This is a genomic window from Citrobacter sp. W9, from assembly GCF_026719375.1.
Classification (GTDB): Bacteria; Pseudomonadota; Gammaproteobacteria; order Enterobacterales; family Enterobacteriaceae; genus Citrobacter; species Citrobacter werkmanii.
The window spans coordinates 1-57,671 of the sequence record NZ_JAPPTE010000009.1; the positions used below are offsets into that span (position 1 = coordinate 1).

A 57,671-nucleotide genomic window follows, 5' to 3' on the forward strand; every position below is an offset into this window, starting at 1 on the left:
TTCAGTCATTACAATGAATATCACCCACACAGTGCGCTGGGATATCGCTCACCGCGGGAATTTATACGCAGGAAATTATCGCAACCGTAAGAGAGAAAATGCGTCTGGATATATAGGGGCAAATCCACCGACGCCGAATCCAACCCCTGAGCCGACGCCAAATCCGACGCCAAACCCAACCCCGGAGCCGACGCCAAATCCGACTCCGGCCCCGGCCCCAACATCGGAACCATCATATAACCCATCAGTACCTGGTTACGTTATCGCCCCATACTTAAACCGTATGTATGGCTATCAGACCGTTGGTACTTTGCATGAAAGGGTCGGTGAACAGGAAAATATTAAGAAAGAAAGTAATATGCCTCAGGGGGCCTGGGGACGTATTGGCGGCGGTGAAACAAAATCTAATGCAGATCGTTTTAACTATGACGCCGACACCTGGTTTGCTCAGCTTGGCGGCGATCTTTATAACAACTTTGAAGAAGATGGCACCAGAGTACATAGTGGCGTATTTGCTACTTTCGGACAAGTTAGCACGTCTGCTAAAGATTCTGTTCGTGGAATGTATCAAGGCAGATCGACAACGACAGGTAAGATCAATTCCAAAGGTTACGGTGTAGGGGCATATTACACCTCATATTTTTCAAATGACGTATATGTAGATACTGTGGCTCAGTATACTCACTATCGTAATGAATATAATAGTATTTACGGTAATGATGCCACTCAGGATGGTGATGGCATAACTCTATCCGTAGAGGCAGGTAAGCCATTCAAATATGCTAATGGGTTATATCTGGAACCTCAAGTTCAACTTATGTATCAATACCTTCACTTAGATGCGACAAACGATGGCGTTGCCTACGTTAAATCAACGTCTGATAACTCGGGCCTTGCTCGTATCGGAGGACGTCTGGGTTATGATAGTGTTAAAACATCTAAAGCTCATCCATATTTAACTGCAAATGTCCTGACTAATATTGGTCGTTCGCCAGATGTAACGGTGAGCTCGGTGAAATTTAATCAAGATTATTCAGACCAATGGTATGAAGTGGGCGGTGGTTTTACCGGTGATATTACTAAAAATGCTTCACTATATGCAGATATGAAATATCAGCATGATTTTGAAGGTAATATGCATGGTTTTGCTGGCAACCTGGGAATTCGGGTTAACTGGTAATAGTTAAAGGGCGGTAAGTTTATGCTTACCGCTTTTTTATTAACGTAAGTAATATGCCTGTAAATCAATACGTTTTGTAATATGCAAGTATTAAGTCCCTGATTATACAATAATTGCATGATTTTATTCAGATTTTAAAACCAATCCCTTAAATAGGTATTACCTATACATCTTTTGGCGTTTGACCTGCCTGAACGATTGGATTTTCATAATCCATTATTAATCAATGCATTGAACAAAATAATCCATCTCTGATAACCCGCGCTGCAGGGTCTATGCTTATTAAAAGTAGCCAAAAATGGCGATTAACCCGAATGCCCCTGCTGTTGAGGGGTTGAAGTGATAATCATTATCACTAACATGGTGTTATAGCTTGAAAGCTAATGACTCGAGGTAACCCTATGGAATTGCATTCAGGAACATTTAACCCGGACGATTTCGCATGGCGTGGTTTGACGTTAACGCCGGCAGCTGCGGCGCACATCCGCGAACTGGTGGCAAAACAACCCGGTATGTTGGGCGTGCGTTTAGGTGTGAAACAAACCGGATGCGCGGGATTCGGCTACGTGCTGGACACCGTCCGTGAGCCGGAAAAAGACGATCTGCTGTATGAATCTGATGGCGCCAGACTTTATGTGCCGTTACAGGCGATGCCGTTTATCGACGGGACGGAAGTCGATTTCGTTCGCGAAGGATTAAATCAGTTATTTAAATTTCATAACCCGAAAGCCCAGAACGAATGCGGCTGTGGCGAAAGTTTTGGGGTATAGGCGGTACTATGTCTCGTAATACTGAAGCAACTGATGATGTCAACACCTGGGCTGGCGGGCACCTCAATTATAAAGAGGGCTTCTTCACCCAACTGCAAACCGATGAGCTGGCAAAAGGGATCAATGAAGACGTTGTGCGCGCGATTTCGGCAAAACGTAATGAACCCGACTGGATGCTGGAGTTTCGCCTGAATGCCTTTAACGCATGGCTCACCATGGAAGAGCCGCACTGGCTCAAAGCGCACTACGACAAGCTGAATTATCAGGATTACAGCTATTACTCTGCGCCGTCCTGCGGCAATTGTGATGAAACCTGTGCTTCTGAACCGGGGGCTGTTCAGCAAACAGGGGCGAATGCCTTTTTAAGCAAAGAGGTAGAAGACGCCTTTGCACAGCTAGGGGTACCGGTTCGTGAAGGAAAAGAGGTGGCGGTTGATGCTATTTTCGACTCGGTGTCGGTGGCGACAACCTATCGCGACAAGCTGGCAGAGCAGGGCATTATTTTCTGTTCGTTCGGTGAGGCGATTCATGACCATCCCGAGCTGGTGAAACAGTATCTGGGAACCGTCGTTCCGGGTAATGATAATTTCTTCGCCGCGCTGAATGCCGCAGTGGCATCTGATGGCACCTTTATTTATGTGCCGAAAGGCGTGCGTTGTCCCATGGAACTCTCTACCTACTTCCGGATTAATGCCGAAAAGACCGGGCAGTTTGAACGCACTATTCTGATTGCGGATGAGGGCAGCTACGTCAGTTATATCGAAGGTTGTTCAGCTCCGGTACGCGACAGCTACCAGCTACATGCGGCGGTGGTGGAAGTTATCATCCATAAAGATGCTGAAGTGAAATACTCGACGGTGCAAAACTGGTTCCCCGGTGATGGTAATACCGGCGGCATTTTGAACTTCGTCACCAAGCGCGCGCTGTGCGAAGGCGAAAACAGCAAAATGTCGTGGACGCAGTCGGAAACCGGCTCGGCTATTACCTGGAAATATCCAAGCTGCATTCTGCGTGGCGATAACTCTATCGGTGAATTCTACTCCGTCGCTCTGACCAGCGGTCACCAGCAGGCCGATACCGGCACCAAGATGATCCACATTGGCAAGAACACCAAATCGACCATCATCTCGAAAGGGATCTCCGCCGGTCAGAGTCAGAACAGCTATCGCGGCCTGGTAAAAATCATGCCGACCGCCACCAACGCGCGTAACTATACCCAATGCGACTCCATGTTGATCGGGGCGGACTGCGGGGCGCATACCTTCCCGTATGTCGAGTGTCGAAACAACAGCGCCCAGCTTGAGCACGAAGCCACGACGTCACGCATCGGTGAAGACCAGCTGTTTTACTGTCTGCAACGCGGCATCAGCGAAGAGGATGCCATTTCGATGATCGTCAACGGTTTCTGTAAAGACGTGTTCTCTGAACTGCCGCTGGAATTTGCGGTGGAAGCGCAAAAACTTCTCGCCATAAGTCTTGAACACAGCGTCGGTTAAAATTTAAGGAAAGCACATGTTAAGCATTAAAGATTTACAGGTCAGTGTCGAAGATAAGGCGATTCTGCGTGGGCTCAGCCTTGAGATTCGTCCCGGAGAAGTCCATGCCATTATGGGGCCGAACGGTTCCGGGAAAAGTACGCTGTCCGCCACGCTCGCCGGACGTGAAGACTACGAAGTCACTGGCGGGACGGTTGAATTTAACGGTAAGGATTTACTGGAACTGTCGCCGGAAGACCGGGCCGGTGAAGGGATCTTTATGGCATTTCAGTATCCGGTAGAAATTCCCGGCGTCAGTAATCAGTTTTTCCTGCAAACGGCGCTGAATGCGGTGCGCAGTTATCGTGGGGAGGAGTCGCTGGACAGGTTCGACTTCCAGGATCTGATGGAAGAAAAAATCGCGCTGCTGAAGATGCCGGAAGACTTACTGACGCGTTCGGTAAACGTCGGTTTCTCTGGCGGTGAGAAAAAGCGGAATGACATTTTGCAAATGGCGGTGCTGGAGCCTCAGTTGTGCATTCTCGATGAGTCAGACTCCGGGCTGGATATTGATGCGCTGAAAATCGTCGCCGATGGCGTGAACTCGCTGCGCGACGGGAAACGCTCATTTATTATCGTCACTCACTATCAGCGCATCCTGGACTATATCAAACCCGATTATGTTCACGTTCTCTACCAGGGGCGAATTGTGAAGTCCGGCGATTTCACGCTGGTCAAACAACTGGAGGAGCAAGGATATGGCTGGCTTAGCGAACAGCAGTAACGTGCTGCAACAGTGGCACCATCTGTTTGAGACCCAAGGGGAGACCCGTTCGCACTATGCGCAACAGCATCTGCAACAGCTACTGCGTCTGGGGCTGCCAACGCGTAAGCATGAGGACTGGAAATACACGCCGCTGGAGGGATTAACCAACAGCCGGTTCGTCAGCAATATCTCCGCGCTAACGCCAGCCCAGTTTGAGGCGCTGGCACCAGCGATTGATGCGGTACGATTGGTGTTTGTCGACGGGAAATTTTGTCCAACGCTCAGCGACAGCGTGGAAGGTAGCGGATTTGATATTACCGTTAATGATGAGCGTCAGATGCTGCCTGCGGCTATCCAGCCGGAAGTATTTCTGCATCTGACCGAAAGCCTGTCCCGCAGCGTAACGCACATTTTGGTCAAGCGTAACCACCGGCCAGCGAAACCGTTGCTGCTGCTGCACATTACCCAGGGAGCGACGGGCGATGCGGTGAATACGGCGCACTATCGTCACCATCTGGATCTGGCGGAAGGCGCAGAAGCCACCGTTATTGAGCATTATGTCAGTCTCAGCGAGCTTCGCCATTTTACCGGGGCGCGCTTAACGATGAACGTCGCGGCCAATGCACATTTGCACCACATTAAACTGGCGTTTGAGAATTCGCTCAGCCACCACTTTGCCCATAATGATATTCAGTTGAGTGCAGATGCCTCGGCAGTCAGCCAAAGTTTCTTGCTGGGTGATGCCGTGTTACGCCATAACACCAGTACCCAGCTCAACGGCGAAAATACCACGCTGCGCCTTAACAGCCTGGCGATGCCGGTGAAAAACGAAGTTTGTGACACCCGGACCTGGCTTGCGCACAACAAGGGCTATTGCAACAGCCGCCAGTTGCATAAAACGATTGTCAGCGATAAGGGGCGGGCGGTGTTCAATGGCCTGATCAACGTCGCTCAACACGCCATTAAAACCGACGGTCAGATGACCAATAACAATTTACTGCTCGGAAAACTGGCGGAAGTGGACACCAAGCCTCAGCTCGAAATTTATGCCGACGACGTGAAATGCAGTCACGGGGCGACGGTAGGGCGGATTGACGACGAGCAGATGTTCTATCTGCGTTCGCGCGGGATCGGTCAGCAGGATGCTCAACAGATGATTCTCTATGCGTTTGCCGCTGAGCTAACGGAAGCCCTGCGCGATGAAACGCTTAAACAACTGGTACTGGCGCGGATCGCTCACCGCCTGCCGGGAGGCGTAGCATGACATTCCCCATTGAAAAAGTGCGGGCTGATTTTCCGGTCCTGACGCGTGAAGTGAACGGTTTACCGCTGGCGTATCTGGACAGCGCCGCCAGCGCGCAAAAGCCTAATCAGGTGATCGATGCCGAAGCCGAGTTTTACCGTCACGGCTATGCGGCGGTTCACCGTGGTATCCATACGCTGAGCGCGCAGGCCACGGAAAAAATGGAGAATGTGCGCAAGCTCGCCTCGTTGTTTATTAACGCTCGTTCCGCTGAAGAGCTGGTGTTCGTTCGCGGTACCACGGAAGGCATTAACCTGGTGGCGAACAGTTGGGGCAACAGCAATGTCAGGACTGGCGATAACATCATCATCAGCGAAATGGAGCACCATGCCAACATTGTTCCCTGGCAAATGCTATGCGCCCGCGTGGGCGCAGAACTGCGGGTCATTCCGCTCAATGCCGACGGCACATTGCAACTGGAAGCGTTGCCAGCGCTGTTCGATGAGCGTACGCAACTGCTGGCAATTACCCATGTTTCAAACGTACTGGGCACCGAAAACCCGCTAAGTGAGATGATTGCGCTGGCGCATCAATACGGCGCAAAAGTACTGGTGGATGGCGCACAGGCGGTTATGCATCATCAAGTGGATGTGCAGGCGTTAGATTGCGATTTTTATGTTTTCTCCGGACACAAGCTCTACGGGCCAACCGGTATTGGCGTGCTGTATGCCAGAGAGTCGCTGCTGCAGGAAATGCCGCCATGGGAAGGCGGCGGTTCGATGATTGCGACCGTGAGCCTGAGCCAGGGGACGACGTGGGCCAAAGCGCCGTGGCGTTTTGAAGCCGGTACGCCTAACACAGGAGGAATTATCGGGCTTGGCGCGGCTATTGAGTATGTTTCAGCGCTGGGGCTGACTGAAATTAGCGAATATGAACAGTTCATGATGCGCTATGCGTTGGAACAGCTGGCGGACGTGCCGGATTTGACGCTTTACGGACCGGATAACCGCCTGGGGGTGATTGCCTTTAACCTCGGCAAACATCACGCCTATGACGTCGGGAGTTTTCTCGATAACTATGGGATCGCCGTGCGGACGGGGCATCACTGCGCAATGCCGCTGATGGCCTACTATCACGTTCCCGCCATGTGTCGGGCGTCGATTGCCATGTACAACACCCATGAAGAAGTGGATCGCCTGGTGACAGGTCTCAAGCGTATTCATCACTTACTGGGATAACAGGGAGGCGTTATGGCTGCGCTACCGGATAAAGAAAAATTGTTGCGTAATTTTCTGCGTTGCGCTAATTGGGAAGAGAAATACCTGTACATCATTGAACTGGGTCAGCGTTTGCCGGAATTAAACGCCGACGATCGCTGCCCCGAAAATAGCATTCAGGGATGTCAAAGTCAGGTATGGATTGTTATGCGTCAGAATGCTGAAGGGATTATTGAATTTCAGGGCGACAGCGATGCGGCAATTGTGAAAGGGCTTATCGCCGTGGTCTTCATTCTGTACGACCGCATGACGGCCCAGGATATTGTGAATTTTGATGTGCGTCCGTGGTTTGAAAAAATGGCGCTCGCACAGCATCTCACACCGTCTCGTTCACAGGGGCTGGAGGCAATGATTCGGGCTATCCGCGCCAAAGCCGCAACTCTTAGCTAAACTGATAAAACACGTCAACTTTCAGACCGACTTGAAATCGATCGTGTAAGGCAACGCAGTGACTCGTAAGCCGGATCTGGCGCTCGCCGTCGTCCGGCAGGAACGCCAGGGGGGTGAGTGAGTATGAAACGCGCGTCTGTTATTACCTTAATGCTAATCGGCGCTTACAGCGCTATTCAGGCCGCATGGGCGGTCGATTATCCGTTGCCCCAGGCAAACAGTCGTCTTGTTGGGCAAAATCAAACTTATACCGTGCAGGAAGGGGATAAAAACCTACAGGCGATTGCCCGTAAGTTTGATACCGCCGCAATGTTGATCCTCGAAGCCAATAATACTATTGCCCCTGTTCCCAAACCCGGAACCCTGATTACTATTCCCTCGCAATTACTGCTGCCTGATGCGCCACGCGAAGGCATTATTGTGAATCTGGCGGAGCTACGTCTGTATTACTACCCGCCGGGAGAGAATATCGTTCAGGTCTTCCCGATTGGTATCGGTTTGCAGGGGCTGGAAACTCCGGTGATGGAAACCCGGGTAGGGCAGAAAATACCGAATCCTACCTGGACCCCTACAGCAGGCATCCGTAAACGCTCTCTGGAACGTGGCATAACATTGCCTCCGGTAGTGCCCGCCGGGCCAAATAACCCGTTAGGACGCTTTGCACTGCGTCTGGCGCATGGAAACGGTGAATACCTGATCCATGGCACCAGCGCGCCGGACAGCGTCGGTCTGCGCGTGAGCTCCGGGTGTATTCGCATGAACGCGCCGGACATCAAGGCATTGTTTGCTCAAGTCCGAACAGGAACGCCGGTCAGGGTGATTAATGAGCCGATCAAATATTCGATTGAGCCGAACGGCATGCGGTATGTCGAGGTGCATCGCCCACTGTCGCCGGAAGAGGAACAAAACGTTCAGACCATGCCGTATGTGCTCCCAGCCGGTTTTACTCAGTTCAAAGACAATAAAGCCGTTGATAGCAGCCTGGTGGAACGCGCGTTGTATCGCCGTGCGGGTTATCCGGTCACAGTGACGGCCAGCCAGGCCTCGGTCGTTAGCAATGGTGCGGAAGTGAAGTCTGCGCGAAATGGTGTGCCGGGAGAGAATGCAGAGGTGCGCGCTACGCAATAACAGGGAATGAGAAATGGAGGGCAAAAAAAAATGGCGCACAACGTGCGCCATTTTTATTACACAGATACTATTACTTGCGGTATTTAGTAGCTGCGTTGTCCAGACGCTGGTTAGCGCGAGCTGCGTCGTCTTTAGCAGCCTGAACGTCGGAACGCATTGCGTTCACGTCGTTGCTCAGCTGGTCAACTTTAGCGTTCAGAGTCTGAACGTCAGAAGACAGCTGATCGATTTTAGCGTTGCTGGAGCAACCTGCCAGCAGAGTAGAACCCAGGATTACCGCGCCCAGTACCAGTTTAGTACGATTCATTATTAATACCCTCTAGATTGAGTTAATCTCCATGTAGCGTTACAAGTATTACACAAAGTTTTTTATGTTGAGAATATTTTTTTGATGGGAATGCACTTATTTTTGATCGTTCGCTCAAAGAAGCATCGAATTGTGCAAAAACGGCTAAAAAACCGAGTGAAAACAGAAAGCTTCCATCGGATTCATCTTAGATAATCACGGATTAGATAGTGAAATCCGATTTGATTTTTTATTAATTGTGGCTATCGATAAAATAAAAAAAGCGCCACGAGGGCGCTTTTATAAGCAAATTAATTCGCGGCGGAATTATTACAGTACGTGAACGGATGCGGTGTTGGTCGTGCCGCTTGGAACCAGCGCGCCAGAAACCATAACCACAACGTCACCTTTCTGCGCCAGACCGCTCTCCAGAGCAACTTCTTTGCCCAGACGGTAGAAATCATCGGTGGAGCTGATTTCTTTAACAACCTGTGCCACAACGCCTTTGCTCAGTACCAGCTGACGCGCGGTAGTTTCGTTAGTCGTCAGTGCCAGGATGGTGGCATCCGGGAAGTATTTACGCACTGCACGAGCAGATTTACCGCCCTGGGTTGCAACGACGATCAGCGGAGCGTCCAGTTTTTCCGCAGTTTCAACCGCGCCACGGCAAACGGCTTCGGTGATGCGCAGTTTGCGGCTGTCGTTGTTGAAGTCCAGACGGCTGGTCATCACGCGGTCGGTACGTTCGCAAATGGTCGCCATGATGGTCACGGCTTCCAGCGGGTATTTACCTTTCGCGGATTCGCCAGACAGCATGACTGCGTCGGTGCCGTCGAGGATGGCGTTCGCGACGTCGCCGGCTTCAGCGCGGGTCGGACGCGGGTTTTTGATCATGGAGTCCAGCATCTGGGTCGCAGTGATAACGACTTTGCGCGCGCGGATACATTTCTCGATGATCATCTTCTGCGCGAAGATAACTTCTTCAACCGGGATCTCAACGCCCATGTCGCCACGAGCAACCATGATACCGTCAGACGCTTCGAGGATTTCGTCGAAGTTGTTCAGGCCTTCCTGGTTTTCGATTTTGGAGATGATCTGGATGTTTTCGCCGCCGTGCGCCTTCAGGTGCTCGCGGATTTCAACCACGTCAGAACGTTTACGGATAAAGGATGCCGCAACGAAGTCAACGCCCTGTTCGCAACCGAAGATCAGGTCCTGTTTGTCTTTCTCAGCCAGTGCTGGCAGCGCGATAGAAACGCCTGGCAGGTTAACGCCTTTGTTTTCGCCCAGGTCGCCGTTGTTCAGCACTTTACAGATAACTTTGTTACCTTCGATCGCGGTAACTTCCATGCCGATCAGGCCATCGTCAACCAGTACGGTGTTGCCGACAGACAGATCTTTAGTGAAGCCTTCGTAAGTCACAGCAACGATTCCGCTGTTGCCGACAACAGATTTGTCGGTGGTGAAGGTGAAGGTCTGGCCTGCTTTCAGAGAAACGTCGTTACCGCCTTCCAGCTTAATGGTACGGATTTCCGGACCTTTGGTATCCAGCAGGATAGCGGCTTTCTTACCGGTTTTGCTCATCACGTTGCGCAAATTTTTGATGCGCTGACCGTGTTCTGCGTAATCGCCATGAGAGAAGTTCAGACGCATGACGTTCATGCCCGCGTCCAGCATTTTGGTTAACATCTCTTCGGATTCGGTTTTCGGACCGATGGTGCAAACAATTTTCGTCTTTTTCATGACAGTCTTAGTCTTTAAGTTGAGAAGGATTGGGAAATCTGGCTCCCATCGCGCACGGATGGGAAGCTAAACCTGAGTTACGAAAGTGGTGATGTCTCGCTCTAAGGATAGGTGACATCGAAAGAGCGTGCAGAGGAATGTGTGCTTGCGTTTCAGCCCAACGGGAAGGTGAGTTTTGTAGTCGTTGAGTTTTACAGGTCAATGTGCTGAAACCATTCAAGAGACAATTGGCGCGCATTATACGCTGAATTTTATCTAAAAGGAAAATGGAAACGCTGTTTCAAAACAGTTCTGTGCGGTTTTACAAAAAATATTCATTAATTTGTTCATCGGTATGGATAAAGGCGTTGGGCTCAGCGACAGTTTGTTGCGCAACAACCTGCCCTGGCTATCCAAATAAACAGATTTAGGCGGGCGTTTTCAATGTACAGATCATATTCCTAAAAATTATATCAAATTCGTTTTAATTCATTCTAAAAGCCAATTTCACTCATTACACTCGTTTGGACATCCATACTGCTAAACAGCTAAAAGCGCTAGCAGCATTACAAAAAGCAGCAGCGGATACCCAAACGACATGATTGTCCTGAAAAATATTTCAAAAGTGTTTACGCCAGGCAGGCTATCCATTACCGCTGTCGATAACGTCAACCTGACGGTTGAGCAGGGACAGATTTACGGAATTATTGGTTACAGCGGGGCGGGTAAGAGCACCTTAATTCGCTTGCTTAATGGTCTGGAAAAACCGACCTCCGGCAGCGTGACGATTAACGGCCACGATATCTCTGCCGCCCGCGGAGAATCTCTGCGTCAGGCGCGACTGAAAATCAGCATGGTGTTCCAGCACTTCAACTTACTGTGGTCGCGCACGGTTAGCGAAAATATTGCTTTCTCTATGCAAATCGCGGGTGCGCCAAAGGCGTCCATCAAAGCGCGGGTTGCCGAACTGATTACGCTGGTTGGGTTGAGTGGTCGCGAGAATGCTTATCCGTCTCAGCTCAGCGGCGGGCAAAAACAGCGGGTGGGAATTGCCCGCGCGCTGGCGAACAATCCTGACGTACTGCTGTGCGACGAAGCCACCTCGGCGTTAGATCCGCAAACTACCGATCAGATCCTTGATTTACTGCTCGATATTAACCGTCGCTTCAAATTAACCATTGTGTTGATCACCCATGAAATGCACGTGGTGCGCAAAATCTGCGACCGCGTGGCGGTGATGGAAAACGGTAAAGTCGTTGAAGAAGGCGATGTGCTCAGCGTCTTTACCCATCCGCAGCAGCCGATCACCCGACAATTCGTGCGTCAGGTGAGCCAGTACGCCGAAGAAGATGAGTTTAACCCACAGCTGGCACGCGAACTGGGCGGCGTGGTGATCAAGCTAACATTTACCGGGCAACGCACCCACCGTCCCGTCGTTGGAGAATTGACCCTGCGCTACGGCCTGCCGTTTAACATTTTGCACGGCAAGATGACGCAAACCGCGCACGGGGTGTTTGGTCAGCTATGGGTGCACGTTGTGGCTACCGAGGAGCAACTGAGCAATATTCTGGCCGACCTGCGCGATAGCGACATTGAAGGTGAGGTGATTCAACATGGCTGAAGGACTGTTCCCCCATCTGAAATGGGATCAATTATTAGCAGCAACCCAGGAAACGCTCTATATGACCGCGCTTTCTGGCGTGGCGACCTTTGTCCTTGGGATCGCCCTTGGCCTGGCGCTGTTTCTGACGGCGCGTGGCGGACTGTTCCACAATCGCGCCGTGTATAGCGCGATTTCGCTGGTGGTGAATATCTTCCGTTCGATCCCCTTCATCATTTTGATCGTGCTGCTGATCCCATTTACCAAAGCGATGGTTGGCACCATTCTCGGCGCTAATGCCGCGCTGCCTGCGTTAATTGTGGGAGCCGCACCGTTTTATGCGCGTCTGGTCGAAATTGCCCTGCGTGAAGTGGATAAAGGCGTTATTGAAGCGACACGTTCGATGGGCGCGCGTCTGAGTACGCTTATTTTTCGGGTTTTACTGCCGGAATCTTCTCCCGCTCTGGTGTCCGGGATCACAGTGACGCTGATTGCGCTGGTCAGCTACAGCGCGATGGCGGGAGTCATTGGTGCCGGGGGTTTAGGGAATCTGGCCTATCTGGAAGGATTCCAGCGCAACCACAGCGACGTCACGCTGGTGGCGACGGTGACGATTCTGCTCATCGTCTTCATCATCCAGCTTTGCGGCGATGTGATCACCTCTCTGTTAGATAAACGCTAATAAAATACGGAAACCATTATCATGAAAAAATCACTGACATTACTCGCCGCAGCAACCTTAAGCGCCCTGAGCTTCGCCTCCTGGGCTGATACGCTGACCGTTGGCGCATCAAACGTACCGCACGCGGAGATCCTTGAGCAGGCCAAACCGATTCTGGCAAAGCAGGGGATCGACCTGGAAATTAAGCCGTTCCAGGATTACATCCTGCCGAATACCGCGCTGGCTGGCCGTGAAATTGACGCTAACTACTTCCAACATATTCCGTATCTGAACAGCGTGATTAAAGATCATGCTGGCGATAAAACCTATGACTTCGTCAGCGCCGGAGCAATTCACATTGAGCCGATCGGCATCTATTCGAAGAAGGTGAAATCGCTTAAAGATCTGCCGGAAGGCGGCAAGGTCATCATGCGCGATGCGGTATCTGAGGAAGGCCGTATTCTGTCGATTTTCGAAAAAGAGGGTGTGATCAAGCTGAAGCCGGGGGTGGACAAAGTCACCGCGCGCATTAGCGACATCGTGGAAAACCCGAAAAAACTGAAGTTCCTGCCTAACGTGGAAGCGGCGCTGTTACCGCAGATGTACAACAACGACGAAGGCGATGCGGTGGTGATTAACGCGAACTACGCTATCGACGCGGGGCTGGATCCGGTGAAAGATCCGATTGCCGTCGAAAGCGGTGAAAACAACCCGTATGCCAACATCATTACCGTACATCGCGGCGATGAGAAGAAAAAGGATATTGTGGCGCTGGTAGACGTGCTGCATTCAAAAGAGATTCAGGACTGGATCCGCACTAAATACAAAGGCGCGGTGATCCCGGTAAATAACTGATCCGCTTTTTGCCTTATCCGGCCTACAGGACGTTGTAGGCCGGATAAAATGCGTTAGCGTTGCCACCGGACGCGCGAGTTACACGCGCTCAATTCTCGCTGGCAGCCCCTGGCGTACCGCCGCACCCGACACCCAGTCAAGCCAGGTATTGGTTACCTGCCGGGTAGGATCCGCAAAGCCCAAATCATTGAGATTAATTCCCGACCTTATCTGCGCGTCAAATGGCATCGGCTCGCCGTCGAGCGTATGCTGCGCCGCGCCCATTTCTTTATGTCCATAGCCATGTTCAATGGCGATAACTCCCGGCATAACACCATGAAGCAGGCTTATTTGCGCCTGTACCTGACCGCCAGGCGTAGTGATACGTACCGTATCGCCATGTGCTAAGCCGTACCGCTTACCGTCCTGCGGGTTGAGCGCCACCAGATTAACCGGCTTCAGATGATGCAGGCGCGGGATGACCGCCGTGGCGCTGGACATGGTATTGGATTTAAAGGAGATCAATTTCAGCGGCCATTCTTGTTCCGGGAACAACTCCTCGACCGCACGTCCGTCTGACAGGCGCGAAGGATACCAGGCCGGGCAGCCGCTGTAGCGCTCGCCGGTAATCGCATGGCGGTGCGCGGCGACATTTGCATTCCAGATTTGCAGCGGTTTTTCCCACGCATTGCCGACGCGATCCTCCACCCGGCCACTGCTGGCTGGGGCGAAACGCCCGCCGCGTGAATACACAAATGCCACCCGGCTGGCTTCATCGGCTTTCAGCGTTTGCGTTATCACCGGCATGATCCGTTGCACCCCGGTCAAGGCAATGTCTTCCGGCTGAGCCTCCGGGACCGGTGATTTACCCATAAACGCAATATTGGCGGCGAGGCGCAGATAATAATCTTCCGCACGATTTAACGGATACTGATTGCCCTGTGGGTCGGTAATCGCATTATCACCAAAACCAGGCAAACCAATGCGTTTTGCTACCGCAATACAGAAAGATTCCATTGAGGCCGGTTGACCGTCAGCGGTACTGCTGGTTGCGGCTCTGACCACGGGCCAGCGAGCGGTGGTAGCTTTGCTGGCGACGCCCGCCCACGGGGCGCTGAATCCCCAGCTTTCGAAGTTATGGGTATCCGGCACGATGTAATCTGCCAGCGCCGTGGTTTCGTTCATAAAGGCATCAATGGCGACAAATAGCGGCAAACGCGCAGGATCTTTAAGCTTTTCTTCCGCCACGCCGCGCAACCCTGCGATGCCGTAAAACGGGTTGGTCATGTTAGAGATCCAGGCTTTTAGCGGATAAGGGTAGCCTTCGAGTGCCGAGACAAGAAGTTCAGTAAGTTGACCTGCCACAAACGGATACCAGGGGGCTTTTGCCGGGAAGGGCGATTGTCCGGCGGCTACTTTATTGCGGTACTCTTCGGAAGACTCATACGCGGTTTTACTGCGTGCGATGCTTAATCCCTTTGGTTTAATCTTCCCGGTGAAACTGTCCATGTTGTAGCGTGGTCCATCGGTGGCGCCATTGAACTTGCCGCCGCCGACAAACACGCCGCCTTCAAGACTCAGGTTGCCAATCAGCGCATTGAGCATCATTACCGACCAGGCGTTATAAAATCCATTACCTGCCATCATTCCGCCGTGGGCGATCACCGCCGCTTTACGTCCGTGGCGGGTAAACGCGTCGGCCAGTGCGCTAATGTCTGCTTCAGCCACGCCGCACTGCTGGCTGTATTGCGCCAGCGTGAGTTTTTCGGCGGATTCTTTCAGGCACTGGAGGCTGCTTTTTACCGTCACCGTCTGGCCGTCTGCCAGCGTCACCACGCGGGTGACAAACAACTGCGCGCGTGGGCAACCGCTGGCGGCGACAATTTCTCCGGCTTCGTTAACGACCACCGGCTCCTGGGCGGCGTTTGCGTTCAGATGCGCGAGGGTTAAATGCTGCCCGGCAAGATTTGGGATCTCATCGGTGATCACCAGATGCGTGGCGTTGCTCCAGCTTTTTTCACCGGCTTGCTGCATGGCCTGTACGCCGGGAATCGCAAGGTAATCGGTGTTATAGCGCTGTTTTTCGATTATCCAGCGGATCATACCCATCGCCAGCGCGGAGTCGCTTCCCGGACGCACGGGCTGCCAGTGGCCGCGATCGTCAGCCAGTACCGTGGTTAATGGCAGGGCTGGCGCCACCACCACATAGCGGAAGTCGTCGCGTAAACGAGCGCTGGCGAGCTGGCGAGCCTGGCGTTTAAACGGGTTGCCGGATTGCGCCGGAGAGGTTCCCATAAACAACGCGAACTCGACATTATCCCAATCGGGCTTCACGTGGGTATTTTTATCCAGATCGCCCATTAGCGCACCAGAACCGGCCCGGTAGGCCAGACCGCAGTAAGCGCCATGCGCGCCGAAGTTTTTACTGCCGAAACTGTTCAGCGCGAAGCGACGTAAAAACGTATCACGTCCTTCATCGCTGGTATTGGTGACCAGCAACTGATTGGATTTTGGCCCAAAGCCGGGATGTCTGGCATCAAGCGGCGTATCGGGATCGTGAATTGCCCGCAGGCCATCAACATGGCCCTCACCAAACAGGTCACCGCCTTCCACCACCTCTGTGATTAATTGTTCGAAGCTGATGCGCTGCCATTTTCCCTCGCCGCGTTTGCCGACGCGTTTCATGGGCTGCAGAATGCGCTGTGGGCTGTACAGACCTTCAAGTAAGGTTGCGCCACGAGCGCAGGCGGTGGAGCGCGCGTCCAGACCCGACTCGCCCGCCAGTTGCGCCATTGCCGTGGCAAAGGGAACCGAGGCGTCAATATGGTGCTCGTGAGATAATGGATGATAAGGGTTACCGGCAATGCGCAGCACCTTGCCTTGCTCACTATCAACGCGTACCCGCACACCGCACTGTGTCCAGCAGCCAAAGCACTGCGTCATTGAGATCACCTGCTGCGGATTTTGCTGCCATTGCGGCCGGGCATTGGCTTCAGGGATGAGCGCATTACCAAAAATGCGGTCGCGGGTAATTTTACCAGAGGTACCGTCCAGCAAACCGTCCAGTGCGCGCTTTGCTACATCCCGATAACTCAGACCAAACGTCACCATGCCACCTACTGCAAGACCGACTTTAAGCCACTGACGACGGGTTAAATTAGCCATGTTGTATTCTCCTTGCGATCGCGTTCAGGGCTTCACGAACAATAATAATCAGTGCTATCCACAGGCCGAAGGTGCCCACAATGGCCAGCCAGCCATCGGTGCCGCCGGGCAGGGTGTAAGGATTAAATTGGGCGTTAAATTTCGGTACGGTCTGTACCTGGATGAGTAACGTCCAGCGCATCAGCCAGCACAGCGCCATGGCGCTAAACGCCAGTAATATGCGCAGCAGCCGCGATAATGGAAAACGCAGCACCAGCCCGCAAAGGCCAAGCGAGACAAGCCATAACACAACCCAACCGATGGCGTAGTGTCGTGCCGAAGAGGCGACATCCAGCCACTGGCGAATTGCTGAACCGGAGAGCGTATTGCCGCTCACCCAAATTGCCACCACGATAACCAGCGCGCTCAAGGCGACAATTTGCCCCCACGCCAGTTTGCGCAGCAAAGATCCTTCACTGTTTGTTGCAGCGATGAGCAGGGCGAGGAACGTTTGCAGCGCGCTGAGGAACATTGCAACCGGAAAGGCGTAGCTGAACCAAATGGGACGCGCCTGCACCACCGACACTTCGCGACCGGTGTAAACCAGTAATCCGATGGCGGACAAGGCGCTACCGACGGCCAACCATTTAGTTACACTGTAACTTTTAAGCGTTATCCGCTTAACGTGCTGCGCCAAAAACCACAGGCCCAGGAAGCCGGTGAACAGCGGTAAAAACAGCGCGCCCCATGGCATCCAGGACCATGGCGTTGGATAAGCATAAAAATGCCAGACGCGGGCGGTTTGGTGTAAATCGGCGGTTAGCGCCAACGGGGCGGTTATTGCACAGGTCAGGGCAATTAACAGCGTCAGGTTTTCCAGGTCCGGTGTCTCTTGTTTGCGCCAGTGCAGCACGCAGGCGAACAGCGCGGCGCAGGCGGCAATACCGATGAAAAAGAAATACTGTACGGCCCAGGGTAACCAGCTTACATGTTGCGGATGGGCCAGAACCTCTTCGATAATCAGTGAATGGTTCATTTAAACCTCCTGCCAGAGAGCGGGTTGGGCGCGTCCCATTAACGGGGTGACAAACGCTTCATCCAGACCCAGATAAAACACGTGCGGTGATGTTCCGCTTTCGGGTTTTAGCACTTTGATGGCCTCATGGTGTTCATGCAGCATTTGAGAAATCCGGCTGTGCGGATCTTTGATATCGCCAATGATGCGTGCGCCGCCGACGCAGGATTCCACGCAGGCCGGGAGCAGCCCCGCTTCCAGACGGTGTACGCAAAATGTGCATTTATCGGCGGTTTGCGTTTCATGGTTGATGAACCGCGCATCGTAAGGGCAGGCCTGCACGCAGTAAGCGCAACCCACGCAGCGGGTGTTGTCGACGACCACAATACCGTCTTCACGTTGGAAGGTGGCCTGCACCGGACAAACGGGTACGCAAGGGGGATTATCGCAATGGTTGCACAGGCGCGGCAGCAGGACGTTGGTGACGCTTTGCTGGCCTGTAAGCTGCACCTGATACTGGTTAACGAGGGTTCTGAATTCTCCCTGCGGCGTCTGGTTTTCAATAGCGCAACTGACGGTACAGGCCTGGCAGCCGATGCAGCGTCGCAGGTCAATCAACATGGCGTAGCGATGCGCGAGTGAGCCTTCATGGCGTTCAGGCGAGAAGGGGAATTGCGCCTGCGCCAGGGGGACCAGTGAAGCGCCAGCGGTCAGGACGCCCAGTTGCTGGAGAAACTGCCGTTTACTGCTGTCCATATTTTCTCCCGTCACGGTACAACAACGAAACATTGGTCACGCCGTTGATTTGTGTGTGATGAATAAAGAATCTCAATGATTTACAGTGTAAAAATCGTGACGGGGGGTACTCTATTGTGGTTAACCACATACCCGGCTTGTTGTTGATCTAAAACAACATAATTGACAGGGATAATTGAGTGGGACGCAACGTAGTAAGATGCCTGACTGTACTGGCGTCGCTGTGGATGCTAAGCGGCACGGTCGCGGCGCAGACATGGAACATTGGCGTGTTGGCAATGCGTGGGGAGATCTCCACACGTCAGCACTGGCAGCCGTTGGAAACCCTGTTGAATCAGCAAATTCCCGGTGAGCAGTTTCATATACAACCGCTGGACCTGCACCAGATGCAGGAGGCGGTGAATCGTGGCACGGTACAATTTGTGGTCACTAATCCGGCGCAGTTTGTACAGCTAAACAACCGCTCTGCGTTACGCTGGCTGGCGTCGTTACGTTCTACCCGGGGAGGCAAAGCCGCCAGTAACGTGATCGGTAGCGCGATTCTCGTCAGGCGCGATAGTGGAATCACTTCCGCGCATGATCTGATCGGTAAAACGGTTGGCGCCATTGATGCTCAGGCTTTTGGCGGCTATTTGTTGGGGTATAAAGCACTTAGCGATGCCGGTCTGCGACCTGAGCGCGATTTACGCCTGACGTTTACCGGTTTTCCTGCCGATGCCTTACTCTATTTACTACGCGAAAAAGCTGTGCAGGCGGTGATTGTGCCGGTGTGTCTGCTGGAAAATATGGATGAGGAAGGGCTCATTCATAAAACGGACTTTAGGGCTGTACTCAACCATCCGACCTCGATTCCCTGTTTAACCAGTACGCCGCTCTATCCTGACTGGTCATTTGCGGCACTGCCTGCAGTGAGCGACGAGCTCGCCGATCGCGTCACACGGGTGCTGTTCAATTCTCCGCAGAATGCAACGTTTCGCTGGGGAGCGCCTGCCTCGACACGCGAAGTAGAAGCGTTGCTACGCGATGTCCGCCAGCATCCGCAGCAGCGTCAGCTCTGGCTGGACGTCAAAAGTTGGTTTATCCAGCACCAGCTCGCTATGGGGGCTGTGGCCGTTGTGCTGTTGCTGCTGACGCTCAATTATATCTGGGTGATGCTGCTGGTTCGTCGTCGCGGCAGGCAACTGGAGCGGAACAGCATTCTGCTGCGCAAACAAGAACAGGCGCTGGAAACCGCTCGCCAAATGAGTGTGCTTGGCGAGATGACCTCCGGGTTTGCCCACGAACTTAATCAGCCGCTGTCGGCTATCCGCCATTATGCGCAGGGCTGTTTGATCCGCCTGCGCGGTCAGGATAAGCAGCATCCGTTGTTGCCTGCGCTGGAGAACATTGATGCTCAGGCGCAGCGGGGCGCTGATACCTTGCACAATCTGCGCCAGTGGGTCAGCCAGGCGCAGGGTAATCCGGTGATGACCGATGACTGGCGGGCCGTCAACGTTCATGATGCAATTCATCACGTCTGGCAATTATTGCGCATGCCCCAGCAATTCCCGGCGGTGGCGCTGCAAACGCGTGTCGGCAAGACGTTAACGCTGACTCTGCCAAGCGTTCTGCTTGAGCAGGTGCTGGCCAATCTGGTGCTCAATGCGGCCCAGGCCGGGGCAACCACGGTATGGTTTAGCGCTCAGCGTGAGGAAGGGGATGTGCGTATTCAGGTGCAGGATAACGCTGGCGGTATTGATGAGGCGCAGTTGTATCAGGCTTTTCAGCCGTTTATGACCACCCGTAAAGAAGGCATGGGGCTGGGATTAGCCATTTGTCAGCGGCTGGTGCGTTACGTAAATGGCGACATTGAGATCAAAAATCATCAGGCTCCTGATGAAAAAGCGGGGGCGGTAGTGACATTACATTTTAAGCAAAACCAGGAGGGAGGCCGTAGTGGCATTAATTCATCTGCTGGATGACGACATTGCCGTCACCCAGGCCTGTGCGTTTTTACTGGAAAGTCTGGGATATGAGGTATGTTGCTGGGAGCAGGGTGAAACATTCCTCGCAGGGGCAAATCTGCACCAGGTGGGCGTGCTTTTGCTGGACATGCGTATGCCGGTACTGGATGGGCATGCTGTACATGAAGCGATGCGCCAGCGAGAAAGTACGCTGGCGGTGGTGTTCCTCACCGGGCATGGTGATGTGCCGATGGCGGTTGAGCAAATGAAACGTGGAGCAGTCGATTTTTTGCAAAAGCCGGTGTCCGCCGGGCCTTTGCAGACGGCGTTAGAGCACGCTTTGCAGGTTTCTCACGCCGCTTTCTCGCGACAAGAGATCGTGGCCTGCTATCAGATGCTCACACCAAAGGAGCGAGAGTTGGCGCAACTGGTTGCAAAAGGGTTAATGAATCGGGAAATTGCGGACGCTATGAATATTGCCGTGCGCACGGTTGAAGTTCATCGCGCGCGGGTGATGGAAAAAATGCAGGCGCGGAGCCTTGCGGAACTGGTAAATCGACTGCAGCGGATCCGATAGATTTATGACATTTGTTTGATTTTCATTGAATTTTGTCTAATTAGCCAGAGTGATATATGCTGTTGGTTTGAGTTAATGACGAGCGGGCAAATATGGGAAATCAGACCAAAGACGATGAGTTGTACCGGGAAATGTGCAGAATAGTCGGTAAAGTAGTACTGGAAATGCGCGATCTGGGACAAGAGCCAAAGCATATCGTCATTGCGGGTGTGCTGAGAACCACCCTCGCCAACCAGCGTGTAAAGCGCAGTGAGCTAGAAAAACAGGCCATTGAGACCGTTATTAAAGCATTGGCCGGATAATCCATAAAAAGAGGAGGGCAGTCATTTGCGCCATCCTCTTATTCTCGTCACGTTATTCTATCAATATATATAATTTAGGACTGCAATTAGAGAAATATACTCCGCTGTATATTTCGTTGTATATCGATTGATATATAAAAATATATTTGAGAGTGGAGTCACAAATATTTGCAAGCCATATGAAATATTATTTCAACTTATCTTAATGATAATAAATCTCACTCCGCATTAATTACTTTTCTTCCGTTTTTTAATTGATGACGATCAAAACGACGGGCGCTGAATAACCACATTATCATTGTGCCTAACCCTAAAGGATTAGATTCATTTAGTTTAACCACCGTCATTTATACGATCAGGTTAGGGCAAATATTCACGTGTTGTTGGCAACATTAATGGCCGAATTGGCCCGATCTGTGCGTAAAAATTAGCCTTGATGTGTTGCCGCTACTGCGTTTGCGAAGAGGATGCGAAATAAATGAACCAGGTTGATCGTCCATTTTTAGATTGTGGTTTAACGCGGCTTGAATTCCTACGTATATCCGGAAAGGGTCTGGCAGGACTGACCATTGCGCCCGCGTTGTTATCACTTTTTGGTTGTAAGCAGGAAGATATCGACAGCGGTACCGTTGGACTTATCAATACGCCGAAAGGGGTGCTGGTAACGCAGCGAGCACGCTGCACTGGTTGTCATCGCTGCGAGATTTCCTGTACCAATTATAACGATGGGGCCGTTGGCACCTTCTTTTCCCGCATCAAAATTCATCGTAATTACTTCTTTGGCGATGATGGCGTCGGGTCCGGTGGCGGACTGTATGGTGATTTAAACTATACCGCGGATACCTGCCGCCAATGCAAAGATCCGCAATGCATGAAGGTCTGCCCGATTGGCGCCATTACCTGGAAGCAGGAAGACGGTTGTATTGCCGTGGACCATAAACGTTGCATTGGCTGTAGCGCTTGTACCACAGCCTGCCCGTGGATGATGGCGACCGTCAACACGGAAACGAAAAAATCCTCAAAATGTGTGTTATGCGGGGAATGCGCCAATGCGTGCCCGACTGGGGCATTAAAAATTATCGAGTGGAAAGATATTACCGTTTGATAGAGGGCAGGCATGCCTGATACGCGTCATTAATTGCCAAAAATAGCGCAGTTTTGAATAAAAAAGCTGCCTGACGGGTATATCTATTAAACCTTCTTGCAAAGGAAAACATGATGGCTAACGGTTGGACAGGTAATATTTTACGGATCAATCTCACCACGGGTAATATCACCCATGAAGATTCCAGTAAATTTAAGAAATTTATCGGTGGGATGGGCTTTGGGTATAAAATTATGTACGACGAAGTCCCGCCAGGCACCATGCCGTTTGATGAAGGGAATAAACTGGTTTTCGCCACCGGGCCATTAACGGGCTCGGGCGCACCCTGTAGCTCCCGCGTCAATATCACCTCCTTGTCAACATTTACCAAAGGTAATTTAGTCGTAGATGCCCACATGGGCGGTTTCTTCGCCGCACAGATGAAATTTGCCGGTTACGACGCCATTATTATCGAAGGTAAGTCCGCGGCGCCTGTCTGGATCAACATCAAAGACGATAAAGTCAGCATCGAAAAAGCCGATTTCCTGTGGGGCAAGGGCACGCGCGCCACAACCGAAGAGATTTGCCGCATTACCAGCCCTGAGACTTGCGTCGCCGCGATTGGCCAGGCGGGGGAAAATCTGGTACCGCTCTCTTGCATGATCAACAGCCGCAACCACAGCGGCGGCGCCGGTACTGGCGCGGTGATGGGCTCGAAAAATCTGAAGGCCATTGCGGTAGAAGGGACCAAAGGTGTCAACATTGCCGACCGCAAAGAGATGAAGCGGCTCAATGACTACATGATGACCGAGCTTATCGGCGCCAACAACAACCACGTTGTGCCGAGCACCCCGCAGGCCTGGGCAGAATACTCTTCGCCAAACTCGCGTTGGACGGCCCGCAAGGGACTGTTCTGGGGAGCGGCGGAAGGCGGGCCAATTGAAACGGGTGAAATCCCGCCGGGCAACCAGAATACCGTCGGTTTCCGTACCTATAAATCCGTGTTCGATCTCGGACCTGCCGCTGAGAAATACACGGTAAAAATGAGCGGCTGCCATTCGTGCCCGATTCGTTGTATGTCACAGCTCAATGTCCCGCGGGTGAAAGATTTTGGCGTACCGAGTACCGGTGGCAACACCTGCGTGGCGAACTTTGTGCACACCACCATTTTCCCCAATGGCCCGAAAGATTTTGACGATAAAGACGATGGGCGCGTGGTGGGAAACCTGATTGGTCTGAACCTGTTCGACGATTATGGCATCTGGTGTAACTACGGGCAGTTGCACCGCGATTTTACTTATTGCTACTCGAAAGGCGTTTTTAAGCGCGTACTGCCGGCGGAAGAGTATGCGGAGATCCGCTGGGATCAGCTTGAAGCGGGCGATCCTAATTTTATTAAGGATTTTTACTATCGGCTGGCGCATCGCGTGGGGGAACTCAGCCACCTTGCGGACGGTTCATATGCCATTGCTGAACGCTGGGATTTGGGCGAAGAGTATTGGGGTTATGCCAAGAACAAACTGTGGTCGCCGTTTGGTTTTCCTGTCCACCATGCTAACGAGGCTTCAGCGCAGGTTGGGGCGATCACCAACTGTATGTTTAACCGTGACTGTATGACGCATACCCATATTAACTTCATCGGTTCCGGTTTGCCGCTGAAATTACAGCGCGAAGTGGCGGGCGAATTGTTTGGTTCGCAGGATGCCTACGACGAAACCAAAAACTACACCCCGATCAATGCCGCGAAGATCAAATATGCCAAATGGACGTTGCTGAAAGTCTGTTTGCATAACGCGGTCACGCTATGCAACTGGGTCTGGCCGATGACGGTCTCGCCGCTCAAGAGCCGTAATTATCGCGGAGATTTGGATCTGGAAGCGAAATTTTTCCAGGCGGTTACCGGCGATGAAACCACGCAGGCGAGTCTGGATCTGGCCGCTGAACGTATCTTTACCCTGCATCGTGCCTATACGGTCAAACTGATGCAAACCAAAGATATGCGCAATGAGCACGATCTCATTTGCTCCTGGGTGTTTGATAAAGATCCGAAGATCCCGGTCTTCACCGAGGGGACCGACAAGATGGACCGGGAGGATATGCGCCTGTCACTGACGATGTTCTATCAGGAAATGGGTTGGGATCCGGAGCTGGGCTGCCCTACGCGCGAAACGCTGAATCGACTCGGACTTGAGGATGTGGCAGCCGATCTGGCGGCACAAGATCTGTTGCCAGCGTAAGGAACGCGAGATGACTAACGTGAGCAACGTTCAGGCACCCATTGAGGCGTTTCCTGATGAGGTAGATAGCCAAAAGAGACACTGGCTGCAGGCGCTACAGCCGCCTGCCGAACAGGTGAACGCGCCGCAGGTTCAGGAACCTGCCAGCCCGGAGTCGATAGTGGCGGAATTTATCCGCCAACATTCAGCATCGGGTCAGTTGGTGGCTCGCAGTGTCTTCCTGCAGCCACCGTATTCGGTTCCTGAGACTGACTTAACCGTGCTGCTGGATACCCTGTGTCAGGGCGCGAATGGGGCGGATATTACCTGTGTGCACGGCGCTGAAGAGGCATATTTCTTTTCGACGCAAACCATGACGGCAAACTACGCCAGCATGTGTGTGCAGGTGGTGGAGAACGACATCTGTCGCGCGATTGCCGAGGCGGTACGCTTTGACTGTCAAACGTATCCACGCCCCTATAAGGTCGCCATGTTGACGCAACCGCCGTATAGCTTTGGCGATCAGCAGGTTGCAGCGGCGCTCTCGGCAATGGAAACGCACCCGGATTACGCAGATATACGCACTGTGGAATCGTCAAATGCGGAGCCTTATTTGTTCAGCGAACGTTTTATGAGTTATGGCAAAGCGTACGGCCTGTGCGAATGGTTTGAGGTTGAGCAGTATCAGAACCCCTGAATTCTTCAGGTTGATGTCATGGAATGTGTGGACGACCACTGTCACAGCATTAGAGGATAACCCGATGTCCTTCACCCGACGTAAATTTGTCATTGGCATGGGGACGGTGATTTTTTTTACCGGCCCAGGTCAAAGTTTGTTAGCAAGCCCCAGGAGCACTAAAGGCGTTCGTTATGTCATGATTCACGACGAATCACTGTGTAACGGCTGTAATATTTGCGCCCGCGCATGCAGAAAAACCAATCATGTTCCTGACCAGGGCAGCCGTTTGTCGATAGCGCATATTCCGGTTTCGGATAACGACAACGAAACGCTGTATCACTATTTTCGTCAGTCCTGCCAGCATTGTGATGATGCGCCCTGTATTGAGGTCTGTCCAACCGGCGCCTCCTGGCGAGATGAGAACGGCATTGTCCGGGTCGACACGTCTTCGTGTATCGGCTGCAGTTACTGCATAGGCGCGTGCCCTTATCAGGTCCGCTATCTCAATCCGCGCACCAAAGTGGCTGATAAATGCGACTTTTGCACTGAATCACGTCTGGCGAAAGGTTTTCCACCGATCTGTGTTAACGCCTGCCCGGAACACGCGCTGATTTTTGGTCGTGAAGATAGCCCGGAGATTCAGACCTGGCTGCGGGAAAACAAGTATTACGAGTATCAACTTGCAGGCGCCGGGAAACCCCATCTGTATCGTCGGTTCGGTCAACATTTGATTAAAAAGGAAAATGTATGAACGCGTCGCAGAATGCCGAACAGTTTCACGCCCAGCTTGCGCAATATGTCCCTATGTTTTCTCCTGACTACTGGCCAGTGTGGCTGGTCATCGCCGGATTAATGCTGGTGGGAATGTGGCTGGTGCTGGCGCTACACGCCATGCTGCGCTTTCGTGCCGCGCATAAAGCGTCGGCAGGGCACGGTGAGAAGATCTACTTATACTCGAAGGCTGTCCGCTTGTGGCACTGGTCGAACGCGCTGTTATTTCTGCTACTTCTGGTCAGTGGACTCGTCAATCACTTCTCGGCCGTTAGCGCGTCGGTGATGAAAAGCCTGCTGACGGTGCACGAAGTTTGTGGCTTTTTGCTGCTCGCCTGCTGGATTGGTTTTGTCCTGATCAACCTGATTGGCGATAACGGACATCACTATATTATTCAGCGGCAGGGTTGGATCGGACGCGCGCAAAGACAAACGCGTTTTTACCTGTTTGGCATTATGCAGGGAGAGTCACATCCATTCCCGGCATCAAAGCGTTCGAAATTCAATCCGCTACAGCAGGCGGCCTATGTTGGCGTGATGTATGGTCTGCTGCCGCTGTTGTTGATATCGGGTCTGTTATCGCTCTATCCGGCGGTAGTCGGCGATCTGTTCCCCGGTGTGCGTTACTGGTTGTTACAGGCGCATTTTGCGCTGGCAATAATCAGTTTGTTTTTCATTTTTGGGCATCTTTATCTTTGCACTACGGGCCGCACGCCGGGCGAAACCTTCAAGTGCATGGTGGATGGCTATCACCGGCATTAAGCGATGATGATTACGCGTGATGACTTACGGGCTTGGCGCGTTGGGCCCGTAATGTACCGCTGGTTTCTACGTACTTTTCCCGCCGGTGGAAGTTATGCCGATGTACATCGTGCGCTCCAGCGGGAAGGGTATATCGACTGGGCAAATAGTCTGGTGGAATACGGCTGGTCAAAATGGCGGGAAGAGGAGAGTTTTGTCCGGCAGGATATTCGCGCGATGGGAAATATTTCCCGCGTGAAAACAACGGGGGGGGCCAGCAGCCCGCTGGCGAGTGCGGAAGATAATGTCAGCTTTGGCTGTGCGGATGATAACGTTAAAATCGCCAGCGCTGGCTATGCCGCGCAAATTGCCAGTGCAGGTTACAGCGTACGTATAGGCAGCGTAGGCTATAACGCGCATATCGGCAGCTCGGGCGATCGCGGGCGAATTGCGGTCGCGGGAAATTCAGCGCGTATCAGTAGCGTGGGTGACGGTACGCGCATCGCCAGTGCCGGCATGCGTGTACGCATCAGTGCACTGGGCGACAGAAATCGGATTGCCTGCAGCGGTGATTTAACCCAGCTAGCCTGTTTCGGCGCGGAATCGAAAATCGCCAATTGCGCAGACAATATCCATATTATTGCCAGCGGAGAGAACGCCGTTGTTGCCAGTACCGGCACTGTCGATTCGATAATACTCGGTCCTGGCGGATGCGCGGCGCTGGCCTATCATGATGGCGAAAGAATGCGTTTTGCGCTTGCCGTTGAAGGTGAAAAAAATATCCGGGCTGGCGTGAAATATCGGCTCAACGAAGACCACCAGTTCGTGGAATGTTGAGCCTTGAGGTCATTTTAGCGCGAACCGTCGCTGGGTGAATTTTTCCAGGCTAAAGCACAGCAGGTAATAGACCAGTCCGGTAAAGATAAAAATGGCCGCCGGATAGATTTGCACCCGGCTATTAACCTGACCGGCAACCGTCGTGAGTTCTGGCACATTGACGATAAACGCCAGCGACGTGTCCTTCAGTAGTCCAATAAATATCCCGGTCAGCGACGGCATAATGTTGCGCAGCACTTGCGGCAATAAAATAAGCCACAGGGCCTGGTACGGGCGAAAACCCTGCACCACTGCCGCTTCATATTGCCCGCCAGGTAAGGCGCTAATTCCTGCATACACCGAGTGCATCACCGAGGCGGCGGTGAACCATGCCAGTGCCAACGTCACGGTAACTGCGCCAGGCAGATCGCTTCCAGTCAGCATGGGGAGCAAATACCACATCCAGAAAATCACAAAGATTAACGGAATGCCGCGAATAAACTCGGCCCAGATAAACAGTCCTTTGCGCATCGCGCCAGGAAAACGCCAGGCGCAGCAGGCAAGAACTATCCCACCGGGAAGTGCCAGCAATGCCGCGCCGATAGCCATCAGCAAAGTAAGCAGAACGCCGCCGGGTTGGCCTTCGGTCACGCGTCCCCACAGAAGATAGTCAAGATTGTCAGTAATGACCGAAATATTAGCGATCATGCGATATGCTCCTGACGCTGAACAGACGGGCTTTTGCCCTGAACGGTTTACCTGACACAGTTTTTGGTCCAAGACGCGTAAGCAGCATACCTGACACGATACCGATGAGCAGATAGAGCACTGTTCCAACGGCAAAGGCTTCCAGTGCATGCGCGTTATAGCTCTCAATTTGCCGCACCTGATAGGTCAACTCTGCAAATCCAATACCGCTGGCAAGCGAGGAGAGCTTCATCAGGTTGAGATATTGCCCAACGATGGGCTGCCATGCGTTCGCCAGTCCCTGGGGAAGGAGAATGTGACGAAAAACCGCCCATGAGGAAAAGCCCTGGGCAATGGCCGCCTCGCGTTGTCCGGCAGAAACCGCCTGCAAACCAGAGGCAATCTCCTCGACCAAAAAGGCTGAAGTAAAAACACCCAGCCCCCAGGCAGAACAAAGAAACTCCGGCGTTAACCACCAGACGTCACCCGGCAGAACTGACCATGGGTGTTCAGCATTAATAAAGGTAATCACGTCACGGGGTAGCCAATTCCATGCGGCGAAATACCAGAACATCAGTTGCACCAGTAAAGGCGTATTGCGAAAAGCGGAGACCCACACACCGACCACCGCGGTGGCAATGCGATTGCCTGTCAAACGTAAGCCGAGTAGTAGGAGAGCAAAGAGAGTGGCGAGCGTGACGCCTGCCAGCGTCACCCATAGCGTGGTGAGAAAACCGGAAATTATCCATTGCAGAGGTTGCCCGCTCAGCACCCCCTGCCAGTCCATTAGATGCATTATAACGGTAACTCCTGGTGTAACGGGTCGAGCACTTTTTTCAGGAAACGCTGGGTTCTGGGATGTTGTGGGCGGGTGAAGAAATCCTCCGGCGAGGCGACTTCCAGGATATCGCCGCCATCAATGAATACCACACGATCGGCAATCTCACGAGCGAAGTGCATTTCATGAGTCACGACGATCATCGTGATACCGCTGTGAGCCAGATTTTTCATCACTTGTAACACCTCGCCGATCATTTCTGGATCCAGCGCGGAGGTGGGTTCATCAAACAAAATGATTTGTGGCGATGAAGCCAGCGCGCGGGCAATGGCAACGCGCTGTTGCTGCCCGCCGGATAACTGAGCGGCATAGGCATCGGCTTTCTCGAGCAGTCCCACTTGATCCAGCAATTCGAGTGCCCGGCCTTTTGCTTCCGCTTTGTTCCAGCCGTGAACATATTCCAGCGCCAGCGCAATGTTTTGCAGCGCGGTCAGATGCGAATAGAGATTGAATTGCTGAAATACAAAACCGATACGGCTGCGTAACTGGCGTAATGCAGCGCCGCGCAACTGACTAATCGGTTTACCATCAATGAAAATTTCGCCACCGCTGAGCGACTCAAGCTGGTTGATAAGACGTATAAGAGTGGATTTTCCAGAGCCAGAAGGACCCAAAATGGTCACCACTTCACCAGGTTCAACTGCCAGGCTGACGCCGTTAAGTACGGTATGAGCGTCATACTGTTTAAACACATTGTGCAGTTTGACGCTTGCCTGACCCAATTGGGTAGAATCCGCAGCCGAAGCTGCGGAACGATGAAAAAGAGCTGAGAGCATATTACTGGGCTTCTATTTTAAAGGCGCGGGGCTGCGGGTTTTTAGTTTCAGGGCCGAACCACACATCATAAATTTTTGCTGCCTGACCAGTAGACTCCAGCTTCAAAAGTTCATCGTTGACGGCTTTTAACAAAGCCGGTTCGCCTTTTTTTACCCCCACGCCGATCTCTTCTTTACTCAGCAGGTCCGGCAAAATTTTGAAATCCGCTTTATCCGGCGCACCGCTTAACAAGCCCGCCAGGATTGTACTGTCCTGGGTGATGGCCTGCACATTACCGTTGCGTAAGGCGGTTAATGCCAGGGGGATATCGTCATAGGCCAGTACGCGCGACTGCGGGAAGCGCTGATGTAACGCCTGCTCACCGGTAGTACCTTTTACCGCGCCGATTCGCGCTTTGCTGTATTCATCGAGCTTGTCCGGGGATTTTGCTGGCACAAGGAACTGCTGGCCGGTGACAAAATAGGGCACGGAGAAATCGATCACTTGTGCACGCTCAGGTGTGATCGTGATATCCGCTACGATTAAATCGGCTTTACCGGATTGTAATAGCGGAATACGGTTGGCCGGATTGGTGGCCACCAGCTCCAGTTTTACCCCCAGGGACTTGGCCAGCGCTTCGGCAAAATCGACGTCATAGCCGACAATCTTATGCGTTTTTGCATCAACTGAACCGAACGGCGGATTGGCGTCGAATGTCGCCACTTTAACGACGCCGGCGGCTTTGATATCGGCCAATTGGTCAGCCTGAGCCTGTGAGACGCTAATGCCAGAGGCCAGCAGCACGCTGAGTGCCAGAAGTGTTTTTTTAGCGCTGTGAATTTTCGTTGCCATCATTGTAAGAAATCCCTGTAGTTTTTGGTTTGTGCTTTTTACGCTCCCATAACTTACGATTCAGACAAAATAAGAAAAAATTCTTATCTATATACAAAATGTTATTAGTGAAAGGGGGGAGAACAGGAGTGATGTGCGCGAACGTTGAGAAACGCTACGTGATTACCCTCATGACATGTACCATACGTCAATAAAGTTAATGGCTGGGGACAAGCATGCTGCGTGATAATTTTAACGATCTTTATTATCTCATTATCGTCGCCCGCGAGCGGAGTTTTACGCGGGCTGCGGCAAAGCTCGGGGTCTCGCAGTCAGCGTTAAGCCATGCGATACGTGGACTCGAAGAGCGGCTGGATGTCCGACTCCTGACCCGTACCACGCGCAGCGTCGCGCCGACTGAAGCCGGAGAACGGCTTATCAACAGTATCAGTCCGCGTTTTGATGACATTGAAACGGAGCTGCTGGCATTAACCGACATCCGTCAGCGGGTGGCGGGTAACATTCGCCTTACCTTGGGTGAACATGCGTTGCAATCGACCGTCTGGCCCGCGCTGGCGCCTTTTTTGCAGGCTTATCCTGAAGTGAAAGTGGAAATGACCCTCGACAACAGCCTGACGGATATTGTGGCTGGCCGTTATGACGCGGGTATTCGTCTCGGCGAGCAGGTGGCAAAAGATATGGTTGCTGTCAGAATTGGTCCGGACTGGCGCATGGTGGTGGTCGGTTCACCCGCTTATTTTGCCCGCCATGGTAAACCACTCACCCCACACGATCTGCAAAACCATAACTGCATCAACATGCGCATGCCGACGTTGGGCGGGCTGTATGCCTGGGAATTTAGCAAAGGCGGACAAGATTTGCGCGTGCGGGTTGAAGGGCAGCTTATTTTTAACAATCTCCCCCCGCGGATTAGCGCAGCGATTGCCGGGATGGGGCTGGCATTTGTGCCGGAAGACACTGTCGAACAGGCGGTGACTGACGGTGCGCTGGAAAAAGTGCTGGAGGACTGGTGCGAACCCTTCCAGGGCTATTATATGTACTACCCCAGCCGCAGGCAGCACACCGCCGCCTTTGCCAAATTGATTGAGGCTTTACGGTATAAGGGCTGAAACGGAAAGGGGTAACAGGCGATAAAAAAACCGGCATTGCGCCGGTTCGGAAATCAGATTTTGCAGGCGTCGCCGCAGTCATTATCAGCAATAATTTCCTGCGCTTTCTTATCTGCATCTTCCAGACGTTCAGCATTACGCTCTTGCGCTTCTTCCAGTCCATCAAAGACCAGATTATCGAGATCAATTTCCATCATTCACCTGCTCAGGTTCAGCGTTTAACATCACACTATTATATTGCAAAAATGTTGCTTAACAGCAGCGATTATTGCTACTTAGCCCCGAACTTAAATCAGACGCGCATATTTTTCCGCCAGCGTAGCCCACGGTTGGCGGCTGCGAAGATCCATTGGTCATAAATACTGCTAAATGCCAGCGCTTTCTACCGTTTTGCTTTCACTTTTTCATTAACGTGATATGCGATCATTTTTAACAAATCTGCGACAAAATCACTATACATATAACTTAATATCTTTTATACATTAATTGTTCAACCCTGCGACTATTCCACAAAAGAGAAAGATATATGGAACAGACACCTGATAAGAAAAACGATAATTTTCAGAAAGATGGCAAAGAACAGTTCAATCGCTCAATCGGTTTAATTTCTAATTTCGCGTTGGGGTTTACCTACCTTTCGCCGCTCACTGCCGTCTATTCGCTGTTTGCGCTGGCCGTAACGCTGGCGGGGCCGCCCGCAGTATGGTGGATTTTAATCGTCGCATGTGGCCAGCTTTTAGTGGCGTTGGTATTTGGCGAGGTCGCTTCCCAGTATCCGATAACCGGTGGACTGTATCCCTGGGCGAGAAGATTATGGGGCAAGAAATATGCCTGGATTGCCGCCTGGATTTACCTGTGGGCGCTGGTGGTCACCATTACGTCAATTGCGGAATATACCTCGACGTTTGTTGAGTCGCTGTTCCACTATGGTCAAACGCCTGCCACCATGTTGCTGACGTCTGTCCTGCTACTGCTGTTGATGATGGCTGTTAACATGTCCGGGACCAAAAACCTGGCCAGAGTCGCCAAAATTGGCTTCTGGTGTGAAATTGTCAGCGTGATTGCGCTGGGAATTTACCTGCTGATCTTTCACCGTTCTCAGCCTTTCTCCGTCATCTTCGACTCGATGGGCGTGCTTGCTCAGGACGGAAGCTACTCCACCGCGTTTATGTCCGCCGCGCTAATGGGGCTGTTTATGTTCTTTGGCTTTGAAGCCTGCGGTAACGTAGCGGAAGAGGTGCAGAACCCGAGCAAAAAGATCCCGGTCGCGATGATTTTAAGCATCGTATTTGGCGCGATTTCCGCCATCATTTCCGTGATGGGTTATCTGCTGGCTTCACCGAATCTGGTCAGTATCGTGAATGGTAAAACGTCCGATCCAATCCCCGCCATTCTCAATGAAGCCCTGGGAGAAACCGGCGCAACTATCTTTATCATTGTCGCGATTGTGGCGATGTTGTCGTGCATTTTGTCTCTACAGGCTGCGTTAAGCCGTCTTATTTTTTCGTTCTCTCGCGACAGAATGCTGCCGGGAAGTGAATGGATGTCCAAAATCTCGAAAAACGGCGTTCCGGATAATGCGATGGTCGTCAGTTGCTTGCTGCCGGTGATCATCTGTGTTTGGGTCTATTTCCAGCCAGACAACCTGTCGCGTATTACCGCGTTTGCCGTAATCGGTATTTATATCTCGTTCCAGATGGTCGTACTTGCTGCGTTACGTCAGCGTCTGAAGGGCTGGAAACCGGCCGGGGAGTGGACCATTGGCGGTTGGGGCGTGATTGTAAACGTACTGGCCTTAGCCTATGGATTATGCGGGATCTGGTTGCTGGCCCAACCAGCAGACAGCAGCGATTTCATTGATCGTTGGACAGTGCTGTTCGGCCTGGCGATTGTCGTTGGATCGGGGCTTATCTATATGTTCCTGACCCGACCGTTTGGGCGCTCTGCGGCGCCGGAAAACGACGCCATTGCTTACGCCAATAAGCTCAATATGGGGCAGGACAACTAAAACAAGGGCCTTCGGGCCCTTAGTTTTGATAGTGATAAAGGATAAAGTAGTCGCTCTGATATACCACGGTGCTGTTGGCGGGCGACAGTAACTCACCCACGCGAAAGCGCGGCCAGCTGGAGAAGATAATCCTGTTTTCCAGATTGGTCAGTATGACATAGTCAGGATGAGCGCAGGAGAGCAGTTCGGCTTCGATTTGGCTGACCAGCAGATCGACGGCGGCGACGCCAAGAAACTGATCGTTGTAGTAGACCGGCACTGCCGAAGTCAGGGTATAGGAGATATTGCAGATATAATCGACGTACGGGCCGTGGATATAAGCTTTGCCTGCCGGTGGCGAATGTTTAAACCACTCGAAGGTTCTGAAATCCAGTCGTTGCTGCGTGGCCTGATCCAAATCGAGGTGCGCCTGGCTCAAACCATTATCTTTCTTATACCACCACTCCAAAAGCCAATACTCTTTGGTGGTGGCGGTGCTCTCTATATGGCTGGCAAATCCGGCTCCAGAGCAGTAATGGTTGTCATTGAGCGTACGCTTAATATGCTGTTGAACGGTGGATCGCACCGAGGGATCGAGGACAACCTCGGCTGAAGCTTTCTGTATCCCGGCAATCGCCTCATGGATGCTCCTCGCCAGCGCCACGGTAGAATCTACCGTAGAGACAGTAATATCATCAATTTTACGGATTAATGCGCTTAAAGATGTCGAAGAGCTCATTGTCTGTCCTGCCTTCACGGATTGTCAGTTCGAGTTATATTTCAGCTTTTTTTCGATAAGGTAATAGGTAAAGGTGTCGATGATCCGCGTGGCAAGCTGTACTGATTCCGCCTCGTTGTGGGCGGCCAGCGCATCGGCCAGCGCTGAATAAAGCGCGATAATTTCGGCATGAATGCTGTCCGTGCGATAGAGGATCGCCACCAGCGATGCCCATTCAGCTTGCACCTGAAGCTCCTGGTTCGCCAGCCGTGCCGAATGTGAACTGGCGGCTATTGCCAGCAGGCATCGCATATCGGCCTGGGTCATCAGCTCAGGTGATTTTGCCTGTCTGAGCACCTCAACAAACTCGCGAAATTTGGCGATATCCGCGCCGGTCATTCGTCTGGAAGCAAGTCTTGCGCTATGGCTAATGATGGCGCAATGCATTTCCCCCAGATCCGAAAGATAATCGGTACTGATCGCTTTGAACGGATGCAGGGGGCTATTTTTGCCATCGATATTTTCGCAAACGAAGCTGCCACCATTACGGCCACGAACAGTATGGATAAGATTATTAGCCCGAAGCGTGTTTAGCGCTTCTCTGATAGTGATATGTGAGACACCCATCATCTTTGCCAAATCAGTTTCGTTGGGAAGCTGTTCTTTCGGCTCCAACAATCCCGTGATAATGGCATTTGAAAGGCGTTGCACTATCTGGTCTGAACGACTGACCTGCCCGATAGGCGCAAATATGACCGCGTGAGTAATCATAATCTTTTCTGCACTCAATTCCCTGAAACAACGACCCTTTCTAACACATGCCTGCTGGGCAAGGAAGGTAAGAATGGCCGCGTTATTTTACATGCCCATGCGCAAAAGCTGCCGCACAGACGGATGTGTGTCCCAATAACCATTGGAGCTGCGCGCGCCGCGTCAGCTAACAATGACAAGCCTTTCTCTGAATAATGTAAAGAACAAGTTAAAAATGAGAGGCTTATCATAGTGTCAATGTTGCGTATTTGAAAAGTTTTTACAATATATATATTACATAAGATTCTTTATGTATTAACGGGTGGAGACAGACATGAAAACCCTGAAGCATTTTATTAATGGGCAATATGTAGCAGGCGGCAGCGAAGAGACCTTCGAACTGGTGAGTCCGGTCGACGGTGAAACGTACGCATTATCTCCTAATGCCAGCGCGGCAGAGGTGGAGCAGGCTTACTCTGCTGCTGAAGCGGCGTTTAGCATCTGGAGAAAATCGACACCGGCCCAGCGACAAATAGCGTTATTGCGCCTGGCGGACGAAATAGAACGCAACGTGGAGCGACTGGTCAATGCCCAGAGCCAGGAGACGGGCCAGCTTCGCCATTTTATTGAGAAGGAAGAGATCGCGGCATCCTGCGATGCCATCCGTTTTTTTGCCGGGGCTGCGCGTTGTCTTGAAGGCAAGGCAGCAGGCGAATATTCCGCTGGATTTACCTCGACTATTCGCCGGGAACCGCTGGGTATTGTCGGGCAAGTTACGCCGTGGAATTACCCGTTTATGATGGCGGTATGGAAGATTGCGCCGGCACTGGCGGCGGGTAACACGGTAGTGTTAAAGCCAAGCGACACCACGCCGGTCAGTACGCTGCTGTTGGCGGAACTGGCGGCACCCTTGTTCCCGAGAGGGGCGTTTAACGTGGTTTTAGGCAAAGCCAGTACCGGTTCTCTGGTGGTCTCAAACCCGAAAGCCTCACTGGTTTCGATTACCGGTTCGGTCCGTGCAGGTCTGCAGGTTGCGGCCTCGGCAGCGGCGAACCTGACCCGGGCGCATCTGGAATTGGGCGGGAAGGCGCCCGCGGTGGTATTTGCTGATGCGGATATGGACAAGGCGATTGCGGCGATTGTCACGGCTGGCTTTTTCAATGCCGGGCAGGACTGCACGGCGGCCACGCGTATTCTGGTCGAACAGTCCATCTACGCTGAATTCCTGGAAAAACTGGTACAAAAAACAAAGAGTATTAAATTTGGGCCGCCAGAAGACCAGGATGCGCTGTATGGTGCATTGAATAGCCGGAATCAACTGGAACAAGTGAAAGGCTTTATTGAGCGTTTACCGGCGCATGCAAAAATTGAGACCGGCGGGCGCGCCGGATCTGGCCCTGGCTTCTATTTTGAGCCGACGATCGTCTCTGGTCTGCAACAGCACGATGAAGCTATCCAGCATGAAGTATTTGGTCCAGTAATGACTATTCAGTCGTTTTCTGGCGATGAAGATGCATTACTTAAGGCCAATGATGTGGAATATGGTCTGGCGGCGAGTGTCTGGACCAGCAATCACAGCCGCGCGCAGCGCTTTTGCATTGACCTCGATTTTGGCACGGTATGGATTAACAGCCATATTCCCCTGTGCGCCGAAATGCCGCATGGCGGCTTCAAAAAATCAGGTTATGGCAAAGATCTCTCATCTTATTCACTCGAGGAATACACACGGGTGAAACATATCATGTGCGACATTTCTGAATAGAGAGGGTAGTGATGAAAACATTAAAAGTGGCGGTGCTTTCATTGGTGATGCTCTCGGGCTATAGCCTGGCAGAAAGTACCTCGCTGAATACCGTGAACGAGTATATGGCGGCGTGGAATGCGCATGATGCTTCGCGAGCGGCTCAATATCTTGCAGATGATGCAGTCTATTATGATGCCGCCGCGGGAGAACCGATTACCGGCCGGGAAAAAGCAGAAAAAGAAGTTATTGGGGCCTTTATTAAGGCGGTCCCGGATCTGACCTGGAAAATGATCGGTAAACCCGTTTATGACGAGGATACCGTGGCTTTTCGTTGGCAGTTCTCAGGAAAAAATAGTGGTGAATGGGCAGGGAGCCCACCGACAAATAATCTGATAAGATTTGAAGGTGTTAGCTATATTCATGTTAAAGCAGGAAAAATCACCTGGCAGGGTGATTATTATGATTCTAAGAAACTGGATGAAGAATTAAAGCCAGTGAAATAGATGGCGATCCCCTTTTTGCTGAGAAGGGGATGCCTCTTATTTGTGTCGTGTTAAGGGCCGTGTAGCAATAAGGAAAAAGTTAATGGCAATTACCAGACGTGATTTTCTCAACGGCGTCGCGGTGACCGTTGCAGCGGGGCTTACCCCGCTGGAATGGGTCAGGGCGGCAGGGAAGGAAAACGCATTTATAGATGGAAGTTATTATCCGCCTGCGCTTACAGGGCTGCGGGGCAATCATCCGGGATCGTTTGAAATGGCGCATGCCGTGGGCCGTGAGCATAAACATTTTGATTTAAACGCTTTGCCTATTGAGGAAGAGTACGATCTGGTGATTGTAGGCGGCGGTATTAGCGGCCTGGCTGCCGGTTGTTTCTGGCGTCAACTTGCCGGACAAAATAGCCGGATTTTGATCCTCGATAATCATGACGATTTTGGAGGACATGCCAAACGGAATGAGTTTACCAGCTCGGGCAAGAAACTACTCGGCTATGGCGGCAGTGAAGCATTCCAGTCGCCGGCGCATAATTTCAGTCCCGAAGTGCAAAAGCTGATGGAAACCGTGGGCGTCAGCGTCACGCGGTTGAAAGAGAGTTTTGACGTAAACTTCTATCCCGACTGGCAGCTCAGTCGCGGCGTTTTCTTCGATAAAAAGAATTTTGGCGAAACAAAAATCGTCAGCGGCGATCCGGGACGGGCGGTATCTGATGATATTCCGCCGGACAGACTGAATGGACGCAAGATCGAAGACTTTATCAATGATTTTCCGCTAAGCGAGAACGACAGAAAAGCGTTAATCGATCTGCATGTACGTCCTGCGGACTACCTTCCGGGTATGACGATTGATGAGAAAACTGAATGGCTGGATACTCACAGCTACAGTGAGTTTCTGGCGACAAAAGTCGGTTTGAGCAAAATGGCGCTGCTCTATTTTCAGCAGCGTTCTAACGACTTCTTTGCCATTGGCATTGAAGGGATTTCCTGTAGCGATGCCCGGGCGTGCGCCTTACCGGGTATGGAAGCGCTGGGATTACCCCCGCTGGATGGAGAGTCGCTGGCCGACCTCGAAGAGCCGTATGTTTACCATTTTCCGGATGGAAATGCCGGTCTTGCCCGACTGTTGGTCAGGTATATGCTGCCGGATGCGCTACCGGGTACCACCATGGAGGACTCGGTCCTCGCCAGACTGCATTATGAAAAACTGGACCTGCCGGAAAACACCACGCGTCTGCGCCTGAACAGCACGGTGATTAACGCCGCCAACGTACCGGATGGCGTTGTTGTCAGCTATCTGCGCGACGGAAAAATGCATCGCGTTCGTGGTAAGAACACCATTATGGCGGGTTATAACATGCTGATTCCGTATCTGGTGCCAGAGATGCCGGAACAGCAGCAGGCTGATCTCAAACTGAACGTGAAAGCGCCGCTGGTATACACCAACGTGGTGGTTAAAAACTGGCAGGCATTTAAACAGCTTGGCGTGCATGAATTTTACTCTCCGGCAGCACCTTACAGCCGGGTTAAGCTCGACTATCCGGTCAGTATCGGCGGCTATCAACACCCAGCCTCACCGGACGATCCGATGGTGATTCATATGGTCTACGTCCCCACGTATCCTGGCAGTAACCTCTCGGCCAGAGAGCAGTTCCGTCTGGGGAGGGCCTATCTGCTGGGGACGACATTTGCGGCGCATGAAGAGATGATTCGCGCCCAGTTGCAGGAGATGTTTGGCGCAACAGGCTTTGAAAATCAACGCGATATTGCCGCCATTACGGTTAACCGCTGGGCGCATGGCTATGCCTATTACCCTAACTCGTTGTTCGACGATATGGACAAAATGCCCGAGATTATCGAGCGGGCGCGCAAGCCAGTCGGTCGTATTGCCATTGCTAACTCCGATTCTGACTGGGGGGCTTATGCTCATACGGCGATCGATCAGGCATGGCGAGCGGTTAATGAACTCAAGGAGATGGGGTGATCTATGCGTAATGTAACCGTTCTTGCCGCCTGTTTATTTACCGCCACGGTTTCTGCGGCTGAAACGCATGGCGAATACATCGCGAGGATTTCTGACTGCGTAGCCTGTCACACGACGGAAGGTGGCGCGGCGATGGCAGGGGGTAAAAAGTTTCCCACTCCGCTTGGAGATATTTATTCGACCAATATTACGCCAGATAAGACGCAGGGGATTGGTAGCTACGCATACGAGGATTTTGAAAAGGCGGTCCGTCAGGGGATTGCCAAAGATGGTCATCCGCTCTATCCGGCCATGCCTTATCCCTCTTACGCGAAGCTTTCTGACGAGGATGTTCAGGCGCTGTACCGCTATTTTATGCATGATGTCACGCCGTCGGCACAACCCAATAAAGAGAATGCCATTCCGTGGCTACTCTCCGCCCGCTGGCCGCTGCATATCTGGAACTGGTTGTTTACCGACGCGCCAGAGACGGCTGTTACGGGCGCGAAAACGGATGAAAACGCGGTCCTGCTAAAACGAGGCGCTTATCTGGTGGAAGGCCCGGGCCACTGCGGTTCATGCCATACACCGAGAGGTGTGGCGATGAACGAAAAAGCGTACAGCAATGCCGATCCCGAGTATCTGAGCGGCGCGATGATCGACGGCTGGTATGCGCCGTCGCTGCGGGGCACCGGAATGTCGGAGTCGGAGTTAAAATCGCTGTTGCTGACCGGTAAAAGTAAACATGCCGCGGTTTCTGGTTCGATGGCTGAAGTCGTTACGCAAAGTACACAGTATCTGACGGACGAAGATGCCACGGCGATCGCACAATATCTGCTGAGCCTGAAAAGTACGAAGCCTGAAGCGGGGCGTACCGCAGCGACTACGACATCCTGGTCGAATTCAGCCGAGGCGGGCAAAGTGACCTATAACCGCTACTGCTCAACGTGTCACGGTCTGGAAGGCAAAGGTACGGATGATAATGCACCTTCGTTGATCCGCAATCCGCTGGTGATGGTGGATGACCCGACGCCACTGTACAGAGTGATTGCCTATGGCGCAGAAACCCCGACAACGCGGGGCAGCGTCTCCTTTAAGATGCCAGCCTACGGCGGCATGTTAACCGACAGCGAAATGCGTGACGTAATTAACTACGTGCGTAAAAGTTGGGGGGAAGGGAATGGTGAAGTAAGCCAGGAGGATTTGGCTGGCGTTAAAAAAGCGTCACATTAAACAGCATGCCGGAGAGGTGCGAGCACCGCTATCCGGCAGTGCTTATACGGCGTTTTCCCTGATAATCGTCGCGAGTCGGGTAAACGCCGCCGCCATTTCATGTTCTTCAATACTGGCAAACCCCAACAGCAGGCCGCTGCATTTCTCTTCATTCACGTAGTAACGAGACAGCGGACGCACCAGCAGATCTTGCGCATTCGCTTGCCGGGCTATGGCGACGTCATCACTTCCGGCGGGTAGCTGTAAAATCATATGCAGCCCGGCGTTGCTGCTGAAGGAGCCAAGATATTGCTCACCAAGTTGGCGGGTAATCAGTTCCACCAGCATCTGGCGACGACGACTGTACAACTGGCGCATTTTTCGAATATGCGCCGCGTAGTATCCCTCGCGGATAAACTCCGCCAGCGCGGCCTGAATCAACAAATGTCCGCCGCGATAGAGGTCGTTATGAACCTTTTTAAGCGGCGCGGCTAGCGGTTTGGGCAGTACCACATACCCGAGTCGCAGTGCGGGATAAAGGGTCTTACTGAATGTTCCGATGTAGATAACCGGCGTCTCTTCCTCCAGTCCCTGTAATGACGGAATAGGCTGCCCGGAAAAGCGAAACTCGCTATCGTAATCATCTTCTATTATCCAGCTTCGCGTTTCGCGGGCGCGCAAGAGAAGCTGTTGCCGACGGCTCAGACTCATTACCGAACCGAGCGGATACTGATGTGACGGTGTCACAAAAATCAGCTTCGGTGCGGGTTCTGTTGGGCCTGGCGGAATCATACCTTGCTCATCAACCGGGATTGCCGAAAAGTGAACCGCGTTGATGCGTAGAATGTTTTTTATCCCCCAATAGCCTGGCTCCTCAATCCAGGCACTGTCACCCGGATTGCACAACGCACGCGTAACCAGATCCAACGCCTGGTGAATACCTTCAGTAATCAGGATTTGATCAGGCGAACAACGTACACCCCGGGCGGTGCGCAAATAGTCTGCCAGCGCTTCTTTCAATTCACTCACCCCGCCTGCGGCATCGTAAGTGAGAAACGCCGGGCGCAATCGCCTTGCCAGCCGATCCTGGATTTTTTTGAGCACCCGGTGAGGAAAATGCTGAACATCAGGCACGCCAGGAATAAAGGCTCCCCATTGCCGGGGACTGGCGCTGGCATGCCCCAGCAGTTCAAGGCAGCGGGCAGATAAGCGGGTGTGATCCTCAAGCGCGGCAGCAACAGGCTCTTTGTTGGGGCGGAGGTCGAGATTGTCGAGCACGCTGTCGCTAACGAAGGTGCCGCTGCTGTTGCGCGCAGAGATATAGCCTTCGGCCTGCAACTGCTCGTAAACCCGCAAGACGGTGTTTCGCGATAACGTCAGTTCGCCCGCCAGATCCCGCGAGGGAGGCATGCGGGTAGCCGGTTTCAGGCTGCCCTCAAGGATGCAACTACAGATGGCGGCATACAGGCGACGATGTAATTTTTCATCTGTCTGCTGGCTAAATGCTTGCTTGATCACATCTCCGGCAAGTGAACGCATTTGGATCCTTAAAATAAAACGATTTGGCTCTCGATTAAAGTACCAGATGGCGTCTAAATTTAAAGGGTAATTCAACTGAAATGTATTTATGGACAAGGTGTAGAGAATGAACAATAAAAACCTGCAACAACGTCGTCTGGATGCCACCCCGCGTGGCGTGGGTGTCATGTGTGATTTTTACGCCCAGTCGGCAGAAAACAGCACGATTACCGATATTGAGGGCAATCAGTATATTGATTTTGCCGCCGGGATTGCCGTGCTGAACACCGGGCACCGTCATCCTCGTCTGGTGCAGGCAGTCGAAGCGCAACTGCAGGCTTTTACCCACACGGCTTATCAGATTGTACCGTACGAAAGCTATGTGTCTCTGGCTGAGAAAATCAACGCCGTTGCGCCGATTGACGGTAAACGCAAAACCACATTCTTCACTACTGGCGCAGAAGCCGTGGAAAATGCGGTGAAAATCGCCCGCGCGCATACCGGTCGTCCCGGTGTTATCGCTTTTGGCGGCGGTTTTCATGGACGTACTTACATGACGATGGCGCTGACCGGCAAAGTAGCGCCCTATAAAAAAGGGTTCGGCCCGTTCCCGGGTTCCGTTTACCATGCGCCATATCCTTCTGAGTTGCAGGGTGTCTCCACGGCGGATTCACTAAAAGCGATTGAACGCCTGTTTAAAGCCGACATCGATCCAACTCAGGTTGCGGCGATTATCTTCGAACCGGTCCAGGGCGAAGGCGGTTTCGTGGTGGCGCCGTCGGAGTTTGTTGCCGGGATCCGCCGTATCTGTGATGAGCATGGCATCGTGATGATTGCCGATGAGGTGCAAAGTGGTTTTGCTCGCACGGGTAAACTGTTTGCGATGGATCACTACGCCGACAAAGCGGACCTGATGACGATGGCAAAAAGCCTTGCGGGTGGGATGCCGCTGTCTGGCGTGGTAGGCAAGGCAGAAATTATGGATGCGCCTGCGCCGGGTGGTCTGGGTGGTACCTATGCCGGCAACCCGTTGTCGATTGCGGCGGCGCATGCGGTACTGGATATTATTCGTGATGAGCAGTTGTGCCAACGAGCAGCGGCTCTCGGCGAACAACTGCGCGCCACCCTGACTGACGCGCAAGGATGGTGCCCTGAGCTGGCCGAAGTGCGCGGCTTAGGCTCAATGGTTGCTGCTGAATTTTGCGATGCAGCGACGGGGGAGCCCAGCGCTGCCGTCGCGCAACGCGTGCAGAAGAAAGCCCTTGAGCAGGGATTGCTGCTGTTAACCTGTGGCCAGTACGGCAACGTTATTCGTTTCCTTTACCCGCTGACAATTCCGCAGGATCAGTTTGCGAAAGCGCTCGATATCATTAAAGCTGCGACGAAATAGTTTAGCCACTCAGTATCAACAAAAGCCGACGGTGGTCATTGCCGTCGGCTTTATTTTTGCCCACAAAAATTGATCTTCCTCGTGTGTAGCGCGGTAATTATCGCTAATGGGTTGCCAGTTATATCGCTATATAATTTAATATATATCGTTTTTATTCCTCATCCAGATGGTACCCCATGTTAACTCTCCGTTCTTTTGTGCTGGTTTGCGCCAGCTTCCTGGTGGCGTTCTCCGCGCAGGCCGAGCGTAAGATTACCGATCAGCTTGGTCGTCAGATCACGATTCCAGACCATGTCGACAAAGTGGTTGTGCTGCAACACCAGACGCTGAATATTCTGGTGCAACTCAACGCCCAGCAAGACATTGTTGGTGTAATGTCGAGCTGGAAAAAACAGCTCGGACCTGAATTCGCGCGTTTTATGCCGAAGATAACGACATTGCCGACGCCGGGCGATCTCACCAGCGTGAATATCGAGAGCCTGCTGGCGATTCACCCACAGGTCGTCTTTGTTGCCAACTATGCGCCTGCGGAGATGATTCAGCAGATTCAGAACGCCGGTATTCCGGTGGTCGCTATCTCATTGCGTCAGGATGCTGATGGTCAGCAGAATAAAATGAATCCGACTATGGCCGATGAAGAGCAGGTCTACAACGAAGGGTTAAAGCAGGGAATTCGCCTGATTGCGGATGTTGTGGGGCGCAAAGCGCAGGCAGAAACGTTGATCGATTACGTTTTTGCGGCGCGGGCAAAGTTCAACGCGCCAGTTGCCAACATTCCTGATGCGAAAAAGGTGCGTATTTATATGGCTAACCCCGACCTGATGACTTACGGCTCCGGGAAGTATACGGGACTGATGATGCAGCATGCGGGGGGATTAAACGTGGCGGCGACCAGTGTGAAAGGCGCCCGTCAGGTCGCGCTTGAGCAGGTATTAGCGTGGAATCCGCAAGTGATTTTTGTTCAGGACCGTTACCCGCAGGTGGTGACTGAGATCCAAAACGATCCCAACTGGCAGGGGATTGATGCGGTGAAAAATCATCGCATCTGGCTGATGCCGGAATACGCCAAAGCCTGGGGGTATCCGATGCCGGAAGCCTTGGCGATAGGTGAACTGTGGATGGCCAAAAAACTGTATCCGGACGCCTATAAAGACGTGGATGTCGATGCGCAGGCGCAAGACTACTATCAGCGTTTTTATCGTGTGAACTGGCAGTCTGATGCAGCTAAGTAACCGCATTTTACCCCAGCAGCCGCTGCTAATGGCGGCGGTCTTATTACTGGGCGTCAGCTCGCTGTGCCTCGGACAATATCCGCTGTCGTTAAGCGAGGTATTTTACCATCTGACGCACTATAGCGACGCCGAAGGGATTGCCAGCCAGATTGTCTGGACGGTCAGGTTACCACGTATTCTGATCGCGTTGCTGGCAGGGGGCGCGTTGGGTTTATGCGGCGCGACGCTGCAAGGGGTATTTCATAATCCACTGGTCGACCCGCATATTATCGGCGTGACGTCGGGGGCTGCCTTTGGCGGTACGCTGGCTATTCTGCTCGGCCTGTCGCCGTGGCTGATGATGGGCTCAACGTTTTTCTTCGGTCTGACGGCGCTGATTCTGGTGTATGCCATCGCTACATTGCAGGGGCTGGAGAATACGCTGGTGCTGATCCTGTCGGGTATCATTCTGAGCGGTTTCTTTGCCGCACTGGTGAGTCTGATTCAGTATCAGGCGGATACCGAAGAGACGTTACCGAACATTGTGTTCTGGCTGCTGGGGAGTTTTGCGACGGCCAACTGGCATAAAGTTCTGCTGTTGGCGATTCCGGTGGGTATCGCCGCGACGGTTTTGTATCAGTTACGCTGGCGGATAAATCTGCTATCGCTCAATGATAAAGATGCCAGAGCGCTGGGCGTGGCGGTGGTTCCTCTGCGACGCAGCGTGCTGGTGTGCTGCGCTTTTTTAGTCGCCGCTCAGGTGGCGGTAAGCGGCAGTATTGCCTGGGTCGGTCTGGTTATTCCGCATCTGGCACGTTTGCTGGTGGGTGTCGATCATCGTCGGTTGCTCCCTTGTGCCTTCTGGCTGGGGGGCGGTTTTATGATTGTGGTAGATGATATTGCGCGCACCCTGATGTCTGCGGAGATCCCGCTGGGGATCATCACTGCATTATTTGGCGCGCCGCTGTTTGCTTTTTTACTCATCCGCAACAGTCGTCGGAGGAAACAATGAAATCTGTCGCACTGCGCGTGAATCGGCTGACTTACGGGTATCGCGCACCGCTATTTGAGCCGCTTACGTTCAGTTGCCGGAAAGGTGAGGTCTGGGCGGTGCTGGGACGTAACGGTCTGGGTAAAAGTACGCTGCTCGATACGCTAACCGGCACGCTGCCTGCTTTGGGCGGCAGTATTGAGAATGCCGGTGGAATTGGGATTGTGGCGCAACATTGTCATCTGCCGTTTCCCTATACGGTCAGCGATGTGGTACTGATGGGGCGGGCACAGCACGTGAAGTTATTTGCGCAGCCCAGCCAGCAGGATCAAAAAAGGGCAGCGCAGGCGCTGGAGCAACTTAATATCGCACATCTTGGCGCCTGCTCGTTTGGTTCACTCTCTGGCGGGCAACAACAGTTAGTGATGATAGCCAGGGCATTGGTCACGGAATGCCAGACGTTATTGCTTGATGAACCATGTTCCGCGCTGGATCTCGCTAATCAGCAGGTGGTGCTGCAGCTCATCAGCGATCTGGCTCGCCAACAAGGCTGCAGCGTGCTGTTTTCAACCCACGATCCGCTGCATGCGCTACAGATAGCCACGCATACGCTGCTGCTGCTTCCTGAAGGAAAATGGCGGGCAGGGCCGACGGACAGCATCGTGACGGAAGATAATCTGTCCCAGGCCTATGGATTACCGCTGCGAAAAGTGAACGTTGATCATTACCAGACGCCGTTTATTGCGCCGCTGTTTTCTATTCGTCGGTAAGTGGTATAAAACCGGCGGCGATCAGAAATTCCTGACCGCCGTTGCCGAGCATAAACTCAACCAGCGCCAGCGCATCTTTGGATGCCTCCAGCAGCGCCAACTGGTATTCACATTGAATGTTATATTCAGCCGGAATCGCTACATAACGAACGTTGGGTAGTGTGCGGAGCGTTTTTGCATAATGCGCGTAGCCGATAAACAGATCGGCCAGTCCCTGACGCAGGACCCAGGCGCTGGCCAGTTCTCCCTGCGGGATCCTGACGGTGTCTCGACCACCAACCAGGGGAATGGCCCTTTCGCGAAGCTGCTGCCCAAGGCCCCTCTCCAGCGCATCCATCTTGTCAAAAAATGCCCAGGTATAATCCCCGGAAGGGTCACAGCCGGGCGTAGAGGTACCAATTCGCAGGGTAGGGTTTCGCAGCAAATCCAGCCATTCAGCGGTCCGGTTGGTAACCAGACCCAGTTGGTTCCAGCAAAAGGTGTGCGTTGAGAGAGCTTTATGCTGAGCCAGAAGGCGTTGCGGATGCTCCCGACTGGCCGAAGCAAACAGCGCACAGGGTTCGCCTGCCTCAATCTGCTCACGCAGTAAACCGGCTGGACCATATTCCACTTTCACATCTATTCCACTTATGTGCGTGAAATGGGTTATCAGCGGGGTCAGTGCCGGACGTAAACTGCCGGCTGCAAGCAGAGTGATGGAAGAAGACATTGTGTCACGCCTCGTAATAGGGTATGCGTCGACGAAGACGCGTGGCTGGCCGGGAAATGGCACGCGCGACGCACTGGCCAATTTCTGCGCAGGCAGTAAGCCCTTGCACAAACGGTTGATCGTGCATCAGCCAGGGAAGTGCGGCGAGCGCAATGCGGCCCCGGACGATATCAGGCGCCTGTAACGTATAGTCATCGCCGACATCCGGTATTTCCTCACTCGTGGATTGCAGTTGATCCCGCAGCGATGGAAATGGCAGATCTTTAATTTTTAACGCTTTCTGGCCTCTGGCATCGATAAAAACGTCAAACTTATAGGTTTCGCCCTGAGCGCGTATCACCGTCATTTTCTCTTTTTGCTCTAACTGATAATCCTGACCGAGCGCGCGAATATTCAGGATCCCGGCCTCACGCAGCGCCAGTAATCTACGGATCGACTGTGAAGGAATGGCTGCATAGTTATCGATAAAGACGCGAGCAAGTCCATTGTTAAACCGCTCTCTGTCTTTCTCATCCAGCCACGGGACAATTTCCTGTACGGCCTCATGCAGTCGCAGAATAGCGTAACGCCAGGCAACCGTGTGTTTTTCACGTTTATTGCGTTCGACTTCTTCAAGATTGGCTGCGGCCCAGCGAAACGGATCGTGCTTTTTACGGGCAGCGAACCAGACATCCGTAAAGCTGTCGGCGTTCAGGGAAGAGAGGGCGACTTCTTTGCTCCAGACAGGGTCTGCCAGCTCAATTTCTTTGACTATGAGCATAAAGATCCTGTCCAGCAGCCCAGCAGAACCATCTGCAATACACTGTTCCAGTGCCTCAGCAGTCACAATGGAGAGTGGTTCGTAGGGGAGAGGGCAGTAAAAATCGGCTTCCGGTAGAATGCCAGAACGGGACATGAGGAGAATGTTGAGATCCTGACTGCCTTCATTTCTTTCGAAATGAACACCCTGCGCATCATCTAATACAAACCTGCCGTGTTGTGCGACGACGGCCATAGCCGCATCAATAGCGCTCAGCGACGTACCCAAAATTCCTACATTACACGCCGGGATTTTTGCCTCCATAAGCCCGGTCCACGGACTCGGGAAGAAGGTGCGTGATGCGCTTTGTGCGTCAGGCCAGACGTGACCCGTGGCGATGACAGCAAGATCAAAGTGCTCCGGGTCGTTATGATCGCTGCAAATAACAACGCCATCCGTTGTGGCTTTGACATCCTTGACCTGACAGGACTCGTGTACGGTGATGTTAAACCCCTGTTTGTCCGCAAGGTCTACAAGGCGTAAAAACTGGTCACGAAAATATTCACCGAGCAGAATTCGCGGCAGAAATTGTCGGTCATGCAGCGAGGCGTGTTTCACGCCATAACGGGCTAAATGTTCAACGCTTTGTTGACGTAACCAGTCGAGATAAGAAGAGGTAATGGGAGGTATTTCAATACTGGCGATATTTGCCAGCATCAATCGCGAGTTTTCCTCATCGCTATAGGGCATGCCTACCCCAGCTTCATTCGATTGTTCGTAGAGGCTAATTGAAAGCGGGGTTTGATGCTTGAGAAGCGCGAGTAACGTATAGATTCCTGTCGGTCCCGTACCGACGATAGCGATCTTGTTCATCTTATCCACCTGATATTATTTTTATGCCCTGTGATCGATGTTCTGTGTCGGCATTGTGCCGAAAACAAGCGAAGCAGGATAAGTGTGGTCGATAACGGCGCAGGAGACAAACGGGATAGACAGCAAGAATAGCGAAATCGCTCAGGACGGCAACAACAATTAGGGGATTTTATCGAGAATAATATAAGGAGAAAGGCACCACATCAAAAGTGATATGGTGCGTCCGAGTGGACTCGAACCACCGACCCCCACCATGTCAAGGTGGTGCTCTAACCAACTGAGCTACGGACGCAATATGGTGCGTTCAATTGGACTCGAACCAACGACCCCCACCATGTCAAGGTGGTGCTCTAACCAACTGAGCTATGAACGCAACGTTGTAGGTGACAACGGGGACGAATATTAGCGGCACAGACCGAATGAGGCAAGAGGGAAATCGCATTTTTCTTCCGGATCTCACGCGTTTGCAGAGTAATTAAGCAAGTTGATTATATTTTGTTGATTTTGCAGCGTGTTTTTTATTCACCCGGTACGCTGGGGACATAATGGGGGCATTTGGGTTGGCATCCTTCTGTTCAGCATGCTGACCTGCTCCGTATTCATTGCAGGTAAGAAGCGGATAATTGTGTAGGACTGCAAGTCCGTTTTGAGCGAGAAGAGGACATGGTATTCTCAGAATAATCACCTTTAATTTGGAACGTTTCCTCGCTTTTCAAATTGTTTATTTTACCGGCAGTTTATATGACGTCTGAACTCATAAACCTTTGCACAATAAGCTTTCTAACCATTCAGTAAATATACGTACCTTGCGTGAAAGGTGTCGGTGTGGATAAAGAAGTGACAAGTTGCGGTCAGGAGAAGGATGGTGGGGCAATACCTCAACAAGCTGCCCGCTATCGAGATAGGGCTGTAAAAATACGTTCATTCCCTGAAGCAAGCCCAGACCAGCAAGGCCTGCAGCAACGTATGCCTCAGAGTTATCAACAACAAGTTTACCCGGCAAGGTTATTTCCTCGATCCCTTTTGGCGTCGCAAAGGTCCACGGCATAATTTGCCGGCTGCTGCTGTTAACCCAGTTGATGGCATGGTGGTTCCTCAAATCCTCCAGCGTTTCCGGATTGCCATGTTGCGCAATATAGCCATGGCTGGCACAGGTCGTCATTTTGATACTGCCCATTCTGTGAGCAATGTAATCACCATCTTCCAGTTCCCCCACCCGCAGTATGCAATCCAGACCATCCCGTAACATATCCCGACGGCGGTCCGAACTGCTCAGAATGATTTCAACTCCCGGATACTTGCTATAGAAGTCGGGTAACGCGGGAATGACCAGCAGCGCTGCAAGCGCAATAGGCATATCTACACGTAGCTGACCGTGCAGAACCTGGTCGCTGCTGAAGGACTCCAGCAATTCATCTGCCTGTGCCAGCAGGGGTTTACTACGACGATAGAACTCTTCCCCGTCAGGCGTAAGGTTGATACGGCGCGTCGTTCGCTGCATCAGACGCGTGCCGCTGTGCTGTTCAAGTAGCTGTAGCGCTTTGGTAACGGCGGGACGATAAATGCCCAGATTCTCTGCCGCCTGAGTAAAGCTCCCTGACTCAACTATTTCTATAAAAATTCTAATAGATTCAAAGAGATTTATTTGCATAAGGTTATCTTTTTTCTGAAATATGACAGAGCATATGGGTTAGATTGTTACTAATTTTATAACAGTGATGAATAATTTTAGCTATTTTTCTAAATAATATTCCTGCTTACACTCCCCGTCATTCGTTACCCCGTTTCGAAACAGTAAATCTCAGGCCGCCCCATCGGTGCGGCAAGCTAATATGAAGGAAATTCCAACATGAAAGATAATCGTGTCTGCCAAATCCTTGGCATAGAAAAACCTGTCATCCAGGGACCTTTATCATGGCTGACAGATGCTCGTTTAGTTGCAGCCGTAAGCAATGCTGGTGGGCTAGGCGTGTTGGGTCCCAACGCAGGCTTAACCGCCGAAACCGCCGTTTCCACCCCTGAAGAAACGGCAGAAAAAATGCGCGCAGAAATCCGCAAAACCAAAAAACTTACCGAAAAGCCTTTCGGTGTAAATCTGATACCTACGCCTGAAAATGACATCTGGACTCAACCTATTTTGCAGGTGATAAAAGAAGAAGGCGTCAGGGCTGTGGTATACACCGGTTACGGAGAAGGAGCGGTGATTCCCGCATTGTTCGACGAATTAAAAGCGGCGGGTATTTCCGTAATTTATAGGGATATCAACCCGACGCCTGAAAATACCCGGCTTGCTGAAGAGGCCGGAGCCGATATCATCGTTGCGACCGGTTTTGACGAAGGTGGGACTCTTCCGGGTACTGCACTGGGTACTTTTTCCATCGTGCCATTGATTGCCGATTCCGTGGTAAATATTCCCGTAATGGCTGCAGGCGGTATTACCGACAACCGCACCGCAAAAGCGGCACACGCGCTCGGCGCTGAAGGGGTGTTTGCCGGTTCAGTCTTTATCGGCACCGAAGAAAGTCGCGTACCAAAATCGGTTAAAGATAAAATCATTGATGCAAACGGGCTGGATTTGTTGCTGTTCCGCACGCTTCCTCACTATTACCGCTCACTGCCGGGCAGGCTGGCAACAACTCTGGTATCAATGGACAAAGCCGGAGCAAGTAATGAGGAGTTAGGTAAAAAGATGGGAGGGCTGCGTGGCCTGCGTATTGGTATGCTGGAAGGTAACACCGATGAAGGTTATATCTCACTCGGGACAGGCATCGGCAATATTCGCAGCGTTAAAGGCGTAGCCGAGGTAGTGGACGAGTTAACCGTAGGGTGAATGCGGTACCACCTATAAATGCTTTTGCCAATGCAATTAATGGGCTGGGATGGGAGGTGCAATGTCGCCGGTCGCAGGTATCATTATTGCAGTAAGTCAGTCAGGTGAGTGTTCTCCATTTATGATCGTGCGCAGAACTGTTATTCCGGCTCTTGGTGGGATCATCACCATGTTAATCGCTAACACACTGATTTTCAGTATGTAATAGTAACTGAATACGGATGATTTATACAAAGGGAAGCAATACCCGATGGCACAATGTAAAAATGTTTAAATATTTCATGGTATTGGGTTAGGCTAGCCATGCTACGCGCATAACGGAAAATAGGCTAATAACTGCAAGCCGAACGTTAGTCTCTTATTATCAAGTGAATTTTGATAAAGACTCTCCATTGTTACCGGATATTAATAATATCCAGGAAGTAACAAAAGCTATAACCTTTAATGTGGGTATTGCAGCGCAACATGATAGTGTTGCAATTTGTATCCCGGAGGAGTCTACGCTGTGGCATAGAGCCATAAGAAGTGGCTGAACCAGTCGCTGATCACTCCCGACGGTGGCAAATCGTCGGGAGCGCGATTCGTGTTCAGAACACCGGTAAACCCAGCCCTTGTTTCACTTCTCTTAATGTCTGCTGTGTGACTTCGTGCGCCTGTTCACTGCCTTTTTTCAGCATCGCCATCAGCATGCCTTTATCCTGAATGTAAGTTGCCCGACGCTCACGCATCGGCGCGATGAGTTCTTGCAAGCACATCTCCAGCTCATTTTTGCATGCCCTGTCACCTAATCCGCCGCGCTGATAATGCGCTTTCATCTCCGCCACTTTGATTTTATCTGGGTGAAACGCGTCGAGGTAGGTGAATACGATATTGCCGTCAATCTGCCCCGGATCGGACACTTTCAGATGGTTAGGGTCAGTGTACATTGCGCTGACGGCGCGATGAATGGTTTCCTCGCTGGCGGACAACAGAATTGTATTACCTAGTGATTTCGACATCTTGGCGTTACCGTCGATACCGGGCAGACGACTGGTTTCACTCAGCAACGCTTTACAATGCGACAAGACTGGGGCAGGTAATAAGCTGTTCATTTTATGCACGATTTCATTGGTCTGTTCAATCATCGGCAGTTGATCGTCGCCGACCGGAACCACTTCAGCTTTGAAGGCCGAAATATCTGCCGCCTGACTGATGGGATAAACCAGAAAGCCAACCGGTAACGAGCGGGCGAACCCTTTCTGCGCAATTTCGTTTTTGACCGTAGGATTACGTTCCACGCGCGCCACGGTAACAATGTTCATATAAAGCGCGGTCAGTTCGGCAAGGGCGGGCAAGGCCGATTGCAAACAAATGGTGGTGAGTGAGGGGTCTATGCCCGCGGCGAGATAGTCAGCCAGCACTTCGGGAATGTTGTTTTGGATCTTTTGTGGCGTACTGCCGTTATCGGTCAGTCCTTGCAGGTCTGCGACCAATATAAACTGCTGATAATCGTACTGCAGCGTGGCGCGTTGGCGCAACGAGCCAACATAGTGGCCGAGGTGCAACGGGCCAGTAGGACGATCGCCAGTGAGGATGATGGTTTTGTTGTTCATATAAGACTCCTTAAGCGTAAAACCGAAAGGGGTCTTCAAATGCAAATAACCGCCTTTCGGCGGTTATTTAAAATGGGGAAACACATTCTGACCGCCTTTAAGAAGGCAGCCACCACAGATTATGAGTAAAAGCGTTGATATCGTGTCTGGTGTTCATCCCGTCAACTTACCACTACCTGACGTAGAGGTAAAGCAATGCGCCGACAACTGACATAGTTCAGCTCGCTTCCAACATGCCAAAGCTCACAATGCGCGAGCGCCCCAGTTCTTTTGCGCGATACAGCGCGACGTCTGCGGCACGCAGCAGATTATCGCTTTGGGCATGCTGCGGGTAGCTGGCAACACCGATAGAGACATCCACGTGGCCAATATCGGATACGCCAAAGCGCAGTGACAATTCGCGTACGCCGTTGTAAATATCCGTCGCAAAACTATTGGCCGCCTGTTCATCCGCACCTGCCAGCAGTACCAGAAACTCTTCGCCACCGTAACGGAAAGCCATGCCGCTGTCGTGGACAACACGCTGAATAACGGCGGCGATACTTTTTATCACACTATCGCCGGCCTCATGACCAAAGCGGTCATTGATGTTTTTGAAATGGTCGATATCGATCATCAGGCAACTGATCGGTTCTTGGGTACGAACCGCCTGGCTCATCTGGGTACGGAGAGTATCTTCAAGATGATGACGATTGCGCAGGCCGGTTAGGGGGTCGTACAGCGCTTTCTCCAGCAACGCATCGCGCAGGCGTTGGTTGGCTAATGCCAGGCCGAGTGCTTCTGCCATCAGTTCCAGGTAGGCGCGAGATGAGGTGGAATCCTCGCTGAGATTCTGGAATGAGAGCAGGCCGATGGCTTCACCCTGGGCAATCAGCGGCACGCATAAGGTATGCCGCTGGCACGATTCTGGCAGATGGTAGCAGGCGATATCCGGTTCGTCTTGTACCGGTGGATGGCTCTGGCCGCGGCGTACCGCCCAGCATTCGTCCGGGTGAAACGCATCGGCTTTACCCTCTGGTGAGAGCCACTGCGCAACGCAGCGCATCTGCCAGGGCTCCCGATCCAGTATGTACAGTCGGCCGGCGATACCTGGAGCAATATTCGGCGCGAACAGTTCCGCCACATTAATAACATCGGCAAAACTTTCGCACCCCTGCAGACGCTGCGTCATGCGCGCCAGTAGTTCGCGGATCCCCCAGTCGGCGTCTCTCTCTTTCTCCAGCCGCTGACGGGCCAGCCCGTTCTCGCGAAAAATCCGGATCGCCTGGGCCATATCGCCAATTTCATCGATCTGGTTAAAGCTGGGTGTCTCGACAGCATAATCTTGCGATGCCAGACGGTTAACTACATCGCTCAAACGCACCACCGGGCGCAACACACGGCGCTTCAATATAAACCCAAGAACGAACAAAAATAGCAGCGCCGTAAGACCGACCATCACTTCAGAGGCTGTGCGCAGTGTACGTGACGCCTGAGTGGCATCTTCAATGGCATTGAGTACACGGTTGTCGAGCAACTGGCGGAAATGGTCTATCCGGTCCTGTGCCCGCTCCAGTTCCTGTTCATAGGTTTTGCTGAAGAGCAGGGCAATCGCTTGTGTGTGTTCTCCCCGCGCGACGCTGGCCAGCGCTGCAGTTTGTTCGTCCTGCAGAGCATCAACAATCTGCAATCCTTCATGCAATAGCGCCAGTTCTTCACCTGTCGCTCCGGCATCTTTCAACGCTGCCAGGCGATGCTCAACGGCTTTCAGTGACGCCTCTTTCTGACGATAGTTGTTCAAAGCATCAGGGTCTTTACTGACCACGTAGAGACGCGCCATATCAGACAGCGACCAGGCGTCGAGTTCCACTTCTTCGGTCAGTTGGTCAAATTTATAACGTTGTTCCACCACCTGGCGTTCGGTGTTATCGGCGTTGGACGCCATCAGCATGACAACGCCGGAGGCGATGGTCAGGCATACCGTCGCGCTGTAGGCCCAGTTGGTGATTGTGGCTATTCGCACTGATTAGTTCCTTCTGCGACGATTAATCAATTAGCATGATTGAAATTATAGGAAACGTATGATTTTGCGTGAAAATAAAAAAGGCGGCTCTGGGCCGCCTTCTGTTATCGTCCTGACATCATAAATCTGGAGGATTTTTTCCTTCTTCCATAAAGGCTTCGTCGATACCTTCCACGTTACCTGCATGATCGCGCCCGGAAAACAGGTTCCAGCAGGTAATGAACAGCGCGGCGATCAGCGGGCCAATCACAAACCCGTTAATGCCGTAAATCTCCATCCCGCCGAGGGTGGTTATCAGAATCAGGTAGTCCGGCATTTTGGTGTCTTTTCCTACCAAAAGCGGGCGCAGGATGTTGTCCACCAGACCGACGATAATCACGAAGAACCCGACGATAAACAGCCCTTGCCACAGTTGGTGCGTAGCGAAGAGGAATATGGCTGCGGGTACCCAGACGATTGCCGAGCCGACGGCAGGCACCAGAGAGAGAAACGCCATTAATGCGCCCCACAGAACGCTGCCGTCGATATCCACAATCGCAAACGCGATGCCGCCAAGAATCCCCTGAACTAAAGCCACAACCGCTGTGCCCTTGACGGTTGCGCGCGTTACACCGACAAATTTGGCGAACAAATGCTGTTTGGCAAAATCAGAAAGTGGTAATGAGTCCAGAATCTGGCGTACCAGATAAGGTCCATCTTTTAACAAGAAAAACAGCAGATACAGCATGATGCCAAAGCTGATGGCAAAGCCGAATGTCCCTTTACCGATCAGGAACGCGCTGCCCGCAAGGTACTGGCCGCCTTGCAACACAATGTCGGACAGCTTTTTCTGGATTTCTGCAACATTATCCAGATTGTGTTCTGCGAGGAATCCTCGCGCCCAGCCAGGAAGATAAGAAAGAATAGAGGTGACGACTTCGGGAAACTGCGTGTCGTTTTGTTGCAGCTTGTTGTACACCACATTGAGTTCAATGGCCAGCGATGACAGGATCACCATGAGTGGGATAAAGACAATTAAACAGATAATGGCGATGGTTATTAACGATGCCAGCCCGTTGCGTTCGCCAAGTGCGCTGCGCAACCTGTTTTTTACCGGGTTAAAAATAGTCGTTAAGATCGCGGCCCACAAAATGGCGGAAAAGTAAGGGGACAGCACATCGAAGAACGCCCAGGTAACGAGGGCTAGTATGAAAATGAAGAAACCTTTGGTCAGTCCGTTAAATCGCATCGGTGAATCCTGTAATGAGAAGCAGTCCCGACTATAGAACCGTTCTGAGGATTTACCAACTTTTGCTGAAGATCTCTGCTCAATACTTGCGGATACCGACTCACGTAAGCTCAGAGAGGATATCGTCTCATCATTTTTTTTAAACAGGTAATGAAACAGGTCATTTCCGTAAAACCTACATAGTCGGGCAACAGTGTTGTTGCCCCACTTTAGCGGCCAGGGATATCCGTTCTGATTTAGCCGTGTCTGATTTTCCCATCAATTCCCGGCTGAGGTTTACCAAACAGATATCCTTGTGCGAAATCACAGCCCAGTGCCTGAAGTTTTTCCAGTTGTTCCTGTGTTTCAACGCCTTCTGCAACAGCCTTCATATTAAGGGATTTCGCCATGCCTGTAATGAGTTTGATAATATTAAGGGCATCGTCCTGGGTAGATAGTGAATGTACAAAGGACTTATCTATTTTTATTTTATCGAAGGCCAGCCGGCTCAACCGGGAAAGAGAAGAATACCCGGTACCAAAATCATCGATGGAGATTTTCACGCCCAGCGCCCTGAGTTTATTCAGCGTATTCATCGGCGTATTACTCTCAGTAAAGATAGAGGATTCAGTGACCTCCAGTTCAAGGCGTTGAGCGGGGAGTCCTGTTTCTTTCAGAATAGTCAGCACTATTCCGGCAAAGGCTTTGCTGCTTAGCTGTACCGGCGAGACATTGACTGAAATTTTGGCCGGAATCGTCCAGGAAGCCGCTTCCGTACAGGCAATTTCCAGCACAAATTTTCCCATCTCGTTAATCATGCCTGTTTTTTCCGCAACAGGAATAAAGCTATCCGGCGACAGGAGGCCCTTTAGAGGGTGAACCCAACGAATAAGGGCTTCATAGCTGTAAATTTCCCGGCTGAAAGAATCCACAATAGGCTGATAATAAACCACGAATTCTTTATTCACTATGGCCATCGCCATATCATGCTCAAGCGTTCTGCTTTCTTGCAGCTTTTCTAACATCCATTGCCGGAAGACTTTTATCTTACCTGAACCTTCATTTTTGGCTTCATACAGGGCCAGATCTGCAAATTTATAAAGATAATCGGAGCGGCGTTCTGTTTCTGATATAACAATCCCAACACAGGTAGTTATGTTTATAATTGTGTTATAAATCGTGTAGGGTTGGCTGATAAAATCGCATATCTTTTGGGCGCGCGAAACGGCCTGGCTCTCTGTCAGACCACTTGAGAGAAACGCAAACTCATCTCCACCTAAGCGATACAGCGTATCTGAAGTGTGGCTCATTGAAATCAGACGGTCCGATATCTGGCGTAATAAAATATCACCG

52 protein-coding genes, 2 tRNA genes and 1 pseudogene (1 of these 55 running past the window's edge) are annotated in these 57,671 nt (G+C 52.0%); 32 read left to right on the forward strand and 23 right to left on the reverse strand.

Going from position 1 to position 57,671, the window contains the following annotated elements; translation table 11 throughout:
• Positions 1–112: 112 nt before the first annotated feature.
• The 8 genes from OOJ59_RS14160 (at position 113) to ldtE (ending at position 8,229) form a co-directional block, all read left to right on the forward strand.
• Positions 113–1,180: an autotransporter family protein gene (locus OOJ59_RS14160; RefSeq protein ID WP_268063424.1), complete on the forward strand. Its 1,068-nt coding sequence runs from the start codon at positions 113–115 to the stop codon at positions 1,178–1,180.
• A gap of 401 nt (positions 1,181–1,581) precedes the next feature.
• A complete protein-coding gene (sufA, locus tag OOJ59_RS14165; RefSeq protein ID WP_038640259.1) occupies positions 1,582–1,950 on the forward strand; it encodes a Fe-S cluster assembly scaffold SufA in 369 nt (122 codons plus the stop codon).
• A gap of 8 nt (positions 1,951–1,958) precedes the next feature.
• A complete protein-coding gene (gene sufB, locus OOJ59_RS14170; protein WP_038640262.1) occupies positions 1,959–3,446 on the forward strand; it encodes a Fe-S cluster assembly protein SufB in 1,488 nt (495 codons plus the stop codon).
• A gap of 16 nt (positions 3,447–3,462) precedes the next feature.
• Complete coding sequence (sufC, locus tag OOJ59_RS14175; RefSeq protein ID WP_038640264.1) at positions 3,463–4,209, forward strand: Fe-S cluster assembly ATPase SufC; 747 nt, start codon at positions 3,463–3,465, stop codon at positions 4,207–4,209.
• Entirely contained in the window at positions 4,184–5,455 is a 1,272-nt protein-coding gene (sufD, locus tag OOJ59_RS14180; RefSeq protein WP_137350503.1) for a Fe-S cluster assembly protein SufD, read from the forward strand. The genes sufC and sufD overlap by 26 nt, the downstream gene beginning before the upstream one ends.
• Entirely contained in the window at positions 5,452–6,672 is a 1,221-nt protein-coding gene (sufS, locus tag OOJ59_RS14185; protein WP_150344982.1) for a cysteine desulfurase SufS, read from the forward strand. Before sufD ends, sufS begins: the two co-directional genes overlap by 4 nt.
• 12 nt (positions 6,673–6,684) lie before the next feature.
• Positions 6,685–7,101 carry a cysteine desulfuration protein SufE gene (gene sufE / locus OOJ59_RS14190; protein WP_038640268.1) on the forward strand — a complete coding sequence of 139 codons (417 nt, stop codon included), beginning with the start codon at positions 6,685–6,687 and terminating at the stop codon, positions 7,099–7,101.
• A 123-nt stretch (positions 7,102–7,224) separates the two neighbouring features.
• Entirely contained in the window at positions 7,225–8,229 is a 1,005-nt protein-coding gene (gene ldtE / locus OOJ59_RS14195; RefSeq protein WP_087856317.1) for a L,D-transpeptidase LdtE, read from the forward strand.
• 70 nt (positions 8,230–8,299) lie between these two features.
• On the opposite strand, the gene lpp is transcribed toward ldtE, so the two are convergent.
• From lpp to ynhH, 3 genes are all read right to left on the reverse strand, one after another.
• The gene (gene lpp, locus OOJ59_RS14200; RefSeq protein ID WP_003029373.1) at positions 8,300–8,536 is read right to left on the reverse strand and encodes a murein lipoprotein Lpp; all 237 of its coding nucleotides are present in this window, start codon (positions 8,534–8,536) and stop codon (positions 8,300–8,302) included.
• 309 nt (positions 8,537–8,845) lie between these two features.
• Complete coding sequence (gene pykF, locus OOJ59_RS14205; RefSeq protein WP_268063416.1) at positions 8,846–10,258, reverse strand: pyruvate kinase PykF; 1,413 nt, start codon at positions 10,256–10,258, stop codon at positions 8,846–8,848.
• A 7-nt stretch (positions 10,259–10,265) separates the two neighbouring features.
• Positions 10,266–10,460, reverse strand: coding sequence for a protein YnhH (gene ynhH, locus OOJ59_RS14210; protein WP_247672768.1), 195 nt, complete (start codon positions 10,458–10,460; stop codon positions 10,266–10,268).
• 375 nt (positions 10,461–10,835) lie between these two features.
• Here ynhH and OOJ59_RS14215 point away from each other — a divergent pair, with 375 nt between their 5' ends.
• Genes OOJ59_RS14215 through OOJ59_RS14225 form a run of 3 tightly spaced genes read left to right on the forward strand, consistent with a single transcriptional unit; the run spans position 10,836 to position 13,353 of the window.
• Positions 10,836–11,858, forward strand: coding sequence for a methionine ABC transporter ATP-binding protein (locus OOJ59_RS14215; RefSeq protein WP_038640275.1), 1,023 nt, complete (start codon positions 10,836–10,838; stop codon positions 11,856–11,858).
• Complete coding sequence (locus OOJ59_RS14220) at positions 11,851–12,519, forward strand: methionine ABC transporter permease (RefSeq protein WP_069324235.1); 669 nt, start codon at positions 11,851–11,853, stop codon at positions 12,517–12,519. Before OOJ59_RS14215 ends, OOJ59_RS14220 begins: the two co-directional genes overlap by 8 nt.
• 21 nt (positions 12,520–12,540) lie before the next feature.
• A complete protein-coding gene (locus OOJ59_RS14225) occupies positions 12,541–13,353 on the forward strand; it encodes a MetQ/NlpA family ABC transporter substrate-binding protein (protein ID WP_003029358.1) in 813 nt (270 codons plus the stop codon).
• 78 nt (positions 13,354–13,431) lie between these two features.
• On the opposite strand, the gene ttrA is transcribed toward OOJ59_RS14225, so the two are convergent.
• The 3 genes from ttrA to ttrB are packed head-to-tail and all read right to left on the reverse strand — an operon-like array spanning position 13,432 to position 18,247.
• Complete coding sequence (ttrA, locus tag OOJ59_RS14230; RefSeq protein ID WP_160956354.1) at positions 13,432–16,497, reverse strand: tetrathionate reductase subunit TtrA; 3,066 nt, start codon at positions 16,495–16,497, stop codon at positions 13,432–13,434.
• Positions 16,490–17,512, reverse strand: a complete 1,023-nt coding sequence (gene ttrC, locus OOJ59_RS14235; protein ID WP_160956353.1) for a tetrathionate reductase subunit TtrC — start codon at positions 17,510–17,512, stop codon at positions 16,490–16,492. The genes ttrA and ttrC overlap by 8 nt, the downstream gene beginning before the upstream one ends.
• Entirely contained in the window at positions 17,513–18,247 is a 735-nt protein-coding gene (ttrB, locus tag OOJ59_RS14240; RefSeq protein ID WP_038640285.1) for a tetrathionate reductase subunit TtrB, read from the reverse strand.
• Positions 18,248–18,474: 227 nt separating this feature from the next.
• Between ttrB and ttrS the strand changes: the two genes are divergently transcribed.
• The 9 genes from ttrS to ydhT all read left to right on the forward strand — a co-directional run bounded on the left by ttrS (position 18,475) and on the right by ydhT (position 27,397).
• Positions 18,475–20,208, forward strand: coding sequence for a tetrathionate respiration histidine kinase TtrS (gene ttrS, locus OOJ59_RS14245; RefSeq protein WP_160956355.1), 1,734 nt, complete (start codon positions 18,475–18,477; stop codon positions 20,206–20,208).
• Entirely contained in the window at positions 20,183–20,767 is a 585-nt protein-coding gene (gene ttrR / locus OOJ59_RS14250; RefSeq protein ID WP_160956352.1) for a tetrathionate respiration response regulator TtrR, read from the forward strand. Before ttrS ends, ttrR begins: the two co-directional genes overlap by 26 nt.
• A gap of 92 nt (positions 20,768–20,859) precedes the next feature.
• Entirely contained in the window at positions 20,860–21,069 is a 210-nt protein-coding gene (fumD, locus tag OOJ59_RS14255) for a fumarate hydratase FumD (RefSeq protein ID WP_038640291.1), read from the forward strand.
• Between the two features lie 478 nt (positions 21,070–21,547).
• Entirely contained in the window at positions 21,548–22,174 is a 627-nt protein-coding gene (locus OOJ59_RS14260; protein WP_038640293.1) for a ferredoxin-like protein, read from the forward strand.
• A 113-nt stretch (positions 22,175–22,287) separates the two neighbouring features.
• A complete protein-coding gene (locus OOJ59_RS14265; RefSeq protein WP_159121328.1) occupies positions 22,288–24,390 on the forward strand; it encodes an aldehyde ferredoxin oxidoreductase in 2,103 nt (700 codons plus the stop codon).
• Between the two features lie 10 nt (positions 24,391–24,400).
• The gene (locus tag OOJ59_RS14270; protein WP_085049429.1) at positions 24,401–25,066 is read left to right on the forward strand and encodes a YdhW family putative oxidoreductase system protein; all 666 of its coding nucleotides are present in this window, start codon (positions 24,401–24,403) and stop codon (positions 25,064–25,066) included.
• Positions 25,067–25,130: 64 nt separating this feature from the next.
• Entirely contained in the window at positions 25,131–25,799 is a 669-nt protein-coding gene (locus OOJ59_RS14275) for a 4Fe-4S dicluster domain-containing protein (RefSeq protein ID WP_160956263.1), read from the forward strand.
• Complete coding sequence (phsC, locus tag OOJ59_RS14280; protein WP_160956264.1) at positions 25,796–26,581, forward strand: thiosulfate reductase cytochrome B subunit; 786 nt, start codon at positions 25,796–25,798, stop codon at positions 26,579–26,581. The genes OOJ59_RS14275 and phsC overlap by 4 nt, the downstream gene beginning before the upstream one ends.
• 3 nt (positions 26,582–26,584) lie before the next feature.
• Positions 26,585–27,397: a protein YdhT gene (gene ydhT / locus OOJ59_RS14285; RefSeq protein WP_085049428.1), complete on the forward strand. Its 813-nt coding sequence runs from the start codon at positions 26,585–26,587 to the stop codon at positions 27,395–27,397.
• A gap of 9 nt (positions 27,398–27,406) precedes the next feature.
• Here the strand turns inward: ydhT and OOJ59_RS14290 are convergent, their stop codons facing one another.
• From OOJ59_RS14290 to OOJ59_RS14305, 4 genes are read right to left on the reverse strand one after another with little or no spacing between them, the layout of a single operon-like run.
• Positions 27,407–28,084: an amino acid ABC transporter permease gene (locus OOJ59_RS14290; protein ID WP_038640304.1), complete on the reverse strand. Its 678-nt coding sequence runs from the start codon at positions 28,082–28,084 to the stop codon at positions 27,407–27,409.
• A complete protein-coding gene (locus OOJ59_RS14295) occupies positions 28,074–28,859 on the reverse strand; it encodes an amino acid ABC transporter permease (protein WP_038640306.1) in 786 nt (261 codons plus the stop codon). The genes OOJ59_RS14290 and OOJ59_RS14295 overlap by 11 nt, the downstream gene beginning before the upstream one ends.
• The gene (locus OOJ59_RS14300; protein ID WP_069324225.1) at positions 28,859–29,677 is read right to left on the reverse strand and encodes an amino acid ABC transporter ATP-binding protein; all 819 of its coding nucleotides are present in this window, start codon (positions 29,675–29,677) and stop codon (positions 28,859–28,861) included. The genes OOJ59_RS14295 and OOJ59_RS14300 overlap by 1 nt, the downstream gene beginning before the upstream one ends.
• Position 29,678: 1 nt before the next feature.
• Positions 29,679–30,512: an ABC transporter substrate-binding protein gene (locus tag OOJ59_RS14305; RefSeq protein WP_085049427.1), complete on the reverse strand. Its 834-nt coding sequence runs from the start codon at positions 30,510–30,512 to the stop codon at positions 29,679–29,681.
• A 212-nt stretch (positions 30,513–30,724) separates the two neighbouring features.
• Between OOJ59_RS14305 and OOJ59_RS14310 the strand changes: the two genes are divergently transcribed.
• Positions 30,725–31,618, forward strand: a complete 894-nt coding sequence (locus OOJ59_RS14310; RefSeq protein WP_079224379.1) for a LysR family transcriptional regulator — start codon at positions 30,725–30,727, stop codon at positions 31,616–31,618.
• A gap of 53 nt (positions 31,619–31,671) precedes the next feature.
• On the opposite strand, the gene OOJ59_RS14315 is transcribed toward OOJ59_RS14310, so the two are convergent.
• The gene (locus tag OOJ59_RS14315; protein WP_003832695.1) at positions 31,672–31,812 is read right to left on the reverse strand and encodes a hypothetical protein; all 141 of its coding nucleotides are present in this window, start codon (positions 31,810–31,812) and stop codon (positions 31,672–31,674) included.
• 332 nt (positions 31,813–32,144) lie between these two features.
• On the opposite strand from OOJ59_RS14315, the gene OOJ59_RS14320 reads away from it, so the two are divergent.
• A complete protein-coding gene (locus OOJ59_RS14320; protein WP_042308718.1) occupies positions 32,145–33,626 on the forward strand; it encodes an APC family permease in 1,482 nt (493 codons plus the stop codon).
• 19 nt (positions 33,627–33,645) lie between these two features.
• Here the strand turns inward: OOJ59_RS14320 and OOJ59_RS14325 are convergent, their stop codons facing one another.
• Complete coding sequence (locus tag OOJ59_RS14325) at positions 33,646–34,344, reverse strand: cache domain-containing protein (RefSeq protein WP_038640317.1); 699 nt, start codon at positions 34,342–34,344, stop codon at positions 33,646–33,648.
• Positions 34,345–34,368: 24 nt separating this feature from the next.
• Positions 34,369–35,094 (reverse strand): FadR/GntR family transcriptional regulator, encoded by a 726-nt coding sequence (locus OOJ59_RS14330; RefSeq protein ID WP_038640319.1) that lies wholly within the window; start codon positions 35,092–35,094, stop codon positions 34,369–34,371.
• 313 nt (positions 35,095–35,407) lie between these two features.
• Here OOJ59_RS14330 and OOJ59_RS14335 point away from each other — a divergent pair, with 313 nt between their 5' ends.
• From OOJ59_RS14335 to OOJ59_RS14350, 4 genes are all read left to right on the forward strand, one after another.
• Entirely contained in the window at positions 35,408–36,835 is a 1,428-nt protein-coding gene (locus OOJ59_RS14335) for a gamma-aminobutyraldehyde dehydrogenase (RefSeq protein WP_085049426.1), read from the forward strand.
• 11 nt (positions 36,836–36,846) lie between these two features.
• The gene (locus OOJ59_RS14340; protein ID WP_038640326.1) at positions 36,847–37,320 is read left to right on the forward strand and encodes an ester cyclase; all 474 of its coding nucleotides are present in this window, start codon (positions 36,847–36,849) and stop codon (positions 37,318–37,320) included.
• Between the two features lie 82 nt (positions 37,321–37,402).
• Positions 37,403–39,295 carry an NAD(P)-binding protein gene (locus OOJ59_RS14345; protein WP_160955967.1) on the forward strand — a complete coding sequence of 631 codons (1,893 nt, stop codon included), beginning with the start codon at positions 37,403–37,405 and terminating at the stop codon, positions 39,293–39,295.
• A gap of 3 nt (positions 39,296–39,298) precedes the next feature.
• Complete coding sequence (locus tag OOJ59_RS14350; protein ID WP_160955968.1) at positions 39,299–40,507, forward strand: c-type cytochrome; 1,209 nt, start codon at positions 39,299–39,301, stop codon at positions 40,505–40,507.
• Between the two features lie 42 nt (positions 40,508–40,549).
• Here OOJ59_RS14350 and pdxR read toward each other — a convergent pair whose 3' ends face one another.
• Positions 40,550–42,025, reverse strand: a complete 1,476-nt coding sequence (gene pdxR / locus OOJ59_RS14355; RefSeq protein WP_160955969.1) for a MocR-like pyridoxine biosynthesis transcription factor PdxR — start codon at positions 42,023–42,025, stop codon at positions 40,550–40,552.
• A 106-nt stretch (positions 42,026–42,131) separates the two neighbouring features.
• Between pdxR and puuE the strand changes: the two genes are divergently transcribed.
• The 4 genes from puuE to OOJ59_RS14375 all read left to right on the forward strand — a co-directional run bounded on the left by puuE (position 42,132) and on the right by OOJ59_RS14375 (position 46,366).
• Positions 42,132–43,394 (forward strand): 4-aminobutyrate transaminase, encoded by a 1,263-nt coding sequence (puuE, locus tag OOJ59_RS14360; protein WP_038640330.1) that lies wholly within the window; start codon positions 42,132–42,134, stop codon positions 43,392–43,394.
• A gap of 176 nt (positions 43,395–43,570) precedes the next feature.
• Positions 43,571–44,626 (forward strand): ABC transporter substrate-binding protein, encoded by a 1,056-nt coding sequence (locus tag OOJ59_RS14365; protein WP_160955970.1) that lies wholly within the window; start codon positions 43,571–43,573, stop codon positions 44,624–44,626.
• Positions 44,613–45,617: a FecCD family ABC transporter permease gene (locus OOJ59_RS14370; protein ID WP_085049421.1), complete on the forward strand. Its 1,005-nt coding sequence runs from the start codon at positions 44,613–44,615 to the stop codon at positions 45,615–45,617. The genes OOJ59_RS14365 and OOJ59_RS14370 overlap by 14 nt, the downstream gene beginning before the upstream one ends.
• Positions 45,614–46,366: an ABC transporter ATP-binding protein gene (locus OOJ59_RS14375; RefSeq protein WP_079224361.1), complete on the forward strand. Its 753-nt coding sequence runs from the start codon at positions 45,614–45,616 to the stop codon at positions 46,364–46,366. Before OOJ59_RS14370 ends, OOJ59_RS14375 begins: the two co-directional genes overlap by 4 nt.
• Here the strand turns inward: OOJ59_RS14375 and OOJ59_RS14380 are convergent.
• From OOJ59_RS14380 to OOJ59_RS14400, 5 genes are all read right to left on the reverse strand, one after another.
• On the reverse strand, positions 46,353–47,075 hold the full coding sequence (locus tag OOJ59_RS14380; RefSeq protein WP_085049419.1) for a substrate-binding domain-containing protein: 723 nt from the start codon (positions 47,073–47,075) through the stop codon (positions 46,353–46,355). The two genes, OOJ59_RS14375 and OOJ59_RS14380, sit on opposite strands and share 14 nt — an antisense overlap.
• Before the next feature lie 4 nt (positions 47,076–47,079).
• Positions 47,080–48,687 (reverse strand): FAD-NAD(P)-binding protein, encoded by a 1,608-nt coding sequence (locus tag OOJ59_RS14385; protein ID WP_160955971.1) that lies wholly within the window; start codon positions 48,685–48,687, stop codon positions 47,080–47,082.
• Positions 48,688–48,902: 215 nt separating this feature from the next.
• A tRNA-Val gene (locus tag OOJ59_RS14390) sits at positions 48,903–48,979 on the reverse strand.
• A 4-nt stretch (positions 48,980–48,983) separates the two neighbouring features.
• Positions 48,984–49,060: transfer RNA gene (locus OOJ59_RS14395), tRNA-Val, on the reverse strand.
• 381 nt (positions 49,061–49,441) lie between these two features.
• Complete coding sequence (locus tag OOJ59_RS14400) at positions 49,442–50,338, reverse strand: LysR family transcriptional regulator (RefSeq protein ID WP_193157040.1); 897 nt, start codon at positions 50,336–50,338, stop codon at positions 49,442–49,444.
• 198 nt (positions 50,339–50,536) lie between these two features.
• Between OOJ59_RS14400 and OOJ59_RS14405 the strand changes: the two genes are divergently transcribed.
• Both OOJ59_RS14405 and OOJ59_RS28235 read left to right on the forward strand, forming a co-directional pair.
• On the forward strand, positions 50,537–51,517 hold the full coding sequence (locus OOJ59_RS14405) for an NAD(P)H-dependent flavin oxidoreductase (protein ID WP_160955973.1): 981 nt from the start codon (positions 50,537–50,539) through the stop codon (positions 51,515–51,517).
• A 311-nt stretch (positions 51,518–51,828) separates the two neighbouring features.
• Positions 51,829–52,050: pseudogene (locus OOJ59_RS28235) on the forward strand (NAD-dependent malic enzyme); the annotation flags it as partial.
• 54 nt (positions 52,051–52,104) lie between these two features.
• Here the strand turns inward: OOJ59_RS28235 and trpS are convergent.
• The 4 genes from trpS to OOJ59_RS14430 all read right to left on the reverse strand — a co-directional run.
• On the reverse strand, positions 52,105–53,109 hold the full coding sequence (trpS, locus tag OOJ59_RS14415) for a tryptophan--tRNA ligase (protein ID WP_137347227.1): 1,005 nt from the start codon (positions 53,107–53,109) through the stop codon (positions 52,105–52,107).
• Positions 53,110–53,326: 217 nt separating this feature from the next.
• Positions 53,327–55,111: a diguanylate cyclase gene (locus OOJ59_RS14420; protein ID WP_121529000.1), complete on the reverse strand. Its 1,785-nt coding sequence runs from the start codon at positions 55,109–55,111 to the stop codon at positions 53,327–53,329.
• 118 nt (positions 55,112–55,229) lie between these two features.
• On the reverse strand, positions 55,230–56,339 hold the full coding sequence (locus tag OOJ59_RS14425) for an AI-2E family transporter (RefSeq protein WP_069324210.1): 1,110 nt from the start codon (positions 56,337–56,339) through the stop codon (positions 55,230–55,232).
• A gap of 236 nt (positions 56,340–56,575) precedes the next feature.
• A protein-coding gene (locus tag OOJ59_RS14430; protein ID WP_160955975.1) for a putative bifunctional diguanylate cyclase/phosphodiesterase crosses the window boundary here: on the reverse strand, positions 56,576–57,671 show its 3' portion. The gene runs 833 nt beyond the window's last position; the window shows 1,096 of its 1,929 coding nt (coding positions 834–1,929); its start codon lies off the right edge, out of view; it ends in the stop codon at positions 56,576–56,578.

Bases quoted from the DNA above. Each gene is read 5' to 3' on its own strand.
- OOJ59_RS14260 (WP_038640293.1), top strand. From the start codon at position 21,548: ATGAACCAGGTTGATCGTCCATTTTTAGATTGTGGTTTAACGCGGCTT.
- ttrA (WP_160956354.1), bottom strand. From the start codon at position 16,497: ATGGCTAATTTAACCCGTCGTCAGTGGCTTAAAGTCGGTCTTGCAGTA.
- OOJ59_RS14345 (WP_160955967.1), top strand. From the start codon at position 37,403: ATGGCAATTACCAGACGTGATTTTCTCAACGGCGTCGCGGTGACCGTT.
- fumD (WP_038640291.1), top strand. From the start codon at position 20,860: ATGGGAAATCAGACCAAAGACGATGAGTTGTACCGGGAAATGTGCAGA.
- ttrB (WP_038640285.1), bottom strand. From the start codon at position 18,247: ATGGACAGCAGTAAACGGCAGTTTCTCCAGCAACTGGGCGTCCTGACC.
- sufE (WP_038640268.1), top strand. From the start codon at position 6,685: ATGGCTGCGCTACCGGATAAAGAAAAATTGTTGCGTAATTTTCTGCGT.
- OOJ59_RS14265 (WP_159121328.1), top strand. From the start codon at position 22,288: ATGGCTAACGGTTGGACAGGTAATATTTTACGGATCAATCTCACCACG.
- OOJ59_RS14350 (WP_160955968.1), top strand. From the start codon at position 39,299: ATGCGTAATGTAACCGTTCTTGCCGCCTGTTTATTTACCGCCACGGTT.
- ydhT (WP_085049428.1), top strand. From the start codon at position 26,585: ATGATGATTACGCGTGATGACTTACGGGCTTGGCGCGTTGGGCCCGTA.
- OOJ59_RS14400 (WP_193157040.1), bottom strand. From the start codon at position 50,338: ATGCAAATAAATCTCTTTGAATCTATTAGAATTTTTATAGAAATAGTT.
- sufC (WP_038640264.1), top strand. From the start codon at position 3,463: ATGTTAAGCATTAAAGATTTACAGGTCAGTGTCGAAGATAAGGCGATT.
- OOJ59_RS14275 (WP_160956263.1), top strand. From the start codon at position 25,131: ATGTCCTTCACCCGACGTAAATTTGTCATTGGCATGGGGACGGTGATT.
- sufB (WP_038640262.1), top strand. From the start codon at position 1,959: ATGTCTCGTAATACTGAAGCAACTGATGATGTCAACACCTGGGCTGGC.
- OOJ59_RS14315 (WP_003832695.1), bottom strand. From the start codon at position 31,812: ATGGAAATTGATCTCGATAATCTGGTCTTTGATGGACTGGAAGAAGCG.
- OOJ59_RS14380 (WP_085049419.1), bottom strand. From the start codon at position 47,075: ATGTCTTCTTCCATCACTCTGCTTGCAGCCGGCAGTTTACGTCCGGCA.
- OOJ59_RS14225 (WP_003029358.1), top strand. From the start codon at position 12,541: ATGAAAAAATCACTGACATTACTCGCCGCAGCAACCTTAAGCGCCCTG.
- OOJ59_RS14335 (WP_085049426.1), top strand. From the start codon at position 35,408: ATGAAAACCCTGAAGCATTTTATTAATGGGCAATATGTAGCAGGCGGC.
- pdxR (WP_160955969.1), bottom strand. From the start codon at position 42,025: ATGCGTTCACTTGCCGGAGATGTGATCAAGCAAGCATTTAGCCAGCAG.
- OOJ59_RS14320 (WP_042308718.1), top strand. From the start codon at position 32,145: ATGGAACAGACACCTGATAAGAAAAACGATAATTTTCAGAAAGATGGC.
- lpp (WP_003029373.1), bottom strand. From the start codon at position 8,536: ATGAATCGTACTAAACTGGTACTGGGCGCGGTAATCCTGGGTTCTACT.
- OOJ59_RS14305 (WP_085049427.1), bottom strand. From the start codon at position 30,512: ATGATGGCAACGAAAATTCACAGCGCTAAAAAAACACTTCTGGCACTC.
- ttrC (WP_160956353.1), bottom strand. From the start codon at position 17,512: ATGAACCATTCACTGATTATCGAAGAGGTTCTGGCCCATCCGCAACAT.
- OOJ59_RS14375 (WP_079224361.1), top strand. From the start codon at position 45,614: ATGAAATCTGTCGCACTGCGCGTGAATCGGCTGACTTACGGGTATCGC.
- ttrS (WP_160956355.1), top strand. From the start codon at position 18,475: ATGCTAAGCGGCACGGTCGCGGCGCAGACATGGAACATTGGCGTGTTG.
- OOJ59_RS14220 (WP_069324235.1), top strand. From the start codon at position 11,851: ATGGCTGAAGGACTGTTCCCCCATCTGAAATGGGATCAATTATTAGCA.
- ldtE (WP_087856317.1), top strand. From the start codon at position 7,225: ATGAAACGCGCGTCTGTTATTACCTTAATGCTAATCGGCGCTTACAGC.
- trpS (WP_137347227.1), bottom strand. From the start codon at position 53,109: ATGAACAACAAAACCATCATCCTCACTGGCGATCGTCCTACTGGCCCG.
- OOJ59_RS14295 (WP_038640306.1), bottom strand. From the start codon at position 28,859: ATGCATCTAATGGACTGGCAGGGGGTGCTGAGCGGGCAACCTCTGCAA.
- sufD (WP_137350503.1), top strand. From the start codon at position 4,184: ATGGCTGGCTTAGCGAACAGCAGTAACGTGCTGCAACAGTGGCACCAT.
- sufS (WP_150344982.1), top strand. From the start codon at position 5,452: ATGACATTCCCCATTGAAAAAGTGCGGGCTGATTTTCCGGTCCTGACG.
- phsC (WP_160956264.1), top strand. From the start codon at position 25,796: ATGAACGCGTCGCAGAATGCCGAACAGTTTCACGCCCAGCTTGCGCAA.
- OOJ59_RS14405 (WP_160955973.1), top strand. From the start codon at position 50,537: ATGAAAGATAATCGTGTCTGCCAAATCCTTGGCATAGAAAAACCTGTC.
- OOJ59_RS14290 (WP_038640304.1), bottom strand. From the start codon at position 28,084: ATGATCGCTAATATTTCGGTCATTACTGACAATCTTGACTATCTTCTG.
- OOJ59_RS14340 (WP_038640326.1), top strand. From the start codon at position 36,847: ATGAAAACATTAAAAGTGGCGGTGCTTTCATTGGTGATGCTCTCGGGC.
- sufA (WP_038640259.1), top strand. From the start codon at position 1,582: ATGGAATTGCATTCAGGAACATTTAACCCGGACGATTTCGCATGGCGT.
- OOJ59_RS14370 (WP_085049421.1), top strand. From the start codon at position 44,613: ATGCAGCTAAGTAACCGCATTTTACCCCAGCAGCCGCTGCTAATGGCG.
- OOJ59_RS14270 (WP_085049429.1), top strand. From the start codon at position 24,401: ATGACTAACGTGAGCAACGTTCAGGCACCCATTGAGGCGTTTCCTGAT.
- OOJ59_RS14330 (WP_038640319.1), bottom strand. From the start codon at position 35,094: ATGATTACTCACGCGGTCATATTTGCGCCTATCGGGCAGGTCAGTCGT.
- OOJ59_RS14310 (WP_079224379.1), top strand. From the start codon at position 30,725: ATGCTGCGTGATAATTTTAACGATCTTTATTATCTCATTATCGTCGCC.
- puuE (WP_038640330.1), top strand. From the start codon at position 42,132: ATGAACAATAAAAACCTGCAACAACGTCGTCTGGATGCCACCCCGCGT.
- OOJ59_RS14300 (WP_069324225.1), bottom strand. From the start codon at position 29,677: ATGCTCTCAGCTCTTTTTCATCGTTCCGCAGCTTCGGCTGCGGATTCT.
- OOJ59_RS14215 (WP_038640275.1), top strand. From the start codon at position 10,836: ATGATTGTCCTGAAAAATATTTCAAAAGTGTTTACGCCAGGCAGGCTA.
- OOJ59_RS14365 (WP_160955970.1), top strand. From the start codon at position 43,571: ATGTTAACTCTCCGTTCTTTTGTGCTGGTTTGCGCCAGCTTCCTGGTG.
- OOJ59_RS14325 (WP_038640317.1), bottom strand. From the start codon at position 34,344: ATGAGCTCTTCGACATCTTTAAGCGCATTAATCCGTAAAATTGATGAT.
- OOJ59_RS14425 (WP_069324210.1), bottom strand. From the start codon at position 56,339: ATGCGATTTAACGGACTGACCAAAGGTTTCTTCATTTTCATACTAGCC.
- pykF (WP_268063416.1), bottom strand. From the start codon at position 10,258: ATGAAAAAGACGAAAATTGTTTGCACCATCGGTCCGAAAACCGAATCC.
- OOJ59_RS14385 (WP_160955971.1), bottom strand. From the start codon at position 48,687: ATGAACAAGATCGCTATCGTCGGTACGGGACCGACAGGAATCTATACG.